A 57074-nucleotide genomic window follows, 5' to 3' on the forward strand; every position below is an offset into this window, starting at 1 on the left:
CCGCCGAGCACATGCAGAATCCTCCGCGCCCAACAGGGCGAACCGGCAGGTCTCCTACGCCAGTTGACCGCCCCGTTCGACAACATCCCCGGCCAGGCCGACCGGACCCACGCCCGCACGCCGGGCGAAAGTCACCGCCGCGAGGGTGGAATGGAACCCCACCCCGCCGAGCACATGCAGAATCCTCCGCGCCCAACAGGGCGAACCGGCAGGTCTCCTACGCCAGTTGACCGCCCCGTTCGACAACATCCCCGGCCAGGTCGACGGGACCGACCCCCGCGCGCCGGGCGAGTGCGACCGCGGCGAGGGTGGAGTGGACTCCCAGTTTGCCGAGTACGTTCTGCATATGCGTTCGGACTGTGTGCGGGGAGAGGAAGAGCCGCTCGGCTACCGCCTTCCGCCCCAGGCCGGCCACCATGCAGCGCAGCACTTCCCGTTCCCGCGGAGTCAGTGACTCCACGAGCCGCTCGCTCTCGGTGCGGTGCTTGCGCGCGGCCGTCAACTCCCGCAGGACGCCGGTCAGCAGGGCGGGTGGCAGGTGCGTCTCGTCGCGAAGCACCCCTCGGATGACGGTTAAAAGCCTGGACAGCGAGCAGTCCTTGGCGACCCAGCCGGACGCCCCGGCCTGGAGGGCCAGCGCGGCCCGGCGCGGATCGTCCTTCTCGGCCAGCACGACCATCCGTACGCTCGGCTGGGCCGAACGGACCCCGGCGACCAGGGAGATCCCGTCCACCAGCCCGTCCTCGTTGCCCGCCTGAACAGGCACGGCGGGCCGGACGCCCGGCACGTTGCCGCCGAGATCGGCGTCCACCAGCAGGACGTCGAATCTGCGGCCCTCGGCGTTCGCGCGCTCCATGCAGCGCAGCGCGGCAGGACCGCTGCCGGCCGCGGACACGTCGACATCGGGCTCGGCGGCCAGTGCCGCGGCGAGCGATTCGGCGAAGATGCGATGGTCGTCGACGACCAGGACTCGGATGCGAACCACGAAACCCCCTTCCCCAGGCTCCTGGTGGAGCAGGGGATACCTCATCGTCGGGAGACGAAGCGATGATTGCGGGTACGACGCCCGGGAGCGGCCTGCGCCGCACGGCCGCCGCCGTGCAGACACTGCTACCCCCACATCGGGCGTCGTACCCGACTTGTCTCGCCCCCTGAACAGCACCGGCCCCCACCGGTGCTGTTCACAGCGTACGGCCGGGGCGCAGCAGCGGAACCCAATTTGCAGAACTGACTGTCCGGCGCGTTTATGGTGAGCCGCATGTTTCGTATTGAGACGGAAGTCGACAAGGAGCGACGCGATCTGCTCCGCGCCCGGCTGCTCGAAACCAACACGGCCGCCTCCCCGGTGCTGCGCGCCCTGCGCGGAACCCCTCGCGAACGTGAAGTTCCGCTCCAGGTGTGGGCGTTGGACGAGACGGGCGGGCTGGCGGGCGGGCTGGTCGGGCACAGCTGGGCGGACTGGCTGCACGTGACGTACCTGTGGGTGGACGGCCGCCACCGCGGAACGGGCCTTGGCTCCCGCCTCCTCGGCGAGGCGGAGCGCATCGCCCGCGACGAGCGCGGCTGCGGGGCGGCCCGGCTGGAGACGTGGGACTTCCAGGCGCCGGAGTTCTACAAGAAGCAGGGGTACGAGGTGGTGTGCGTGATCCCGGACTACCCGCCGGGGCTCACCGAGTACACCCTGACGAAGAGGCTGGGCCGGACGAACCCCGGGTGAACACATCCGAAGCGAACGAGACGCTCAGCCCAGTCTCATACTTTCCTCTTACCGTGCCCGCCATGAGCATGCTGCGGAAGCTGAACTCCAAGCTCGCCGAGACGACCGGGTACCAGATACGCCGGGTGCCCCCGCCGCCCGGTGCGACGTCGGCGGGCTCCCTCGGGGGGATCCCCGCGCCGCGCGGTTCCCGTCCCGCGCGCCCCGACCCGGTGGTGGCGGAGGCGCCGACGGTGGATCCGGCGGTCGACCGGCTGCTGGAGCGGCCGGTGTTCATCCTGACCTCGGTGCGTTCCGGGTCGACGCTGCTGCGCATGATGCTGGGAGCGCACTCCCGGCTGCACGCCGCGCACGAACTCCATCTCACCGGTATCGAGGTCTACTTCAAGTCGGGCACCCCCACGGAACGTTCCCTGCGCACCCTGGGCCTGGGCCACGAGCAGTTGGAGGGCCTGCTCTGGGACCGCGCCCTGCACCGTGAACTGGTCAAGTCCGGCAAGCAGTTCATCGTGGAGAAGACCCCCGGCAACGCCTTCCAGTGGCAGCGCATCGCCGAGACCTGGCCCGACGCCCGCCTCGTCTTCCTGCGCAGACACCCGGGCGCGGTGGCCCGCTCCTGGCACGAGGCGGTACCGGACCGCACCCGTGAGGAAGCGGCCGAACGCGTCCTGAAATACATGGAGTCCATGGAGGAGGCCCAGGCCGAGCTGGGCGGCCACACTCTGCGCTACGAGGACCTCACCACCGACCCGACCGCCGAACTCCGGTCCCTCTGCGCCTACTTGGACCTCCCCTACGAACCCGGCATGACGGACTACGGCAGCAGCCTGGAGAACGCTGTCCTGGGCGGCGGCTTCGGCGACTGGAACGACAAGATCCGCTCCGGCCGGGTCCAACCGGACCGCCCGGCACCGGCGTTGGAGGAGATCCCGGAGGTGCTGCGGCCGATGTGCCGGGCGTGGGGGTATCTCTAGGTGAAGTGGCCGGTTGTGGCCCCGCGTCGACGTGGGTCGCTTAAAGTCCCTGGCCGTGACATCCACTTCAGCCACCACCGCCGAGAGTCCCGGAACATCATCACTGTGGCGTGAGCCGGCGTTCGTGCTGCTCGCGACCGCGCGGACCGTGTCCGTGCTGGGCAACGGCTTCGCCGCCGTGGCCCTCGCCTTCGCGGTCCTCGCCCTGCCCGGAGCCGGTCCGGGCCGGCTGTCGCTGGTGCTGGCCTGCCAGGCGTTGCCGCAGCTGATGTTCATCCTGGTGGGCGGGGTCATCGCGGACCGCATGTCACGCGCCCGCCTGATGGCGCTCGCGGAACTGATGGGTGCCGTGGCGTACACGGGTCTGGCCACGCTGGTGCTGACCGGGCACGCACCGCTGCCCGCGATGTGCGTGCTGGCGGTGGCGGCCGGTACGGCCTCGGCCCTGTTCATGCCGGCGATGGACGGCATCGTGCCGCTGATCGTCTCCACCGAACGCCTCCAGCGGGCCAACGGCACGCTGCGGGTGGGCACCAACAGCGCCCGGCTGCTGGGCCTGGCGCTGTCGGGTGTGACGGTGGCCCTGGTGGGCGCGGGCTGGGCGCTGGCGTTGAACGCCGCGTCCTTCGTCGTCAGCGCGGCCCTCACGGGCCGCCTCCCAGTCGCCGTACGCCCGCCCAGGAATTCCTCCGGCTGGGCCGATCTCCGCGAGGGCTGGCGGGAGTTCGCGTCCCGCCAGTGGCTGTGGGCCGTGGTGGCCCAGTGGTCGATCGTGGTCGCGGCGCTCAACGCGAACGTGGGAGTCCTCGGCCCGCTGACGGCCGACCGCTACCTCGGCGGTGCCCGCGCCTGGTCGGTCATCGTCGCCGCACAGGCCCTGGGCACGATCGCCGGCGCGGGCCTGGCCGCCCGGGTCCGGGTCCGCCGCCCGATCCTGGTGGCCGTACTCGCCACCTTCCCGGCGGCCGTCCCGATCGCCCTCCTCGCCGTCCGCGCCCCGGTCTGGCTGATCGCCGCCGCGATGTTCACCGCCGGCATCTCCAATGACGTCTTCGGCGTCCTGTGGGCCACCACCATCCACCGCGAGATCCCCGAGGAGTCCCTCTCCCGGGTCAGCTCCTACGACGGCTTCGGCTCCCTGGCCTTCGCCCCGCTGGGACTGCTCATCGCCGGCCCCCTGGCGGCGACGGTGGGCCTGGGTCACACGCTTGCGGGGTGCGCGGGGCTGGTGGTCGTGGCCACGGCGGCGGCACTGTTGGCTCCTGGGGTACGGGGGCTGCGCAGCACCCCGTGACGGAGGAGGACGAGGCCGTGGACATCTGGTCGGACTGCTCCGCGTGGAGCCGCCGCATCCTGACCGCCGCCGACCGGCTCGCCGACGACCGTCACATCCAGCGGCGGCGATACGAGAACTGGCGGCTGCATCCGGACTCGGCCGACGTGCTGGTGCGGATGCTGCTCACGCTGAGCATCCATTCCCTCGTGCTGGATGCCCTGGCCCAGGGGCAGCCGTACACACCGGCGATGATCGGGCGGCTCCGGCTGGCCGACGTGGCGCACGCGGTGACGAAGCGGCCCGATCATGAACTGCTCGCCGGTCTCCCCGCTCTCGGCGAGATCGACCGACTACAGGTCGACGTGGTGCGGATCCTCACCTACGACAGCGCGTCCGCGCTGACCGCGGCGCGGCTCCGCGCACTGGTTCACAGCGCGCTGCACCGACTGGGCGAGAGCGTCGCCGCCGAGGATCCCGTCTGCGACGACGTTCCCGGGTGAGCGGGACGCCCCGGCACCCCGGGGCGTCCTCGCCGTCACCCGTCAGCTCAGTCGCCGCGCCCCCGCCGAAGGCACCGCCGGGAACACGCGCGGGGCCGTGTAACCCGCCGCCGCGAACGCCTCCTCGACCGCCTTCGTGACCGTGTCCGCCTCCGCGGCCTCGACCAGCACGACCGCCGAGCCGCCGAAGCCGCCGCCCGTCATCCGGGCGCCGAGCGCACCCGCGCCGACCGCCGTGTCGACCACGAGGTCCAACTCCGGGCAGGAGATGCGGAGATCGTCGCGGAGGGAGATGTGGCCCTCGGTCAGGACCGGGCCGATCGCGCGCACGTCTCCCGCGTCGAGCAGGGTGATGACCTGGTCGACGCGGTGGTCGTCGGAGACCACGTGGCGGACGTAGCGCTGGATCCGTTCGTCGGAGAGGCGTGCCAGGGACGACTCCAGGTCCTCGTACGCCACGTCCCGCAGGAACGGGACGCCCAGCTGGCGCGCGCCCTCCTCGCAGCCCTCGCGGCGTTCCGCGTACGCGCCGTCGCCCAGCGCGTGCTTCACGCGGGAGTCGACGACCAGGAGCGAGAGGCCCTCGGACGCGAGGTCGAAGGGGATCTGGCGGATCGACAGGTCCCGGCAGTCGAGGTGAAGCGCGTGACCCTCCTCGCAGCAGGCCGAGGCTGTCTGGTCCATGATGCCGCAGGGGACGCCGACGAAGTCGTTCTCCGCGCGCTGCGAGAAGCGCGCCAACTCCGGGCCGGACAGGCCGAGCTGGAAGAGGTCGTTCAGGGCCAGGGCCGTGACCACCTCAAGCGCCGCCGACGACGACAGGCCCGCGCCCGTGGGGACCGTGGACGACAGGTGGATGTCCGCGCCGGTCACTTCGTGGCCCGCCTCGCGGAGGACCCAGACCACGCCCGCCGGGTACGCGGCCCAGCTGGTGTTCGTGCGCGGGGCGAGTTCCTCCACGTGCAGTTCCACGACCGGGCCCTCGATGTCCGCCGAGTGGAGGCGCAGGACGCCGTCGCTGCGGCGGGACACCGCCGCCACCGCCGTGTGCGGCAGGGCGAGCGGCATCACGAAGCCCTCGTTGAAGTCGGTGTACTCGCCGATCAGGTTGACCCGGCCCGGCGCGGCCCAGACGCCCTCGGGAGCGGTGCCGTACAGCTCCTCGAAGCCCTCAAGTACACCCACGTGTTGTCTCCTAACCCTTCGATACGTTCTGCGCGAACGCCCACGCGTCCGCGACGATGCCCGCGAGGTCCGCGCGGGACGGGTTCCAGCCGAGCCGTTCCTTGGCCCGGGCCGCCGAGGCGACCAGGGTCGCCGGGTCGCCGCCGCGGCGCGGGGCCACGACCTCGGGGATCGGGTGCCCGGTGACCTGGCGCACGGTCTCGATGACCTGGCGGACGGAGAAGCCCTCGCCGTTGCCGAGGTTGCAGATCAGGTGCTCGCCCGGGGTCGCCGCCTTCAGCGCCAGCAGGTGTGCGTCGGCCAGGTCCGCGACGTGGATGTAGTCACGGACACACGTGCCGTCCGGCGTCGGATAGTCGTCGCCGTAGACCGAGATCGCGTCGCGCTTGCCCTGGGCGACCTGGAGGACGAGCGGGATGAGGTGCGACTCGGGCTGGTGCCGCTCGCCGCAACTGCCGTACGCGCCCGCGACGTTGAAGTAGCGGAGGGAGACGGCGCCCAGGCCGTGGGCCTGTGCCTCGCTCGTGATCATGAAGTCGACCGACAGCTTCGACGCGCCGTAGGGGTTCGTCGGGGAGGTGCGGGCGGTCTCGACGATCGGGACCTCGTCGGGCTCGCCGTACGTGGCGGCCGTGGAGGAGAAGACAAGCTTGCGGACGCCGGCCTCGCGCATGGCGGCGAGGAGGGCCATCGAGCCGCCGACGTTGTTCTCCCAGTACTTCTCCGGCTTGACGACGGACTCGCCGACCTGGGAGAACGCGGCGAAGTGGAGGACCGCGTCGTACGAGGAGTCCAGCCACTTGGCGGCGTCGCGGATGTCGCCCTCGATGAACGACGCACCCGCCGGCACACCCTCACGGAAACCCGTCGAGAGGTTGTCCAGGACGGTGACCTCGTGGCCCGCCTCCAGCAAGTGCTGGGCGACCACGCTGCCGACGTATCCCGCGCCGCCCGTGACCAGGTACTTACCGCTCATCAACTCGCTACCTCTCGCAGTCGCTGTGCCGCGAACTCCGGCGGCACGTCGTTGATGAACACGCTCATGCCGGACTCGGAACCCGCGAGGAACTTCAGCTTGCCGGACGTACGGCGAATGGTGAAAAGCTCAAGGTGGAGAGCGAAGTCGTCCCTGCTCACCCCGTCGAACTCCTCCAGCGTGCCGAACGGCGCCTGGTGCCAGGCCGAGATGTACGGCGTCGGAGGCTCGCCCTCACCGAAGATCCGGTCGAAGCGCCTCAAGAGTTCCAGATAGACCTTGGGGAACTCTGTGCGGGCCGCCTCGTCGAGGCCGAGCAGATCGGGCACCCGGCGCTTGGGATACAGGTGGACCTCGTACGGCCAGTGCGCGGCGTACGGCACGAAGGCGACCCAGTGTTCACCCTCAAGGACGACCCGCTCGCCGGCGAGTTCGCGCTCCAGGACCGAGTCGAAGAGGTTCTCCCCGCCGGTCGCCTCCTTATGAGTCGCCAGTGAACGCAACATCAGGGCGGTGCGCGGGGTGGTGAACGGGTAGGCGTAGATCTGGCCGTGGGGATGACCGAGGGTCACACCGATCTCTTCGCCGCGGTTCTCGAAACAGAAGACCTGCTCGACGGAGGGAAGATGCGACAGCTCCGAGGTCCGGTCCGTCCACGCGTCGAGGACGAGGGCCACCTGCTCCTCGGTCAGCGAGGCGAAGGACGCGTCGTGGTCCGAGGTGAAGCAGACCACCTCGCAGCGACCCGAGTCGCCGGCCAGCGAGGGGAAACGGTTCTCGAACACGACGACGTCGTACGACGAGTCCGGGATCTCGCTGAGCCGGTCGCCCGTGGTCGGGCAGAGCGGGCACTGGTCGGCCGGCGGGTGGTAGGTGCGGCCCTGGCGGTGCGAGGCGATCGCCACCGAGTCGCCGAGCAGCACGTCCCGCCGTACCTCCGAAGTGGTGACCGTGCGCTCCAGCGGGCGTCGGTCCACCGCGTCGCGCACGGTGTCGTCCCGCAGGTCGTAGTAGATGAGCTCACGACCGTCGGCCAACCGGGTCGAGGTCTTCTTCACGCCGGGCTCTCCATCCGTACGTACATCCACGCCGCATCCGGGCTTCACACAGAACTAAACACATCAAACCACCAATCCCCCCAGTCGTCACCATCAAAATCAAACAAAGAACACCAACCAAAGACATCGAACAGACATCAACCAAGGTGAGCGCTTGATGCAGACCCTGCAGACCCCCACCTCCCTCGCCGCGGAGCTACGGCTCCCGACCAACGGGCTCGACTACACGATCCTGGCGATCTACTTCGTGGTCGTCCTCGGCATCGGCCTGGCCGCCCGCAGATCGGTGAAGACGAGCCTCGACTTCTTCCTCTCCGGGCGTTCCCTGCCCGCGTGGATCACCGGTCTCGCCTTCATCTCGGCCAACCTGGCCGCCACCGAGATCCTCGGCATGGCCGCCAACAGCGCGCAGTACGGCGCCTACACCGTCCACTGGTACTGGATCGGCGCCATCCCCGCCATGGTCTTCCTCGGCCTGGTGATGATGCCCTTCTACTACGGCTCGAAGGTCCGCTCGGTCCCCGAGTTCCTGCTGCTGCGCTTCGACAAGGCCGCACACCTGCTGAGTTCGATCCTGTTCGCCTTCGCCGCGATCCTGATCGCGGGCGTCAACCTCTACGCCCTCGCGATCGTCGTCGAGGCGCTGCTGGGCTGGCCGCAGTGGGTGGCGATCGTGGTCGCCGGTGCGTTCGTGCTCGCGTACATCACCCTCGGCGGGCTGTCGTCGGCGATCTACAACGAGGTCCTCCAGTTCTTCGTGATCCTGGCGGCCCTCATCCCGATCTCCTACCTCGGCCTGAAGAAGGTCGGCGGCTGGGACGGCCTGACCCACAAGCTGGACGCGACCCACGGCCACAACTTCACCACCGCGTGGGGCGGCACGGGCATCGGCAGCGTCAACCCGCTCGGGGCGAACTGGCTCACGATCGTCCTCGGCCTCGGCTTCGTCCTCTCCTTCGGCTACTGGACGACCAACTTCGCGGAGGTCCAGCGCGCGCTCTCCGCGAAGAACCTGTCCGCGGCCCAGCGCACCCCGCTGATCGCCGCGTACCCGAAGGTCTTCATCGTGTTCCTGGTGATGATCCCCGGCCTGGTCGCCGCGGCGCTCGTCCCGAAGATCGGCACCAGCGGCTCGGACCTGCAGTACAACGACGCGATTCCTTATCTGATGCAGGAGCTGCTGCCCAACGGCGTCCTCGGCATCGCAGTGACGGGTCTGCTGGCCGCGTTCATGGCCGGCATGGCGGCCAACGTGTCGTCCTTCAACACGGTGTTCACGAACGACATCTGGGCGAAGTACGTCGTGAAGGACCGCGAGGACGAGTACTACGTACGCTTCGGCCGCCTCATCACGGTGATCGGCGTAGCGGCGTCGGTGGGCACAGCCTTCCTGGCCTCCTCCTTCTCCAACATCATGAGCTACCTCCAGACGCTCTTCTCCTTCTTCAACGTCCCGATGTTCGTCGTCTTCATCGTCGGCATGTTCTGGAAGAAGGCCACCCCGAAGTCCGGCTTCTGGGGCCTGCTCGCGGGCACGGTGACGGCGATGGTGAACTACTTCTGGATCTACAAGCAGGGGATCATCTCCATCCCCTCCGACCAGGGCGCCAACTTCGTCTCCGCGATCGCCGGGTTCGTCGCGGGTGCGGTGGTCATGTTCGCGGTGTCCCTGTTCACACAACCGAAGCCGGCGGAACAGCTCCAGGGCCTGGTCTACGGCACGACGTCCCCCGGCATGACCGAGGCGCCGGCCGCGGGCGACGACGCGTGGTACCGCCGGCCCGCACTGCTCGGCTGGGGCGCGGTGATCCTGGCCGCCGTCTGCTACATCCCGTTCTCGTTCTAGTCGCGGGAGGATTGAGAAACCATGTCTGAGAACTCAGGACACTCCGAACACTCCGGGCACGACGTCCAGCGCGAGGTCAGCGAGCTGGAGGGCAAGTCCACGACGGCGTCCCGCCTGTTCGATCTGCGGCTGATCATCGGTGGGTTGTTCGTCGTCTACGGCCTCATCGTCACGATCGCCGGGATCAGTCCGTCCCAGGCGACGCTCGACAAGGCCGAGGGCGTCAACATCAACCTGTGGACCGGGATCGCGATGTTGCTGCTCGGGATCTTCTTCCTGGGCTGGCTGAGGCTGCGGCCGACACCTCCGGTGGAACTCGCGGAGGTCACGGAGAAGGAAGAGGGGGCTTAGGTCGTCTGCCGGGCGCGGGTGAGCTGTGGCTGGTCACGCCCACGCGGCGGAGCCGCACATGTCACAGCCCCGCGCCTCTAGGGTGTCGGTGCTCGCGGTGTTGGTCAGTGGACCTGTGCCCGTCGCGCCCGCGCGGCGGAGGGTTTTCCTGCGCCCAGAAACTGACCGCGCGAGCCCGCACGGCTTGGCCCCGGCTGGCCGCCGTGCACGTCCGCCACTGCGGCCAGTTCGCCCACGTGGACGGCGAACTGGCCGCCGGCGAAAGCATCAAGCTCATGCGCCTGCGGCGGCTCCGTTACGACCTGGGGCTTCGCCCTCTACCTCGCCACCCCGGGCGTCTGACCAACGCCACACAGCACCCGGCTCCGGAGTCAACCCTCGAAGGACCTCGAAGGACTTCGAAGGACTTCCGAAGCCGACCGGTTAGTTTTCCAGGCGGACAGGCATCAGCATCGAAAAGGCGCCCTCGCCGTCGGTCCGGCGGATCGCCAGGGGCGCCGTAGGGGCACCGAACTCCAGAATCAGTTGGTCCCGGGCTCCGGCGGCGAGGGCATGCAGCAGGAACTCGCGATTGACGGCGATGTTGCCCTGGCCGTCGTCACCGTCGTCACAGACGCACACCGTGCCGTCGCCCGCCACCTTGAGCACGCTGAGGTCACAGGACACGCCGTCCTGCTCGCGCACCTCGCTGACGCGGGCGGAGCCGGTTTCCACCGCCGCCCGGAAAGCCGGGACATCGACGAGGGCACGGTGCCCTGCCGGCAGGCGGACGAGGCGACGGTAATCAGGAAAGTCGTGATGGAGAAGCTGCCCAGCCGCCTGACGGTCCCCTGCCTCCAAGGCCACGCGGTCACCGTCCACAGTGAGCTGGACGGATGCATCGTCACTCAGCAGCGCTCGCATCGCGTCGGCGAGTGGGGATGGCACGATGACCTGCACACGGGGCCCGCCATGCCCGGTGGTACCGGCTTGTGCGACTGCCATCCGGTACCGGTCGGTAGCCACGACATGGAGCGTCTCACCCTCGATGTCGAACAGGACACCGCCGAGCATCGGCAGCTCCGGGTCGGTACTGGCGGCGAAGCGGACCGCGTCCAACGCCGCGGCCAACTCAGGCGCGGAGACAGCCAACCGGACGGTGGCGGTGTGGAGCGAAGCCATGGGATTCTCCCTGCGTTCGAGTAGCGCTCGGACCGTGGAGAACTCAATGCGGGCATCGGACAGCCCCAGTTCAAGACGACACAGATGCGCCTGAAGCAGCTTCCGCACCAGGTCGGGGTTCTCACTGGACCAGCCGGCCAGCACCAGCCGAATGTCCGCCAAGGGCATACCAGCCCGGCGCAGCCGGGCCAGCAACCGGGCCTCTTCAAGCTGCTCGGGGCCGTACCAGCGGTAGCCACTCACCGGATCCACCCAGGCCGGGACCAGCACGCCGGCACCGTCGTAGAACCGCAGGGCGCTCACGCTCAGTCCACTGTCCCGAGCCATCTCACCAATACTGCGCATCTCGCTCTCCACACCCGGAACTCTGAGCCCTCCACCAAGTCGAGGGTCAACCCCCAGCCAGCCGACTCGAATATGAACAGCATCCGGGTACAGAGGCGAGACCGGCCGATGGAGGTCGAGGAGGAAGAACGACCCGCGCCGAAACGCGGGCAGGCCGACAGCAGTGCGCCTCAGATATCAACGCCCACGGCACCGGCTCCGGAGTCAACCCCCGAAGGACTTCTGGAGCCGACCACTTGGTTGGTCAGGGACGAACTGGTCGCTACGTCACCCCCAGTTCGCACCACACGTACTTGCCGCGCCGCCCGTTCCTCGACAACGGCTGCCAGCCCCAGAGATCGGCGCAGGCCCGTACCAGGGCGAGGCCTCGGCCTGCTTCGGCGTCCAACAGGTCCGCCAACTGGCCCGGCGGCTCAGGGGGTTCGGGGTCCGCGTCCCACGCGCCGACCCGCAGCACCCCCGCCGACCAGCTCACGCGGAGCATCACCGGCCCCTTCGTGTGGAGTACGGCATTGGCCACCAGCTCCGTCGCGACGAGTTCGGCCGTGTCCGCGACCCCGATCAGGCCGTGCACGGTGAGGACGAGGCGCAGGGTGCGGCGACAGACGGTGACGGCACGGCGATCGTGCGGGACGGAGAGGGAGTACTCCCAGGGTTCCGGCTCGGTTTCGGGCATGCGTGAACTCCGTTTGGTGAGAGGGGAGTTGGCGGGTCGCTGTGAGCACGGGCAGTGGCATTGCCGCAGCCGTCATGGCAGGACGGAGTGGTGCGCTTCCGAGGTCCCGGGTTCCGCAGCGTGTGCGTCGCGTCACCAACGGTAGGCCTTTATTTACAGGTTCAGCAAGTCGATCGCGTAATCTGACCCCGCAAGTGCGTTGAACCAAGGAGCAGTTCATGGCATTGAGGCGCGAACCAACGGCACGTCAGGTGCGCCTGGGTACCGAAATGCGCAGGCTTCGTGACGCGGCAGGCCTCACCGGCCGCGAGGCGGCAGCGCTGCTCGGGGTGAGTTCCGTCCAGATCAACCAGATCGAGTCCGGCCTCAGCGGCGTGAGCGAGAAGCGGCTGCGCCGCCTTGCGGCCCACTACATGTGCACGGACGAGGCATTCATCGATGCCCTGGTCGCGATGGCCACCGACCGAACGCGCGGCTGGTGGGAGGATTACCGGGGCCTGCTGCCCACGTCTTTTCTGGACCTCTCCGAGCTGGAGCATCGCGCCACCTACCGCTGGGACGTGGACTTCCTACATGTCCCCGGCCTGCTCCAGACGCCGGACTACGCCCGCGGGATTCTCGGGTACAGAGTGCCCGAACTCCCCAAGAACGAACTGGACTTGCGGGTCCGGCACCGACTCGAACGGCGCGTCATCTTCGAGGGACGCCAGCCCACCCCGTACGAGGCCGTGATACATGAGTCGGCGCTGCGCATCCGGGTCGGCGACCGCACCGCGTCCCGGGTTCAGCTCACCCACCTCCTGGAGTCCTCGGAAGCGGATCACATCACCGTACGTGTGATTCCGTTCGACCTCGACGGTTTCGCCGGCGCCGACAGCGCCATGGTGTACGCGGGCGGCAGCGTAGCCAGACTGGACACGGTCGTACGCGACACACCCCTGGGGGCGGGCTTCATCGACTCCGAGGCCCAACTCAGCTCGTTTCGAACGCTCTTCCGTAGAATGGAGGCCGCGTCGCTCGATCCTGAACGATCGCGCGACTTCATCAACCGACTGGCGAAGGAACTGTGAGGCGCACCGTGACCACCCCCGTGAACTGGCAGAAGTCGTCCTTCTCGGGAAGCGGCGACGGCAACGCCTGCCTCGAACTCGCCACCACCCCCACCGCCTTCCACCTCCGCGAAAGTGACGCCCCCACCACGCACCTCACCACCACCCCCACGGCCCTCGCCGCCCTCCTCGACGGCATACGGTCCGCCGGCTTCGCCGGAAGGGAGTGCTGAGCGGGGCTGCCGTATCCACCGTCATGGTTGTCCCGTTCACACTCCGAGGGACTCCAGGAACGGCAGGTAGGGGTAGCGCGGTCGCGGGGTCCCGTGTCGGTCGGGACTCCTCCCGCACCCACCGCTGATCCGACACCAGAACTCGCCTACGCGTCCGGCCCCGCCGAATGATTCACCGGCCCCGCCCTGTCGAGCAGCCCCGTCCGCGCCGCCAGTGCCGCCGCCTCCAGCCTCGACCCCACCCCCAGCTTCATCAGCACCCTCTGCACGTGGGTGCGGGCCGTCGACGGAGCGATGCCCATGCCCGCCGCGATCAGGCGGGTGTCCTCGCCGTCTGCAACCCGGACCAGGACTTCCACCTCGCGTGGGGTGAGCATCTGGAGCAACCGCTGGCCCTCGTCATCGGGTTGGGCTGCCGGGTTCAACAATTCGCTGAAGGCGCCCTGCAACAACTGCGGCGCTACGGCCGCCTCTCCCGCCCGCGCCTTCATGATCGCCCGCTCCACACCCTCGATGCGCTCGTCGTGGCGGACGTAGCCGGACGCGCCTGCGGCGAAGGCCGCTGCTATGCCTCGCGGGCTCGGGACCGGGCCCAGGACCAGCACCGCCACCTGGGGACGTTCTCGCTTGATCTTCACCACCGGGTCGAAGATGCCCGGTTCGGCCGGTGTCGCTGTGCCCAGTAGGCATACCTCGGGGGCGCGGGTGATCACCAGCTCGGCCGCGCCCGCCGCGGGTGCGGCCGCTGCCAGCACCCGGTGTCCCCGCAGCTTCAGTGCCGAGGCCAGTGCCTCGGCGAGCAATCGGTGGTCGTCGACCACCATCAGCCGCACTCCCATCGAGCAACCCCCCAGTCCCCCCAATGGATGCCCACTATGGATGCCCACCGGTCCCCAAGAACAGAGGGCCCCCAGCACCCCCGCCCTTCATGCCCCCGGAAGCTACACGCTTGTTCGACGTTGCGCTGCCCCTACCGGAGAGAAGTGCCTTGGATCGACGGACTTTTTCGCATTCCTGGCATTCGGGAGTGATGGGAGTGAAGTCAGCTTGTTGTGCCGAAGGCGATCGCCAAGTCCTTGTCGCCTGTCGACGATGACGACGGCTTGTCCGCGTAGACCGTCGACATGTAGAGGTGGCCCTCCGCGTAGAGGATCTCCGCGTAGTCCGGCAGGAACGTGGTCTCCGTCCCCCGTACCGTCTCCGTGCTCGGGTTCTCCAGCAGCTTCGTCTCCTTGAAGGAGGTGCCGTCGATGCTGACGATCTGGCCGCCCTTGTCGTAGGGCGGGGACTTGTAGGCGATGACGTTGCTGCCGTCCATGCGCAGCGGGGTGATCGTGTAACCGTCGCCCGCGTCGGCGCGCTGGCCGGTCTGCTTGCCGGTGGCGAGGTCGAAGGCGACGATCTCGTTGGTCTGGCTGTAGGAGTCGCCGGAACCGTCGTGTTCCTCGGTGGGCACGTACAACCGGTCGTTCCCTACGGCCAGTTCGGTGCAGTACTCGACGCGCGTGATGCCGTCGCAGCGGGCCGCGTACTGCTTGCCCGGCGCCGGGATGTGCGAGCGCAGCGCGCCCGTCTTGTTGTCGATGGAGAAGAAGTCCGAGATGCCGCTGCCGTCGCCCGCGCTGTCGCCGACGTCCGCCGCGACCACCAGCGGGTCGGTCGACACGATGCTCGCGTACTCGATGCCCTCGGCCATCTTGTAGTCCGAGATCACCTTCCCGGAGACCGGGTCGATGGTCTGGATGTGGAGGACGGGCGCGTCGTACGTCCCGCACCGGCGCACCGCGACCAGCTTGGCGCCGCCGCCGTAGCCGGCGTCGTAGCAGTCGGCGGCCTTCGGGCTCCACAGGACCTTGCCGGTGGAGATGTCGAAGGCGGCACCGCCGTCGGTGCTGCCGACGGCGACGGTGTTCGCGCTGACGGTGACGTTCTCGAAACTGATCGCCTGGTCACCGGAGTTGGCGGTCTTCGTCCACAGCTTGGTGCCGGTGTTCAGGTCGATCGCCGCGATCTGGCTGCAGCCGTGCGAGGGCTTGTCCTTGGTCGGCATGGCGGGCTCGTAGAGGATGGCCGTCTTGCCGTCGGTGGTGGTGTGCTTCGTCGCCTGGCAGACCGGGCCGGGAAGTTTGATCGTCCATTGCTTCGCGCCCGTGTCGCGGTTGTAGCCGACCACCTCGGCGCTGCCGCTCTTCGCGTACACCTTGTCGGTGAGCCAGGAGCCGGAGGTCACCATGGTGTCGCTGACCTTGGGCATCGGGACCTCGAAGAGGACCTTGGAGGCCGGGTCGGCCGGGACCTTCTCCTTGCCGCCCGAAGTCGTGCCGCCGGTGCCGCCCTTGCCGTTCGTGCCACCCGTGGAGCCGCCGGCGGTCGCGGTCTTCTTCGTGTCGTCGTCCTTCTTGCCGGACGAGGACGAGTACCAGATCCCGCCGCCGACGATCAGCGCGATCGCCACGACCGCGGCGGTGATGATCACTGCGGGCGCCCCGAACTTCCGCCCGCCGCCGCCCGGTTGGCCCGGCTGCGGGTGCAGCGGCATGGTCGGCTGTCCCGGGTAGCCGTAACCCGGCTGCTGGCCATAGGGGTTGGGCTGCTGACCGTACGGCTGCTGCGGTTGCTGCTGCGGCTGGGCGTACGGGTTCGGCTGCTGGCCCGGGTAGCCGTAGCCGGGCGGCGGGGCCTGCGGGGGTCCCTGGGGGGCTTGGGGCTGCTGGGGTGCCTGGGGGTAGCCGTAGACCGGCTGCTGGGGCGGAGGCGGCTGCGGGTGGCCGTAGCCCGGCGGGGTCTGGGGCGGCTGCTGCGGGGGCTGGTCCTGGGGCGGGCCGAAGCCGCCCTGCGGGGGCTGGTTCGGGGGTGGCGGTGGGGGCTGGGTCATGACGAGTACCTCGGGGAGGACGGCGGGACGGGGAGAAGTCGGGGTCTCACTTGCCGTACGCGAGCATCAACTTCTCCTTCGTGTCGTCATTGCCGTTCAGCCGGGTCGAGGAGATGTAGAAACGCCCGTCGACGTAGTCGATGTCCCGGGAGAAGAAGCTCGACTCGATCTGCGCGGTGCCGGCCGGCATCTGCAGCAGCTTCGTCGTCGCGTGCGAGGAGCCGACCGTCGGGATGGACACGACCTGGCCGCCCGCGTCGTAGGAGGCGTCGACGTAGGCGAGGAGCTTGCCGCCCTCGGCCTTGATCGGGACCATCGACTCGTCCGCGGGTGACTTGACGCGCCACTTCTCCTTGCCGGTGGCGAGGTCGATCGCGACGATCTGGTTGGCGCCGGTCGTCGCGTCCGTCGGGAGGTACAGGGTGCTCGCGTCGACGGCGACGCCCTGGCAGCCCTGGAGGTCGCTGTCGATGAACGACGAACCGCAGGTGGGCGCGAACACGGCCTTGGAGTCGACCTGCGAGCGGACCGAACCGTCGTTCTTCAGCGTCGAGATGTTCCAGTGCTTGTCGTCCGAGTCGGTCATGTAGAGGACGACCGGGTCCACGGAGTAGACATGGCCGACCGTCCAGCCCTTGGGGATCGACTTGGTCCACTTGGCCTTGCCGGTCGCCGGGTCCAGCTCCTGCACCTCGTCGTGCTCGGTGGAGGAGCCCGCCCCGCAGGACGCCACCGAGATCAGTTTCGCGCCGCCCGCGAAGCCGCCCGGGAAGCAGGACGCGCCGTACCGCTTCTTCTCGAAGAGCTTCTTGCCGGTGTCCACGTCGTACGCGATCCCGGACTGCGAGCGGCCCACCATCAGGGTCTTGCCGGTGACGGACAGCCCAATGCTGAGCACGCTGTCGAAGAGATCGCCGTCCGGGACGACCGCCATCCAGCCCTTCGCCCCGGTGTTCAGGTCGAACTGCTGGAGCTGGTTGCACTTGGCGTTGTCACTGACACCGCTCTCGTACGCCACGACGATCTTGCCGTCGGACGACTGCTGCGCGGTGACCGCGCAGATCTTCTGCGGGAAGGTGACCGTGGGCCAGGTCGGGTTGCCGTTGCCCACGTTGTAGGCGACGAGTTCCTTGTACGCCGCCTTCACCGCCGTCTTGCCGGTGATCCACATGCCGGGGGCGTCGGCGCCGGAACCGGGCGCGTCCGGCGCCTCCTTGTACCAGAGCACCTTCGCCTCGCCGGACTTGCGGCCCTCGTTGAGGTTCTCGGGGTCCTTGGCGCCGTCGCCGCTGCCGTCACCGGGGTTGGCGGGGTCGTCGGCCGCGCCGCTGGAGGAGGGCGACGGACTGTCACTCCGCTCGGCCACCGGCTTCTTGTCGTCACCGCCGCTGGTGACCGCCCACACCGTGCCGCCGACGACCAACAGCCCCGCCACCGCGGCCGCGATCACCAGCGCGGGCCGCCCCTTGAAGGGGTTGCGCGAGCCGCCGCCGGGGGGCGGCGGGGTGAACTGAGGCGAGGGTGGCGGGTATCCGTACCCGCCGTAGGGCGGCTGCTGACCGTACGGACCCGGCTGCTGCGGCTGACCGTAGGGGCCGGGTTGCGGCAGCGGCCGGCCGTACGGTCCCGGCTGCTGCGGCTGGCCGTAGGGGCCAGGCTGTTGCTGCTGCGGATAGCCGTAGCCGGGCTGCGGTGGAACGGGAGCCCCGAAGCCGCCGGACGGTGGCTGTGGCGGCTGGTTCGGCGGCGCTCCGTAACCGCCGGACGGCGGCTGTTCGGGCGGCTGAGTCATCAGCGGCTCCCCCTCGTTCACTGATTTTTAGCCACGCCCCGAGGTTCACGAAGGATCCGGAGGCGCATTCAAGCAGGTCTCAGACGGCTCTTTCTATCACTGAGCTGTCCATGAAGAACGGGCCGGTTCACCCCTGTTCCCAAGGGAGGACCGGCCCGTGATGTCGTTGTTATGCGCCTTCACGCACCCTTCACGCGTCCTCGGCGAGTTCCAGCCACCGCATCTCCAGCTCGTCCCGCTCGCCGCTCAAGTCCCGTAGCTGCGCGTCCAGTTCGGCCACTTTCGCGAAGTCCGTGGCGTTGTCGGCGATCTGCGCGTGCAGCTTGGCCTCCTTCTCGGAGACCTTGTCCAACTGCCGCTCGATCTTCTGGAGTTCCTTCTTCGCGGCCCGCTGGTCGGCGGCGCTCACGGCGGGTGCGGCCTTCTCCACGACGGGGACGGCGGCCGCGGCGACCTCCTCCATACGGTGGCGCCGCTCCAGGTACTCGTCGATGCCGCGCGGCAGCATCCGCAGGGTCGCGTCGCCGAGGAGGGCGTACACCTTGTCGGTGGTGCGCTCGACGAAGAACCGGTCGTGGGAGATCACGATCATCGACCCCGGCCAGCCGTCGAGGACGTCCTCCAGCTGGGTCAGGGTCTCGATGTCGAGGTCGTTCGTGGGCTCGTCGAGGAAGAGGACGTTCGGCTCGTCCATGAGGAGACGGAGGAGCTGCAGCCTGCGCCGCTCACCACCCGACAGGTCCCCGACCGGCGTCCACTGCTTCTCCTTGTTGAAGCCGAACGTCTCGCACAGCTGCCCGGCGGTCATCTCCCGCCCCTTGCCGAGATCGACCCGCTCCCGCACCTGCTGCACGGCCTCCAACACCCGCAGCGTGGGCTTGAGTTCGGCCACCTCCTGCGAGAGGTAGGCGAGCTTCACCGTCTTTCCCACGACGACCTTGCCGGCCGCGGGCTGGGTCTCGCCGTCGCTGCGGGCGGCCTCGGCGAGGGCGCGCAGCAGGGAGGTCTTGCCGGCGCCGTTCACGCCGACGAGGCCGACGCGGTCGCCGGGACCGAGGTGCCAGGTGATGTGCTTGAGCAGCACCTTCGGCCCGGCCTGGACGGTCACGTCCTCCAGGTCGAAGACCGTACGGCCCAGGCGCGAGGAGGCGAACTTCATCAGCTCGCTGGTGTCGCGCGGCGGCGGTACGTCCGCGATCAGTTCGTTGGCGGCCTCGACGCGGAAGCGCGGCTTCGACGTACGGGCGGGGGCGCCGCGGCGCAGCCAGGCCAGCTCCTTGCGGACCAGGTTCTGCCGCTTGGTCTCCTCGGTGGCCGCGATGCGCTCGCGCTCGGCACGGGCGAAGACGTAGTCGGTGTAGCCGCCCTCGTACTCGTAGACATCGCCCTTCTGCACGTCCCACATCCGCGTGCAGACCTGGTCCAGGAACCACCGGTCGTGCGTCACGCAGACGAGCGCGGAACGGCGCTCGCGCAGGTGCTGGGCGAGCCAGGCGATGCCCTCGACGTCGAGGTGGTTCGTCGGCTCGTCCAGGACGACCAGGTCCTGGTCCTCGATGAGCAGCTTCGCGAGCGCGATACGGCGGCGCTCGCCACCGGAGAGCGGGCCGATGACGGTGTCGAGACCCTGCGGGAAGCCCGGCATGTCAAGCCCGCCGAAGAGTCCTGTCAGCACGTCGCGGATCTTGGCGTTGCCCGCCCACTCGTGGTCGGCCATGTCCCGGATGACCTCGTGGCGGACGGTCGCCTCCGGGTCGAGGGAGTCGTGCTGCGTGAGGACACCGAGGCGGAGTCCTCCGGAGTGGGTGACACGTCCGGTGTCGGACTCCTCCAGCTTGGCGAGCATCCGGATCAGGGTGGTCTTGCCGTCACCGTTGCGGCCCACGACCCCGATCCGGTCCCCTTCGGAGACACCGAGCGAGACGCCGTCGAGCAGGGCACGGGTGCCGTACACCTTGCTGACGTTCTCGACATTGACCAGGTTGACGGCCATTTTGCTCCTGACAGGGGGGACGGTCAGCCTCCCAGGGTAATGCGCGGTGGGGGGCCGGTGATCCGGGCAGGTCAAGGGGATGCCGTCGTAGGTCTGCCGCGCCGTCGTGGCTGGTCGCCTCCGTGCGGCGAATGCCGCCGAAGGGGCACGATGAAGAATGCCGGTCAGCGGGTGGCGCCCTCCGGCCAGAGCACCCGCACGGGGACGCCGGTCCGCTCGGCGTAGTCCACGACGTCCGCTGTCCCGCCGTACCCCCGAGCCGGTTTGCCGTCCCACACGGCCAGTAGCTCATCCACCAGGCCGACGAGGATTTCACTGCCTGCCTGGTGGGCCTCGGAGGTCGACTCCGCCATGCCGGTCCCGTGCACGTCGGCCGCCTGCCGCATGAGCTTGTCGTACGTGGTGTGATGCCACTCGGGAAGGCTGACCCGGTACTCGGTGGCGGGTACGACGATTTCGAGGCGCCCACCGTGTGCGAGGGCCGTTTCCGCGAACCATGAGTCGGGGCCGTCGGCGATACACGAGACGGCAACCAGTTCCGAGGGGTCGTAGCCGCGTACCGCCTCGGAGAGCATCTCCCGAACCTGTTCCTCGACCTCCGGGCTGAGCCCGCGATGTCCCGTGATCCCCACCCGCACTCTGTGCCTCCTACAGATAGACGCCGTGCAACTGCTCGTCGAAGTCCCGCACCACCTTGGGCGGCGTGGTGGTCGTGAGCGTACGACGCATGGTGCGGGCCCGCTCTACGATCCGCCCCGACCTGTACTTGAGCCCGGTGTTCAGCGCGCGGGAGGCGAGGGCGAACGCCGCCTCTACGCGTCCGCCTGCCAGATGGCCGGAGGCGATGTCGAGCACCAGCAGCGCGCGCTGTTTCTCGTGTCCGGTAGCGAGCGCCTCGGTGTCCTCCGAGAGCACCCAGTCGGCGAGGCCGAGCCGCGAGCCGCACGCCACCCGGGCGGCTGCGACCTTCGTTTCGGTGAAGGTGAACACCCATGGCCACGGCGGCGGTTCCTGCCCGTCCAGGGCGGCGACGGCGGCCCGCGAGGCGGTCAGTGACCGGTCTGCGCGGCGCCGGTCGCCGACCGCCGCGTGTGCCAGTGCCTCCACGCTGGACAACCAGGCATCCGCGACGGGCGGCTGACGGTCGCCCAGCGCGCGGCGGGCCTTCGCCGCGAGATTCAGCGCTTGCACGCCGTTGCCCGCGTGTGCCTCGAACTGGGCCAGGCTGCCGGTCTGGTAAGCCGTCAGCAGCGGGTTCCCGGCCGCCTTCGCGGCCTTGATCGCCGCGCCGTACCAGGTGCGTGCGCTGCCGTTGTCGCCCATGTCCCACGCCAGCCACCCGGCAAGACTCGCTGCCTCGCTGCCGACGGCCGCGAGGCGGGGTCGCTGTTCGGGGCTCGCGTCGCGGGTGATGCTCTGGATCAGACGCATGTGGGTGCGTACGGACTCCTCCAGGTCGCGCGACGGGGTGGAACCGTCAAGCCGTCTGTAAGCGGACGTACTCAGCCGGAGGGCTGCGGCCCGTCCGCCAGTCGTGTCGGGTGCATCCGGGAGTGCGGCCAGAGCGGGGGCCGTGGCCACGGCCACAGCTCCGCCGAGGAATTGGCGTCGATCCACGTCAGATCCGTCTTTCGCGTGAGCCTGGGGGTGGCTGTCTGCGAGCCCGACGATTACTCGCGGAATCTCCAGATGCGCGGCAGCCGCCGCCAGAATGTCCGTGCTGTAGGCCCCAGTTCCCTTCTTCTCCAGACGGGACACGGCGGACTGCGACAGCCCGCACGCCTCGCCCAGCTGGGTCTGAGTCACGCGCCGATCCCGCCGGACCAGCTCGATGACCCGCCCGAAGTCACCGGCCCGGGAAGCCTCCCGAACCGGCCCTGTCTGAAAGTCCACGGCTTACCCCCCACGCTACGAGTCTGCACAGCACCGCGCGCCTACTCGTACCCGCTGGGCGCATATCCGCATGCGGGTGCTGCATGTGCGATGGTCCCACTCCACACGGTGACCGTTGACTGGTTGCCAACGCAACGCCCGTCCCTCCAACGGGAGTTCGAGCGCTTGTGTGATGTCGGCCCGCCCCCTGACCAAGGCATGATCCATGACGATGACGGTGATCAGACCTCGCGCGACGGGACATCCCGGATACAGCGAGACCCACCCCCGCGCCGAACAGACAGCGCCCCTGACCCGCGGACTGGTCCGCACCGCATGTGCCACGTGGGGCCTGACCGACGACACGGCGGAGGCTGCGGCTCTGGTGATGGCCGAGTTGTTCTCCAACGCCATACGCCACGCCTGTGGCCCGTCCGTTCGGGTCGTCGTCGATCGGCCCGGCGACGATCGCGTGTATGTGGCGGTCATCGACCGTTCCCCCCACCAACTCCCCGAACTGCGCACTCCGGATCCCGATGAGCAGAGCGGGCGCGGGCTGTTGCTCATCGAGGCCCTGAGTGATCGGTGGGGCTACGACAGACTCGGTCCCGTCTCCCGGCCGTGGGGTAAACGCTGCTGGGCAGAGCTGCGCGTCAAGGACAGCGCGTGATGACCGCCCAGCAGATGACAGCGCCGCTGCCGGAGTTCACCAGCCTCCGGCCCCGTCAGCAGATGGCCATGGACTGCGTCCTGTGCAACACCCGGCTGGGGACCGCCGGCCGCGTCCTGGCCGACGTGCGCCACCACGGAAGGCCCTTTTGCCTGTGGGCCTGCAACCCAGCCTGTGGGGGCCTGCGTTGAGACGCCTTCAGGTCCCCCGGCCTGCACACCGTGATGGGTCACCCCGGGTTGAGGCCGCTGCCCTGGTGCTTGTCGTGCTTGTCCTCGGCGGCGTGCTGCTCGTCGTGGCCCTGTAGTTCCCGGCGGTTCGCCGCGACCCACGAGCCCGTGTGCCGCTGGTCCAAGTACCGCCCGTAAGACGGGGACCGCCTCCCGGCCGGCCCCTGGAGTCCAGACGCGCGGATTTCCCGACAAGACGGCCGCGCGGCCAGGCGCGGGCTCCTCGCCGTCCTGACGACACCTGGCGGCGGGTGCCACCGTAGAAGCGACCGAGAGATGAGGAGACCCATGCAGGCCAGCGCGCCGGATCAGGTCACCCCCTGGGGTGTCAGCCGTATGAAGCCGTTCCCTCCTGCCGAAGTTCTGCCCGTTGCCCGCGCGGTCCTCGACGCCGAGACGCAGACCGCCTCGTGGGTGGACCCTGACGGAACCCTGGTGCCGACGCTGGACAAGCACAAGCGGTCGGAGACGTCGAAGGAGACGAAGACGAAAACGAGCATGGACGGCAACTCGGACGAAGGCAGCGACCAACAGGGAGACAGCGACTGATGGCCGCGGGTGGACCGCCCGTCCTCGTCGTCACGCGCCTGGACGATGCGACAGCCGACGAGGTGGTCGCCGAACTCAACCGGCGTCGGGTGCCCGTAATACGCCTCGATCCGGGGGACTTTCCTGCGACGGTCACCGCGGCAGCGGTGTACGACAGCCTTGGTCCCGGCGGCACCCTGACCACCGAGACCCGCGCACTCGACCTGGACAGCGTGCGCTCGGTGTACTGGCGGCGGCCCACCCCCTACACCGCCGACCTCGCCATGAGCGAACAGACTGCCCGCTGGGCTGTGGAGGAGGCCCGCTACGGGCTCGGCGGCATCCTCGCCGCTCTCCCCGGCGCCCGCTACCTGAATCACCCCTGGCGCAACCGAGATGCCGAGTACAAGCCGGCACAGCTGGCGACGGCTGCCCGCTGCGGGCTGGCCGTGCCTCCCACCCTGATCACCAACGATCCCGACGAGGCCCGCACGTTCGCGGCGGAGCACGGGCCGGTGCTCTACAAGCCGTTACGGGAAACCGACTACGCCGACGCTCACGGCCGGGCGCTGACGGTGTGGATCGACGACGTGGCCCCTGCGCAGATCGACGACCGGATACGCCACACGGCGCACCTGTTCCAGCAGCGGGTGAGCAAGATCGCCGATATCCGCCTGACCGCTGTCGGCGAGCATCTGATCGCCGTCCGGATCGACGGCTCGCCCGGTGTCGACTGGCGACGCCACTACGACCAGCTGACCTACACCCCCATCCCCGTGCCACCCGACATCGTCAAAGGGGTCCGCGCCTACCTCGACGCCTTCGGCCTGGTCTTCGGCGCCTTCGACTTCGGTCTGGACCTCCATGGTCTGTGGCACTGGTATGAGTGCAACCCCAACGGCCAATGGGCGTGGTTCCCCGACCACATCACCGCCCCGATCACCACCGCCCTCGCCGATCAACTCCAGCAACTTCAGCACGGAGGCCACGCATGACCGCCGACCCGGCCCAGTTGCGCCGCGCCCTTGCCGCGGCCGTCCCCGTGGACGACCCCGCTTGGCGTGATGCACTCGAAGCCGTCCCGCGTGAACTCTTCCTTGACGACACGGTGTTCCGCCTGTCCGGCAGCCAGTGGGAGCCAGTACACCGCCGCACGGCCGGCGATGACGAATGGCTCCGCCTCGTCCACCAAGACACCACCTGGGTCACCCAGATCGACGGCATCGCCGCCGCGGACGCCCCCGGACCACTGACCGGCCGCCCCACCTCGTCCAGCACCCTGCCCTCCCTGATCGTGCGCATGCTCGACCTCGCGCGCATCCGCGAGAGTGACAGGGTCCTGGAGATCGGCACCGGCACCGGCTACTCCACCGCCATCCTCAGCCACCGCCTCGGCGACAAGAACGTGTACTCCATCGAGTACGACCAGGACCTTGCCGCCGCAGCAGCCGACCACATCCAAGCCGCCGGATACTCCCCGACACTCGTTGCGGGAGACGGACTCGCCGGGTACAAGGAGGCCGCCGACTACGACGCGATCGTTGCGACCTGCGCTGTCCGGTACATCCCTCCCGCCTGGCTGTACCAGGTCCGTGACGGCGGAACGATCACGACCACGATCAGCGGATGGATGCTCGCCTCCGGCCTCATCCGCCTCACCGTCCACGACGACGGCACGGCCACGGGCCGCTTTGCCGGTGACCAGATCGGCTACATGCTCGCTCGCCCCCACGAACGCCCGCCCCGCCCGGTCTACTACCAGCGGCCAGGACACACCCGGCCTGCTCGCCTGGACCCCGGTCTTCTCCACGAATGGACCGGGCAGTTCCTCGCTCAGCTCGCCGCGCCCTCCGCCGAACTCATGACCACCGGCGACGGTGTGATCCTCGTGGACGTCGCCACTGGCTCACAGGCATGGACCGAACCCGCCAGAAACGGCTGGCAGGTTCACCAGTACGGCCCGCTACGCCTGTGGGACGCCGTAGAGGACGCGCTCACCACCTGGCAGGATGCCGGAGCGCCCCCACAGTCCGACTTCGGCATGACGGTGGAGGCCGACGGCACCCAACGCGTCTGGCTCGGGGAACCCGACGGACCCGCTTGGCACCTGCCGGTCTGATCGTGAGCACATTCCTGCTCCAGGGCCCCCGGGCAGTGCTGCTCGCCCAGCAGGTCACCGCGGCCTGAGAGGAACCGGCGCGGCAGCCCCCGCCCCTCCCAGGTCAGCGGGCTGCCGCAGCCCTGACCTCGCCCAGCAAGTCGTACATCGTCTGCCCCGGGCAGTCCGTCTGGAGCCAGTCCCTGTGGCCGCTGATGGTTTCGTTGTCCTTCTTCACGCCGTTCACCGGGTTGGTGTAGGTGATCTTGGCCTGGGGGTCGAGGCCCTTGAAGCGGGTGATGACCTTGATCAGGCGGATCAGGGAGGACTTGGCCGCGTCCGTGGGGGCCTGGGACACCAGGTTGCCGATGAGGGCGATGCCGAGGTTGCCCGAGTTGAAGCCTGCCGTGTGGAAGGCGGTGACGAGGTTGCCGTTCTTGTCGAAGGCCGGGATCAGGTCGTCGCCGGAGTAGCGGCCCTCGTAGACGACGCCCGCCTCGTCGATCAGGAAGTGATAGCCGATGTCGCCCCAGTCGAGGGTGATCGCGTGGTACTCGTAGATCCCGCGGACGGTCGCGGCGGGGTCCGGGTCGGCGTTCGGGGTGTCCGTGTGGTGGACCGTGATCGACTGCAACGGGTAGTACGCCTCAGGCGTGTTGACCTTGCCGCCCTTGTACCGCTTCGACTCGTCGGCGCCCCAGGCCGGGCGCGAGAGGTAGCGGACACCGCGGACGCGGGTCGCCTCGGACGGTACGTGGAAGGTGCGGTCGGGGCCTCGGGTGCAGTCGATGGCGACCGAGCGTACGTCCGTCGCGCCGGCCGGTGCCTTGACCTCGTAGGTCGTGGCCTCGTCCGCCGCCACCAGGGCCGTACCGCCGCCGTCGACGGTCGCGCAACCGGTGCCGGTCTGCTGCCAGTCGCCGTCCGCGAGGCGGATGCCGGCGCCGTCCCGGTCGCCGGTCCAGCGCAGGCCGACGTAGGACGCGGCGAAGGCGGTGGTGGCCGGGGCTGTGCCCGTGGCCGTGGCGGAACGGGTGGCCGGGAACGTCTCCGGCTTGGTGCCGGCAGGGGTGGCATCGGTGCTCGTGGAGTCGGAGGCGGAGCCTGAGTCGGTGGCCGCGAAGACGACCGGGGTCAGGGCGGCTCCGGCGGCCACGGCTCCGGCGGCCCCTAGCGCGCCGCGACGCGAGAGGGACCGCTTCCTGCGGTGGGACGGGGCGGGGGACGACGGTGTGGGGGCGTCGGACACGGAACGGACCTTTCCAGCAGTGCACTTGAAGTATCAAACGAACCTATCCGTCCCATCCGCCCCACCTGTACTGCGATTGCGGTACATCTGTGTGGAGATGGTGCGAAGAGAGAAGAGGAGGGGATGGCGGGACGAGTCCGACCTCAGGCGCCGGCCCCGCGCAGCCGCTGCTGCGGGACCAACGCCGACGCGGGCGCCAACCCCCGCCCGCCCGCGGCCTGTTGCTCGCCGACCGGCATGTCGTCGCGCATCAGGGTCTCGGGGATGAGCACCGCGGCCGTGACCCCGCCGCTCGCCGAGTGCCGTACCTCCACGCGCAGGCCCTGCCGCTCGCGCAGCCGGTTGACCACGAACAGGCCGATCTGCTTGGCGTCGAGGAGGTCGACCTTCTCGGACTGGATCTTGCGGTTGGCGTCCGCCATCGCGTCGTCCTTCATGCCGAAGCCGCTGTCCTCGACCTCGATGAGCACGCCCTCCCGCATCCGGGCCGCGCGCAGCTGCACCTGAGTGCTGGGCGGTGAGAACGCGGTCGCGTTCTCGACGAGTTCGGCGAGCAGATGGATCACGTCGGCGACGGAACCGCCGGTCAGCGACACCTTCGGTACGGCCCAGATCTGCACGCGGGCCGAGTTCTCGATCTCGGCGACGGCCGCGCGCAGGATGTCGGACAGCGGGATCGGGTCCCGCCAGCCGCGGCCGGGCGCGATCCCGGACAGGATCAGCAGGCTCTCGGAGTGCCGGCGCATGCGCGTGGCCAGGTAGTCGACGCGGTACAGCTCCTGGAGTTCGGCCGGGTCGCGCTGTCTGCGCACCATCGCGTCGAGCAGGTCGAGTTGGCGGTGCAGCAGGACCTGGCTGCGGCGGGCGAGGCTGACGTAGACACCGGAGATCCCGCTGAGGAGTTCGGCGCGTTCGGAGGCGGCCTTGAGGGCGGCGCGCTGGACGGCGGTCAAAGCGGTGCCGACCTGGGCCAGTTCGTCACCGGCGAGGCGGCGCATGGGGGCCTCGGCGTCGATGTCGACGCCCTGGCCCGCGTGCAGTCGGCGCATGGCCTGCGGGAGGCGGCGGCCGGCGACTTCGAGGGCGGAGTTGCGCAGGTCGAGGAGTTCGACGATGAGGCCGCGGCCGACGAGCACGGAGACGAGCAGCGACAGCAGTACGCCGACCAGTCCGAGCACGACGGCGACCCCGGAGGCGCCGAGCGTGTCCCAGCCGAAGGGGTCGGCGGCGGCCGTGGCTCCCGTACCGGCCTTCGTCTCGGCCGTACCGAGCCCCTTGAGGACTCCGCTCACGGTGGCGTCCCAGCCCTTGAGGAAACCGGCGGACGCGGCCGGGGTGCCGGGGCCCGCGCCGCTCACCCGGTTCTCGATCGCCTGGAGTCGGCGGTAGCCGGTGCCGTCGAGGACCGTGCGGTACGCCGTCCGGTGCTCGGCCCTGAGGTCGGCGACCGCGGGGGCGAGCAGCTCGCGCTGGGTGGCGACGGCGCCGACGAACAGCGCGTACTGCCCCTTCGTCAGCTCGCCCCCGGTGCGGGCGGCGCCGAGCAGCGCCTGCTCGCGGGCGACGGCCTCGCGGGCCCGGGACAGTTCGAGCACCACGCGCGCCTCGGAGGCGTCGGCGGCGGTCTTGTCGCCGGTGAGCGCACCGGTGACGGAGAAACCGTGCTCGACGATCGCCGAGTAACCGCTGTACGTGGCCGTCGACTTGGCGCCCTTGGCGGTGGCCTGTGCGCGCAGCGCCGCCAGGCCGTCGGCATCCGTCTCCAGCTTGTCGATACGGCCCGGCAGCGTGGAGTCGATGAGCGCCGCGTCGGAGCTGGACGCGTTGACACCGTCGCGCAGCGCGGCGGCGGCCCTGTCGGTCGCCTTCGTGGTGCTCGTGAAGGCGCCCGGCGCGTCCGCGTGCCGCAGGGCGGCGGTCCGTTCGGCCTGCACCGCGGTGACGAACTCGGCTACGGGGGTGAGGAGTTCGGAGTTGACGTCCTTGGCGGTCTCGGTGGCCGCGATGCTCGACGCGGTGGTGACCGCGGCGAAGCCCCACAGGGCCATCAGGGACACGACGGGCAGCATCAGCAGGGCGACGATCTTCGCGCGGACGGATCTGGGGCGCAGCCGGGCGGGCGTGCGGAGGACACGCATGGGGACCTCGTTCAGGGAGTGCGGGGATGCGGGGTGCGGGGATGCGGGGAGTGCCGAAGTCGGCGCGGGCCGTGCGGAGTTCGGCCTCTCGCGGCGGTTCGGTGCCTGGGTCCCGGGGGCCGGCGTCTTGGGGAGAGCGGTTAGTCGAAGTCGGCCCGGACCGGAGTGGGGGTGGGTGGTTTGGGTTGTTTGCGGGGTGCGGGTCGGTGGGGGCTGGTCGCGCAGTTCCCCGCGCCCCTAGGGGGTTGGGGGTGGGCGGGGTGGGAGCCTGCACCCCTGGGGAGTTGGGGGTGGGCGGGGTGGGGGTCTGTGCCGGGGTGTCGTGGCTGTGGGTGTGTTCGCCGTGGGGTGGCCGAAGTCGGTTCAGACCGTGGCGAGTTCGACCTCGCGTAGGAGCTCCGCCGCGAAGGCCGACTCGTGGCGCTTGCCGGTCGGGGACAGGGCGACGTACGCGGAGGCCAGGAAGAGGAACGAGCCGAGCACGACCGCGAGCGGGAAGATGAACTCCGTGGCGGTGGCGCCGGACAGGGCCGCGCCGCTGGGCGCGAGGGCGACGCTCACGGCGTACATCCCGGTGTAGTGCATGCTGCTGACCGCGAGCCCCATGACGAGGGCGGCGAGGGTGGCCAGGACCGGGCCGCGGACGATCAGGGTGAGGGTGAGCGCGGCGGTCGCGGCGACGACGGCGATCACGACGGAGGCGATGACGAGCCGGGGGTCGTAGTCGATCGTGCCGTGCAGGTCGAGCGCGGCCATGCCGGTGTAGTGCATGGCCGCGACGCCGAGGCCGGTGCCGATGCCGCCGAAGGCGACCGAGGTGACGCGGGAGCGGCCGTAGCCGGCGGTGAAGACGCCGGCGGCGACCACGCCGATGGACATCAGCAGGCTGAGGACGGTGAGCGGGACGTCGTAGCGGATGGGGGTGCCTTCGACGCTGAAGCCGAGCATCGCCACGAAGTGCATGGTCCAGATGCCGGAGCCGATGGCGACGGAGGCGAGGGTCAGCCAGTTCCGTTTGGAGGCGCCGTCCGTCTCAAGTGCCCTTACGGTGCAGCGCAGTCCGAGGGCGGCGCCGACGCAGGCCATCGCGTAGGAGAGGACCGGGGTGACCCAGCCCGCGCTGAAGTGATCCATGTGGCCCATGGGGAGGTTCCTCTCGGGCGTGGCGCGGCGAGACCGCGCGCGCAGGGAGTACCGCCGGTAACGAGGACCGGGGTTGGCTGATCATGCCAGCCGTACCTGCGAGACATATGCCACGAAAGGGGCCTCGGGGTCGATTGCTGAACATTAAATCAATGTGGTTTGGATAACACCGAACACGCGTATTTTTGCAGGTCAGGCGGGTGTTCCGTGGACCTCGTGTGAAGGTCGGGCGATCACGGTCGCGCCCGCCGCCGGGCCCGTCGCCGTACGGACCGTCCGGCAGGTCCCGGAGGCCGTCAGCGCCTCCGCCACCTTCGCCGCCGAACCGGGGTCGCGGACGAGGAACGCCGTCGTCGGGCCCGAGCCGGAGACGAGCCCCGCGAGGGCGCCCGCGGTGCGGCCCGCGGCGAGGGTGTCGGCGAGTTCCGGGAAGAGCGAAAGGGCGGCGGGCTGAAGGTCGTTGGAGACGGCGGCGGCGAGCGCGTCCGGGTCGCCCTTCGCGAGCGCGTCGAGGAGTGGCCGGGAAGCGACCGGCTCGGGGATGTCGGTACCCTCGCCCAAGCGGTCGAACTCCCGGAAGACAGCGGGGGTGGACAGCCCGCGCCCGGCCATCGCGAACACCCAGTGGAAGGTGCCGCCGGTCTCCAGGACGGTCAGCCTCTCGCCGCGCCCGATGCCGAGCGCCGCCCCGCCCACCAGGCCGAACGGCACATCGCTGCCCAACTCCGCGCAGATGTCGAGCAGTTCGGCCCGCGAGGCACCGGTACCCCACAACGCGTCGCACGCCACCAGCGCGCCCGCACCGTCGGCACTGCCGCCCGCCATGCCGCCGGCGACGGGGATGTCCTTGGCGATGTGGATGTGCACGGCGGGGCTACGGCCGTACCGCTCGGCGAGTGCTACGGCCGCCCGCGCCGCCAAGTTCGTACGGTCCAGGGGGACTTGGGCCGCGTCCGGGCCCGCGCAGGTGACCCGGAGTTCGTCGGCGGGGGTCACGGTGACCTCGTCGTGGAGGCCGACCGCGAGAAAGACGTTGGCCAGGTCATGGAAACCGTCGGGGCGGGCTGCCCCCACCGCGAGCTGGACGTTGACCTTCGCGGGGACGCGGACGGTGACACTCACTTGCCGGGCTCCTTGTGCTGGGGGTTGGCCTTGGTGAAAACCGGGGCGGGGACGGTCACTTGCCGGGTTCTCGTGGTGGACGGTGACCTTGGCGAAGACCTGGACGGTGGCGGTCACTCGCCGGGCCCCTCGTGCTAGGCGTCGTCGGCCCGGGTGTCTCGCGCGGGCGCTCCCTCCGGGGCGGGCGCGTCCGGCCCGGCGCGATCGGCACCCGCCTCGCCTTCAGAACCCGGCTTGCCCTCAGTGCCTGCCCCGCCTTCAGAACCCGGCTTGCCCTCAGCGCCCGCCTCGCCTTCAGAACCCGGCTTGCCCTCAGCGCCTGACCCGCCCTCGGCACCCAGCTTGCTCTCAGCACCTGCCCCGCCTTCGGCACCCAGCTTGCCCTCAGCGCCTGCCCCGCCTTCGGCACCCGGCTTGCGCTCGGCACCCGCCTCGGCGTCGGCGCCCACCTTGTTCTCCGCGATGCGCGTGAACTCCTCCACGGTGAGCGACTCGCCGCGCGCCTGCGGCGACACCCCGGCGGCCACCAGAGCCACCTCCGCCGCCGCCGCCGACCCCGCCCAGCCCGCGAGTGCCGCCCGCAGGGTCTTGCGGCGTTGGGCGAAGGCCGCGTCGACCACGGCGAAGACCTCGCGACGGGTGACTGTCGTCTTCAGGGGTTCGGACCTGCGGGTCAGTGCCACCAGGCCGCTGTCCACGTTGGGGGCCGGCCAGAAGACCGTGCGGCCGATGGAACCTGCCCGCTTGACCTCGGCGTACCAGTTCGCCTTCACGGACGGGACGCCGTACACCTTCGAACCGGGCGGCGCGGCCAGGCGGTCGGCGACCTCCGCCTGGACCATCACCAGGGTGCGTTCGATGGTCGGGAAGTGTTCCAGCATGTGCAGCAGGACCGGTACGGCCACGTTGTAGGGGAGATTGGCGACCAGCGCGGTCGGGGCGGGGCCCGGCAGCTCGGTCACCTGCATCGCGTCGGAGTGCACCAGCGCGAAACGGTCCGCCCGGTCCGGCATCCTCGCGGCGACCGTCGCCGGGAGCGCGCTCGCGAGGGTGTCGTCGATCTCCACGGCGGTGACGCGGTCGGCCACCTCCAGCAGTGCCAGCGTGAGCGAGCCGAGTCCCGGGCCCACCTCCACGACCACGTCGTCGGGGCGGACGTCTGCGGTGCGGACGATGCGGCGGACCGTGTTCGCGTCGATCACGAAGTTCTGGCCGCGTTGTTTTGTGGGGCGGACGTTCAGGGCGGCTGCCAGTTCGCGGATTTCGGCGGGGCCTAGGAGGGCGTCGGGGGTGGGGTTGCTGCTCACGTCACCTAGGTTACGGGGCCGTTTTCGTCTGCCGCGCCGTCGTGGCTGGTCGCGCAGTTCCCCGCGCCCCTGGGGGGCGGGGGGCTGGCGCCCCCAAGCCCCCAAACCCCTCAAACCCCTCAAACCTCAGCCGTGCAGCCTTGTCCCGCAGTGTGGCCACGGGCTCGAACCCCGGCGTACGTACAGCCTCTTCGCGCGGAACGTCTGTTCTTCCGCGCTCGCGTCCTGGGGGCGTCCGCTGCCGCCGAGGCTGTGCCAGGTGTGGGTGTCGAACTGGTAGAGGCCGCCGTACGTCCCCGAAGGGTCCACCGCGCCGGGGCGGCCGCCGGACTCGCAGGTCGCGAGGCCGTGCCAGTTGAGCTGGTCGGCGCCCTGGACGGAGGTGGGCATGGGCTTCGTGCCGACCTTCACCAGCTGGGGGCGGGGTTCGCGGATCAGCTGGTCGTCCACTCGGCGGGGCTTCTCCTTGACGCCGTTGACCGTGCGGAGGGTGTAGGTGACCCGGCGGAGGCCCGGCCGGCCGGCGCGTTCGACCACCTCCGTGCCCTTGAAGAGGGTGGGGTCGTCGGTGCGTTCCACCTTGAAGGGGATCGCCTCCTCGCGGACCTCGCGCGTGCCCGTCACCCTCAGGACCGTGATCGTCTGGCCGTCGCGGGGGAAGCCGGCGGGCGGGACCGAGGTGGTGTCCTCGCCGTGGAGGCTGATGCCGGCCTCCTGGACCGCCTCGCCGACCGTCGCCGCGTTCGTGCGGATCGTGCGGGCGCGGCCGTCGGCCATGATCGTGACGGTGCGTTCGGTGCGGACGTCGAGGGCGAGTCCGGCGCGGCCGATGGGCTGGGAGCGCGAGGTGGAGAGGTACGCGCCCTCGGCCCGTACGCCGAGTTGTTCGAGGGCTCCGTCGACCGTGCGTGCCGTGGTCCACACCTCGCGCCGGTGGCCGTCGATGGTGAGCCGCACGGGGCGGCCGTAGCGCACCGCGACCTCGTCGCCGCTGGCGAGGGTCGCGTCGCGGCCGGGGGCCACCACGTCGTGCGCGCCTACGTCGACACCCTCCTGGGCGAGGAGTTCGGTGACGTCGTCGGCGAAGGTGTGCAGGGTGCGCGGCTTGCCGTCGACGCTCAGCTCGATGGCCTTGTCCTTGGCGACGAACGCGGTGGTGCCGCCCGCGAGGAACGCGACCACCAGCGCCTGCGGCACCAGTCGGCGCATCGCGGAACCGGAGTCAGAGCGCTCGGCTCTTCGCCGCCGCCCGTGCCGTGCCGCCGGCTCGCTCTCCGGCGGGACTGTGCCTGTCTGGCGGGGGAACACGGGTTCGTACGCCTCGTAGGCGGGGCGGTACGTGTCCTCGTACACCGCAGTGGGCCCGTCGGTGTACGCATCGGCGCGCACACCGCGGTCGTACGTCTCGTAGGTCTCGTAGTTGCTCACGCCGACACGCTCCAGAAGGCCACGGGGGTCCGGATCGGGCCCACAGAACCTAGCGGAGTGGCCGTCACTCTCCAAAGCGACGCGGCTACCCAGAGTTGTGTTCGATGTCGTCTTGAGGATTCTTTCGATACGGTCCCGAGGGCTCAATAGGCGAACGCCCGGGCCGTGTTGGCCGCGAGCGCCGTCGCCAGCGCGTCCTCCTCGATGCCCCGTACGGCGGCCATCGCGCGGACCGTGACCGGAATGAGATAGGGCGCGTTGGGTCGCCCGCGGTACGGGGCCGGGGTGAGGAAGGGCGCGTCGGTTTCCACCAGGACCAGTTCGAGGGGGGCCACGGCCAGCGCGTCCCGCAGGCTCTGGGCGTTCTTGAAGGTGACGGTCCCGGCGAAGGACATGAAGTACCCGGCGCGGGCGCAGAGTTCGGCCATCTCGGCGTCGCCGGAGTAGCAGTGGAAGACCGTGCGCTCGGGGGCGCCTTCCTCCTTGAGGACGCGGAGCACGTCGGCGTGGGCGTCGCGGTCGTGGATGACCAGGGCCTTGCCGTGCCGCTTGGCGATCTCGATGTGGGCGCGGAAGGACTTCTCCTGGGCCGCCTTGCCCTCGGGGCCGGTGCGGAAGTAGTCGAGGCCGGTCTCGCCGACGCCCTTGACCTGGGGCAGTCCGGCAAGGCGGTCGATCTCGGCGAGGGCCTCGTCGAGGGCCTTGTCGCCGCCCGCCACCCGCGCGCCCTGCCGGGACCAGCCGTCAGGGTCTCCGTGGACTATGCGCGGGGCTTCGTTCGGGTGCAGGGCGACCGTCGCGTGGACGGCCTCGTGCCGGGCAGCCGTCTCGGCGGCCCAGCGGGAGCCCTTCAGGTCGCAGCCGACCTGTACGAGCGTCGTCACGCCGACCGACGCGGCCTTGGCGAGAGCCTCGTCCACCGTGCCGGACTGCATGTCGAGGTGAGTGTGGGAATCGGCGACGGCCACCCGGAGGGGCTCGGGCAGCGGCGGCGCCGCGTTCTTCTCGCTACCGCTGGCGCTGGAGGAAGGCATGCCCCGATCCTACGAAAGGGGCATGCCCGCCTGGTCGTCGGAGCCGGTCAGCTCGCCTTGCGGTGGAACGGGTGCAGGAGGTCGGACAGGTGCCAGTGGTGGTCCCTGTGCTCCGGCAGCGGAGTCACGGCGGCGTCGTCGCCCGCGCTGTCCGCCGCCTCGGCCGTAGCCGCTGCCCGGGGCCGGGGCGCCTGGTACTGCCGCTGCGCGGCCTCCCGTACCGACGACACCTGGCCCGCGCGCATGATGCGCACGACATGCCCGTCGCAGTTGAGGCAGGCGGGCCGGCTGAGCGGTGACGGCACGACCTGACCCTCCGCCACGTACATCACGAACTGGTGGCCGTCGGTGTCGACGTGGTGCTCTATCTCGTACGACTGCTCCCAGCCGTGCCCGCACCGCATGCAGGCGAAGGAGTACGACTCGTTGACCACTGCCGTGGCAGCGCCACGGAGGCCGGTCTGCCCTGCGATCTCACTCATGCCAGCTCCTGCTTGCTTTCCGCTGGACAAGCGCCCCCGGCGAGGGGATTCCCCCCGGAATCCCGTTGGAGGCGAGGGACGGGTGCGTCCCTTCATCCAGTGGACGCCTCCAGCAGGGCGAATGCATCAGTCCTGTCGACTGTTGGAGGCGATTTGGACTTTCCTTGTCGAATCACCCCGCCAAGGCGCTCCGGGCTTTGCATTTCGTGACCCCGCTTTGCCCCGCCATGGGGCGCGCGCTCATAGGAACAGCTCCCCGCTCAGAGGAACCTTTCCCGCAGGTCAGAGGGGTTTTTACGCAAGCTCACAGGGGTTTTTGCGCAGACTTCGCCGCCACCACCGCATCGAACACCTCGCGCTTGGGAACGCCTGCCTCGACGGCCACGGCGGCGATCGCCTCTTTACGCCGCTCCCCCGCCTCCTCGCGCACCCGCACCCGCCGTACCAGCTCGTCGGCGCCGAGTTCCTCGGCCTTCTCGGGGGCGCCCTCGACGACGACGGTGATCTCCCCTCTCACACCCTCCGCGGCCCACTCGGCCAGCTCCCCGACCGGGCCGCGCTTGATCTCCTCGTACGTCTTCGTCAGCTCGCGGCAGACGGCGGCCCGCCGCTCGGCGCCGAACACCTCGGCCATCGCGGCGAGGGTGTCGTCGAGCCGGTGCGGCGCCTCGAAGTAGACGAGGGTCCGCCGCTCACCGGCGACCTCCCGCAGCCGGGACAGGCGCTCGCCCGCCTTGCGCGGCAGGAACCCCTCGAAGCAGAACCGGTCCACCGGCAGCCCGGACAGCGCGAGCGCGGTGAGCACCGCGGACGGTCCCGGTACGGCGGTGACCTTGATGTCCTGCTCCACGGCGGCGGCGACCAGCCGGTACCCCGGGTCGGACACGGACGGCATCCCCGCGTCGGTCACGAGCAGCACGCGCGAACCACCGAGCAGCGCCTCGACCAACTCCGGTGTCCGCGCCGCCTCGTTGCCCTCGAAATACGACACGACGCGTCCCTTGGGCTGCACCCCAAGCGCCTGCGTGAGCCGCCGCAGCCGTCGCGTGTCCTCGGCTGCGACCACATCGGCACCCGCCAACTCCTCGGCGAGCCGCGGCGGGGCGTCCGCGATGTCGCCGATGGGGGTGCCGGCAAGGACCAGAGTTCCGGGAGCAACTGTCACGTTTCCATCCTCTCAGGGGAGAGAGGCGGGACTCACACAGACCTGTTCCCTACGATGGCGCGGTGACCAGTACCGCGTCCTCCACGGACACCCGGCAAGGGCAGGCCCCGCAAGACCAGCGGCCGTCGTGGCAGCAGCGGCTGCGCCGATTCGGCTACACGGCGGGGCCCAGAAGCGACGTACGCGACCGGCTGGTGCCGCCGTACGCGGAGCCCAGCCCGCGGCTGTGGGCGGCGCTCGGCTTCTCGCCCGCGCTCGTCGACCGCATCAACCGCTGGTCGGGCTGGGGCGGCCCGCTGCTGGTCACGCTCATGGCGGGCGTGATGCGCTTCTACCACCTGGGCAGCCCGAAGGCGGTGATATTCGACGAGACGTACTACGCGAAGGACGCGTGGGCGCTGGTCCACCGCGGCTTCGAGGTCAACTGGGACAAGAACGCCAACGACCTCATCCTGCAGAACAACGGTCACGTCCCCATCCCGACGGACGCGGCCTACGTCGTGCATCCGCCGGTCGGCAAGTACGTCATCGGCCTCGGCGAGCTGATCTTCGGCTTCAACCCCTTCGGCTGGCGCTTCATGACGGCGCTGCTCGGCACGCTCGCGATCCTGATGCTGTGCCGCATCGGCCGCCGCCTGTTCCGCTCCACGTTCCTCGGCTGCGTCGCGGGCGTCATGATGTCCCTCGACGGCCTGGCCTTCGTGATGGCCCGCACCTCGCTCCTCGACGGCATCCTGATGTTCTTCGTGGTGGCCGCGTTCGGCTGCCTGCTCCTGGACAGGGACAGGGTCCGGGCGAGACTCGCGGCAGCGCTACCGGTCGACGCCGACGGCCGGGCCCGCCCCGACGCCCACATCGCGGACACCCTGTTCCTCGGCCTGCGCCCCTGGCGCTGGATGGCGTGCCTCCTGCTCGGACTCGCCATCGGCACCAAGTGGAACGGCCTCTACATCGCGGCGGCCTTCATGCTGCTGACGCTGCTGTGGGACGTCGGCTCCCGCAGGGTCGCGGGCGCCAGCCGCCCGTACGTCGCGGCCCTGAGGTACGACCTGTTCCTCGTCGTGATCATGATCCCGGTCACCATCTCGGTGTACCTCCTGTCCTGGCTCGGCTGGATCCTCTCCCCGGCCAACGGCACCGGCGGCTACTTCCGCAACTGGGCCGCGACCGACGGCAAGGGCGGCTTCTGGAGCCAGTTCATGCCGGACTGGGCGCGCAGCCTGTGGCACTACGAGCACGAGGTCTACGAGTTCAACGTCGGCCTGCACTCGCCGCACACGTACATGTCCAACCCCTGGAGCTGGCTCGTCGACGGCCGCCCGGTCTCGTACTTCTACGAGTCCCCGTCCCCCGGCTCGGCCGGCTGCCCGGCGAGCGCGGGCGAGAAGTGCGCCCGCGAGGTCCTGGCCATCGGCACCCCGCTCCTCTGGTGGGCGGCCTGCTTCGCGCTCCTGTACGTCCTGTGGCGCTGGGCGTTCCGCCGCGACTGGCGCGCGGGCGCGATCGCCTGCGGCGTAGCGGCCGGCTATCTCCCCTGGTTCCTGTACCAGGACCGCACGATCTTCTTCTTCTACTCCATCGTCTTCCTCCCGTTCCTGTGCCTGGCGGTGGCCATGCTGATCGGCGCGGTCATCGGCCCACCGGGTTCCAGTGACACGCGCCGGGTGGCGGGCGCGGTGGGAGCGGGCGTGCTGGTCCTGCTGGTCACGTGGAACTTCATCTACTTCTGGCCGCTGTACACGGGCACGGCGATCCCCATCGACCAGTGGCGGTCGCGGATGTGGCTGGACACCTGGGTGTAGGGCCCGCCCGTCAGCCCCGCTGAACGGTGTTCGCGCCGGGCCCGTAGACCGTGTCGTCCCCGGGCCCGCCGTCGGCGTCGCGCGCGGAGCCGTTCACATGGATCGTGTCGTCGCCGTTGCCGCCGTAGGCGCTCCCGCCCGCGCCCACGGTGAGGGTGTCGTCGCCGTTGTCGCCGTAGGCGTCCCCTTCCGCGCTCGCCTTGAGAGCGAGGGTGTCGTCGCCGTTGCCGCCGTGGACGCGCAGGGCCTCGCGGCCGGTGCCGGTCCAGGTGTCGTTGCCGGAGCCCAGGTAGATCTCGTTGTAGCCGAGGGAGTGGCCGGAGGTGCGGTTGTGGATGACGGCGGTGTCGTCGCCGTCGCCGAGCCGCAGCGAGAGCGTGACGAGCGGGTCCGTCTCCATGTCGTTGATCCGGACCGCGCAGGAGACCCGGGTGCGGTCCTTGACCCTGGGGTGGCGGCAGCCGGTCCCCGCCTCGATCGGGACCACGTCGTCGATGGTGTAGTGGAGGGTGGTCCCGTCGACGTCCGACGTCTCGATGACCATCACGTCGTTGGCCTGACCCGAGGCCGCCGCGTAGACGAGCTCGTAACCGGACACCGCGACGGCCGGCGGCCCCTTGTACGGCTCGGGCCCCCGGTGCAGCGCGATCCATACGACGACTCCCAGCGCCAGCAGCAGAATCAGCACCACCGCGACCCGCAGCACCCGGTGCCCGCCAAGTCGAGAGAACAACGCACTACCTCCATGAGCCAGTTGGGGATCCGGCACCACGACCGACCCCCGACCCCCTCCCCTGGTTGCCCGGTACCTCCCAGCATTCGCCGAACGTTCACATACGTGGCCCGCCGCGGGGTGTGATTCAGTCAGCTGATCTCTGTTAGGACAACAAAAGGCAACACCCCTCACAGCTTTCCCCCACGCCACCTACAGTTCGAAGGACTGATAACGGGGAGGGACAGGGGCATGCGCAAGGGGGTAAAGGCCACCGTCATCGGCAGTGTGTTCGCCGTGATGGTGGGCGGGGCGGGGTACGGGGCGTTCAACGTCGTGTCCGCGCTGGGGGGTTCGGACGGGGTCGACGGGATCGGCGGGGCCTCGGCCAAGAAGACCGGGCCGCCCAGCAGCAGCGAGGTCGAGGAGACGACGAAGAAGTTCTTCGCGGCCTGGGAGAGCGGGAACGCGGTGAGCGCCTCGTCGTACACGAACAACGACGCGGCCGCCGACCTCGTCCTGGAGTCCTACAGCGGGGCCGGTCACATCACGAAGGTGAAGATCACGCCCGGTACGACGACCGGGGCCACCGTGCCGTACACCGTGCGGGCGACGGTGTCGTACAAGGGCATCTCTAAGCCCCTCAGCTACAAGAGTCAGCTGACCGTCGTCCGCGGGAAGACGACCGGGCGGGCGCTCGTCGACTGGCAACCGACCGTCGTGCACCCGGAGTTGAAGACCGGCGACACGTTCGTGACCGGGGAGTCCGCGAGTCCGGCGATCGAGGCCGTGGACCGGGACGGGGCCGTGGTGACGAAGGAGAAGTACCCCTCCCTCGGGCCGATCCTGGACGAGTTGCGCGCCAAGTACGGTGACACGGCGGGCGGTACGCCCGGTATCGAGCTGTCGATCAAGCACGACGTCGCGGACTCGGCCGACACCACGCTGCTGACCCTGGAGAAGGGCAAGCCCGGCAAGGTGCGCACGACGCTCAGCGCGAGCGTGCAGGCCGCCGCTGAGAAGGCCGTGACGAAGTACTCGGAGTCGTCCGTCGTGGCCCTGCAGCCGAGCACCGGGCAGGTGCTGGCGATCGCCAACAACCGCGACGACGGCTTCAACGCCGCGTTCCTGGGGAAGCTGGCGCCCGGCTCGACGATGAAGATCATCAGTGCCGCCACGTTCATCGACAACGACATCACGACGATGAACGGCCCGGCGCCCTGCACGCCCGACGCGGTGTGGCAGAGCCAGACCTTCCACAACCTGACCGGTCTCAAGCCGGACTTGAACGCCACGCTCGCCGACAGCTTCGCCCGTTCCTGCAACACGGCCTTCGTGAAGTACGCCGACTCGGTCAAGGTGGATTCGCTGACCAAGGAAGCCGAGGACCGGTTCGGGCTCGGCCGGGACAACTGGAAGACCGGCATCCCGTCCTTCGACGGCTCGGTCCCCGCGTCCGGCGGCCCGGACACCGCGGCCAACCTGATCGGCCAGGGCCAGGTGCAGATGAGCCCGCTGAACATGGCGTCGGTGACGGCGACCGCGAAGACGGGTACCTTCCGCCAGCCGATACTCGTCGCGCAGAGCCTCGACGACCGCCAACTGGCCACCGCCAAGGGCCTGTCGGCGAGTACCTCGGCCCAGCTGCGGGCGATGATGAACCGCACCGCGACCAGCGGCACCGCGGCCGGCATCATGTCCGGCCTCGGCGGCAGCATCGGCGCGAAGACGGGGTCCGCCGAGGTGGACGGGCAGTCCAAGTCCAACAGCTGGTTCACCGGCTACCGCGACGACGTGTCGGCGGCGGCCATGACCCAGGACGGCGGCCACGGCATCGACGCCGCGGGCCCGATCGTCCGGGCGGTCCTGGCGGCGGGTGGCTGATCTCACTCCGCGGGGAAAGAGAACTCACCCGCACAGGACGGGACTCTAGGCTGTGCCCCGTCGTTGGGGTGTGTGAGGGCTGAGGGCCAAGAGCGACGGGGGCCCAAAGGGATTCGCGGAGGATCGGGAACTGTGGGCACGAGGGGCAAGAAGAAGGTCGTCGCCGAACGGCGCAAGGCGAGACCCGCCGTGGTCGGCGGGGTGATCGCCGTGGCCGTCGTCGGCGCGGGCGTCGGCGCCTACGCGCTGTACGACGGCGGGGCCTCGGCCGAGGCACGCACCTCGACCACCGCCGACCACAAGGCGATCAAGACGGGCCCGTTGTCGGCGACCGAGGTGCAGACGACCGCGAAGCGGTTCCTGGCCGACTGGCAGCAGGGCAAGGTCGCCCAGGCCGCCGCCACGACGGACAAGTCGACGGCGGCCGCCGCCCTGCTCACCGGCTACACGAAGAACGCCCACATGAAGGGCATCACCGTCACCGAGGGCGCCCGCACCGGCACCAAGGTCCCCTTCTCCGTGAAGTGCACGGTGTCGTACAAGGGCATCAACAAGCCCATGACGTACGCCAGTTCACTGAGCGTGGTGCGCAGCGCGCAGGACGGCAAGCCGTACGTCCAGTGGCACGCGTCCGTCGTCCACCCAGACCTCGCGGACGGCGACACCCTGGTGACGGGCGAGTCCGGCACCCCGCCGATCAAGGCCTACGACCGTGACGGCGGCGAGCTGACGGTGGCCAAGTACCCGTCGCTGGGGCCGGTGTTGGACGGGCTGCGGGAGAAGTTCGGCAAGAAGGCCGGCGGCAAGGCGGGCATCGAACTCCAGGTGATCCGGGGCAAGAAGTCCAAGCAGTCCGACAAGACGCTGCTGGAGCTGAGCAAGGGCACCCCGGGCAAGGTGAAGACGACGCTCAGCCCGACCCTCCAGGCCGCGGCCGAGACACAGGTCGGCAAGCAGAAGAACTCCTCGGTCGTGATGATGCGCCCGTCGACCGGCGAGATCCTGGCCGTCGCGAACGCCTCGCACGGCTTCAACGTGGCCTTCCAGGGCTCCCTCGCCCCCGGTTCCACGATGAAGATCGTGACGTCGACGATGCTCTTCGAGAAGAACCTCATCACCCCGGACGCGTCCCACCCCTGCCCCAAGACGTACAAGCTGGCGGGCTGGACCTTCCACAACGACGACGACTCCGAGATCAAGCAGGGCACGTTCAAGATGGCCTTCGGGGCGTCCTGCAACAACGCCTTCATCAACTTCGCGCCCAAGCTGTCCAACAGCGACCTGACGACGGAGGCCCAGCAGGTCTACGGCCTCGGCATGAACAACTGGGCCATCGGCGTCCCCACCTTCGACGGCTCGGTCCCGGTGCAGAGCGGCGCGCAGATGGGCGCCTCGCTGATCGGCCAGGGCGGGGTCCGCATGAACCCGCTGAACATGGCGTCGGTCGCCTCGACGGTCGACACGGGCACCTTCCACCAGCCGTACCTGGTCTCCCCGACGGTCGACAACCGCACGGTCGCGAAGGCCTCGCGCACGATGTCGTCGACGACGCAGTCGGAGCTGAAGGAGGTCATGAAGTACACGGCCGACTACGGCACGGCCGCCAAGGCGATGGCCGGGCTCGGTCCGGACTACGGCGCGAAGACCGGCTCGGCGGAGGTCGACGGCCAGAAGAAGCCCAACGGCTGGTTCACCGCGTACAAGGGCGACCTCGTCGCCGCGGGCGTCGTCCAGGCGGGCGGCCACGGCGGCGACACGGCGGGCCCGATCGTGGCGGCCCTGCTCAAGCTGGGCAGCAGCCTCGGCGGCTGAACCTCAGCGCCTCCGGGAGTTCAGCTCGCGATGGGTGCGGTGGCCATATAGGTCCGCCGCAGAAAGCGCAGGATCGTCTTCGTCTCGAACTGGACGACGGAGACGCCCTGTTCGGAGTGGAACTCGACCACGGCCTGCACGCGTCCGCACGGCCACACCCGCACCTCGCCGCTGCCGGCCGGGGCGCGCAGCCCCTGCTCCAGCAGCTCGCGGTCGAAGGTCCATTCATGCGGTCCGGGCAGGCCGATACGGACGGCTCGGGGATCGGAGTCGGGGTCGTACCGCAGGACGACGGGGACCGCGTCAGCATCCAGCCGGTCCACGTCCTCGTCGGTGACGATATGGGCTCGCGCGTACTGTTCGACTACGGACATCGGGCGGCCCCTTACGCTGAGTGACCTGTGCGAAAGCTGTGCATCCGCTTCCACTACCCAAATGTCGCACATTTTCTCGGGAGCGCCCTCCGGGGCGACAGATCTCACATGTCGGCGTGAGACCGTCTGGCTCTTGCAAAGGACTCGCAACAAGCATCTAAAATCATCCCGTGCATGTGCCTGACGGATTCATAGACGCCCCCGTATCCGCCGCGACCGGAGTGGTCGCCGCCGGCGCCATCGCCGTGAGCCTGCGCGGTGCCCGCCGCGAGCTCGACGAGCGGACGGCGCCGCTCGCGGGCCTGGTCGCCGCGTTCATCTTCGCCGTGCAGATGCTCAACTTCCCGGTCGCGGCCGGCACCAGCGGCCACCTCCTGGGCGGCGCCCTGGCCGCGATCCTGGTCGGCCCCTACACGGGCGTGCTCTGCGTCTCGGTCGTCCTCCTGATGCAGGGGATCCTGTTCGCGGACGGCGGCCTGACCGCGCTCGGCGTGAACATCACCGACATGGCGATCACGACGACGGTCGTGGCGTACGCCGTCTTCCGCGGCCTGGTCAAGATCCTCCCGCGCAGCCGCCGCTCGATCACGGCCGCGTCCTTCCTCGCGGCCCTGCTCTCGGTCCCCGCGGCAGCCCTCGTCTTCACCCTCCTCTACTCGCTCGGCGGCACCACCGACGTCTCCCTCGGCAAGGTCGCCACCGCGATGATCGGCGTCCACGTCCTCATCGGCATCGGCGAGGCCGCGATCACCGCGCTGACCGTCGGCGCCGTGATCGCCGTACGCCCGGACCTGGTCCACGGCGCACGCGGCCTGGAGCAGCGCCTCAAGCTGCGCGTGAACGGCGAACTCGTGGACGCGCCAAGGCCATTGGAGCCGGTCGCCGCCCGGGGGACTTCGCGCCGCAGGTTGTGGATCACCGGCCTGGTGGCCTCCCTCCTCCTCGCCGGTTTCGTCAGCTTCTACGCCTCCTCGAACCCCGACGGGCTGGAGAAGGTGGCCGCCGACCAGGGCATCGACCAGCAGGCGAAGGAGCACGCCTCGGCGGACTCCCCGTTCGCCGACTACGGCGTGCGTGATGTCGACGACGCCCGGCTCTCCGGAGGCCTCGCGGGCGTGATCGGCGTGGGCGTCACGGTCGTGGCGGGTACCGGGGTCTTCTGGGCGGTCCGCAGGCGCCGTAGCACCTCGCAGGCGGCCTGAGATGGGCGCGGGCCACGCCCACCGTCTCTACCGGCACGGCCACTCCCCCGTCCACGCGCTGCCCCCGCACACCAAACTGGCGGCCGTCTTCGCCTTCGTGGTGGTCGTGGTGTCGACCCCGCGCGAGGCGATGTGGGCGTTCGGCGTCTACGCCGTACTGCTCGGCCTGGTCGCGTACACGGCCCGTGTGCCCGCCGGCTTCCTGCTCCGCCGCCTGCTGATCGAGATCCCGTTCGTGGCGTTCGCGGTGCTGATGCCCTTCGTGGCGGAGGGCGACCAAGTCACCGTCCTGGGCGTGCAGTTGAGCGTCAACGGCCTCTGGGGCGCGTGGAACGTCCTGGCCAAGGGCACCTTGGGCGTAGCCGCCTCGGTCCTCCTCGCCGCGACCACCGAACTCCGCGAACTCCTCCTGGGCCTCCAGCGGCTGAAGCTCCCGCCCCTCCTCGTCCAGATCGCGTCCTTCATGATCCGCTACGGCGATGTCATCACGGACGAGATGCGGCGGATGCGGATCGCCCGCGAGTCACGGGGTTTCGAGGCCCGGGGCATCCGCCACTGGGGCGTGCTCGCGAAGTCGGCGGGCGCGTTGTTCATCCGCTCCTACGAACGCGGGGAACGCGTCCATCTCGCCATGGTGAGCCGGGGTTACGCGGGTTCCATGCCGGTGATCGACGAGGTGACCGCGGACCGGGCGCAGTGGTCGTACGCCCTCGCCCTGCCCTGTGCCGCCCTTGTCGTATGCCTGTTGGGATGGACGCTGTGACCACTTCTCTCGAGGTCTCGGGCCTAGCCTTCGCCTACCCCGACGGCCAACAGGCCCTGTTCGGCGTGGACTTCACCGTCGCGCGCGGCGAACGGGTCGCCCTGCTCGGCCCGAACGGCGCCGGCAAGACCACCCTCGTCCTGCACCTGAACGGCATTCTCACGGCCGGCGCCGGGACGGTGACGGTGGCCGGACTCCCGGTCGGCAAGCGGCACATGGCGGAGATCAGGCGCCGGGTCGGGATCGTATTCCAGGACCCCGACGACCAGCTCTTCATGCCGACGGTCCGCGAGGACGTGGCGTTCGGCCCGGCGGCGGCCGGGATGAAGGGCGCCGAGCTGGAGCAACGGGTGCGCACGGCACTGGAGTCGGTGGGGATGGCGGACTTCGCGGACCGGCCCCCGCACCACCTGTCGTTCGGGCAGCGGCGGCGAGTCGCCGTGGCGACCGTGCTGGCGATGGAGCCGGAGATCCTCGTCCTGGACGAGCCCTCCTCCAACCTCGACCCGGCCTCCCGCCGCGAACTGGCCGACATCCTGCGGTCGTTGGACGTGACAGTGCTCATGGTCACGCACGACCTGCCGTACGCACTGGAGTTGTGCCCGCGCGCGCTGATCCTGAGCGAGGGCGTGATCGCGGCGGACGGGAAGACCGGCGAGCTCCTCTCCGACGACGCGTTGATGCGGGCGCATCGCCTGGAGTTGCCCTTCGGGTTCGACCCGCGGTCCGTGACAATGGGCGCGTGACGAACGAGGGTCCCGAGGACCACACCGCTGCCGGGTCACTGCTCCTCGACGAGCAGTTGTGCTTCGCGCTGTACGCGGCCCAGCGGGCGCTGACGGCCGCGTACCGCCCCCTCCTGGAGGAGCTGGAGCTGACCTACCCGCAGTACCTCGTCCTCCTCGTCCTGTGGGAGCGCGGCGAGACCCCGGTCAAGGACCTCGCGACGGCCCTGCGGCTCGACTACGGCACGGTGTCGCCGCTCCTGAAGCGCCTGGAGACGGCTGGTCTGGTCCGCCGGGAGCGGTCGGCACACGACGAGCGCTCGGTGCTGGTCGCGTGCACGGAGCGCGGCAGTGCCCTCAGGGAGCGCGCGGCCCGCGTGCCCGGGGCGCTGCTCGCGGCGACGGAGCTGGGGATGCCGGAGGTCGCCCGCCTGCGCGCGGAACTGTGGCGGCTGGCGGAGCGCGCGGAGGCGGCGGCGGAACGGGCCCGCTGACCCGCTGACCTCGGGTTACCGACGGTCCTCACCCCCGGCTGGCCAGCGCCGACCTACTCACCAGTATCTTGTGCACGATGTAGTTGCGCGCTCTCGTGTGTCCGTGTTCCGTGTTTCCGCCCCGGGGGAGGTCCCGCCATGACCGACGACACCGCTGCCATCGCCGATGTCGCCGTCGACACCCGCCCGACGAAGATCATGTACGTCGCCGAGGCCACCGCCCACGGCGGCCGGGACGGCTTCGTCAGCAGCCAGGACGGCCAGCTCGCCCTCCAGGTCGCGATGCCCCCGGCCCTGGGCGGTGACGGCAACGGCACCAACCCCGAGCAGCTCTTCGCGGCCGGCTACAGCTCCTGCTTCCACAACGCGCTGGTCCTGGTCGGCCGTAGGGCGGGCTTCGACCTGACCGGTTCCACGGTCGCCGCGAAGGTCGGCATCGGCCCCAACAAGCAGCACGGCTACGGCCTCGCGGTCGCCCTGAGCGTGTCCCTGCCGATCCTCGACCAGGACATCGCGGCGAAGCTGGTGGACGCGGCGCACGAGGTCTGCCCGTACTCGAACGCGACGCGCGGGAACATCGACGTGACGATCCTGCTTGGTTGAGAGAGAGGCCGGACGGCGGAACGAGGAGCGCGGACGTGGATGTGAACGGCGTGGTGGCCGAGGGCTTCGAGCCGGTCAGGGACGCGTTCGAGGCGAACTTCGAGGCGCGCGGCGACCGGGGCGCGGCCGTGACGGTGTACCGGCACGGGCACCGGGTCGTGGACCTCTGGGCCGGCACGAAGGACGTCGACGGCACCGCGCCCTGGGAACAGGGCACGGCCCAGATCGTCCGCTCGGCGACGAAGGGCGTGGCAGCCGCCGTCCTGCTCCTGCTGGCGCAGCGCGGGGAGCTGGACCTGGACGCTCCGGTGGGCGAGTACTGGCCGGAGTACAAGGCGGCCGGCAAGGAGCACACCCTGGTGTGGCACCTGCTGGCCCATCGCGCGGGCGTCCCGGTGCTGGACCGCCCGCTGACCCCGGAGCAGGCTGCCGACCCGGTGGCCAGTGCTACGGCGGTGGCGGCGCAGGCGCCGGTGTGGGAGCCGGGCACGGACCACGGGTATCACGCGCAGACGTACAGCTGGCTGACCGGTGAACTCGTCCGCCGGGTGACGGGCCGGTCGATCGGCGAGTGGATCGCGGACGAGATCGCGGGCCCGGTCGGGGCGGACCTGTGGGTGGGCCTGCCGTCGGACGAGGAGAGCCGGGTGGGCCGGGTGGCGCAGGCCGAGGCCGCCCCCGCGGAGGCGAGCGCGCTCCGCGTCCGCCCCAAGCGCTCGGTCTCCGAGGCGTACGCGAACCCCGACTCCCTCACCCGGCGCGCGTTCGGAGCGATCACGCCGATGCCGGACGAGAACGACCCGGCGTACCGGGCGGCCGTACTCCCCGCGTCGAACGGCATCGCGACGGCGGACGGACTGGCCCGCGTCTACGCGTCGCTGATCGGTGAAGTGGACGGCGGGGTACGGCTGTTCACCCCCGAGACGGCCGAGCTGGCCCGCGCGGAACGCTCCTCGGGCCCCGACCGCGTCCTCGTGATCAACACCCGTTTCGGCCTCGGCTACATGCTGCACGGCGGCGCGTCCCCGCTCCTCTCGGACGGCTCCTTCGGCCACCCGGGCCGGGGCGGCGCGCTGGGCTTCGCCGACCCGGAGTCGGGCATCGCGTTCGGGTATGTGACGAATTCGTTCCGCAAGAGCGTGACGGCTGATCCACGGGCGCAGGCGCTGGTCAGGGCGGTGCGCACCGCCCTGTCGTAGCGCACTGGTACGGCTACGGCCGTCGGCGCCACGGCCTGCGTTCACGGCCCTGGGGCAACAATGGGGTATGCGCTGCTGCTTCTCGGCTCCCCTCGCGGCCCTCGCCGCGCTCCCCACTCCGTACGACGTCGTGCGCTCCGGCGCGCTCCTCGGCCCGGCGCTGCTGCGTGCCGCCCACAGCCGTCCCGGGCGCGGCGGATACCGCCAACTGGCCGCCGTCCACCTGGAGTTGGTCACCCTCACTGAGGACAGCGCCATCATCACCTGGCACACCCGGATACCCGGCACCGACGACGGCCTCGGCCACCCGCTCCCCGCGGTCACCGAGGGCGAGGTCGTCTACGGCACCCACCCGGCCCGGCTCAACCGCGTCGCGGCCGAGGACCGGCCCACCGCGCACCACCAGGTGGAGCTGACCGGCCTGGAGCCCGGGCAGACGTACTACTACCGGGCACGCTCCCGGGGCGTGACCGCCGTACCGACGCCGTTGCAGCACGTGCGGGGAAACGCCGTCGGCACTTCGCGGCACGGTCTCGCCTCCCTGACGGGCACGTACTCCTTCACCACGCCCCAGCCCCCGCCCGGCAGGCACCTGTTGTCCATCGCCCTCTGCAACGACCTGCACCTCGGCGAGACCACCGCGGGCCGCATGGCGGGCTTCCCGCTGCTGCGCGGGGTGTCGCAGGCGGCGGGCCTCGCCGCCTATCCGGAGATCATGACCCGGGCCCTGGTCGAGGAGGCCAAGCGGCGCGGGGCGGACGTCCTGCTCGCCGCCGGGGACATCTCGGCGGGCGGGTCGCCGTGGGACCTGGCCGAGGCCAGACGCATCCTGGACGGCTTCGGCACGCTGGGGCGTGACTATCTCGTCGTACGTGGCAACCACGACCGGGCGGGTAGCTCCGCCGACACGTTCCACGAAGGGTTCCGGGAGGGCTTCGGCGAGGGGCCCGGTTACTTCGCCCACGACCTCGGCGGGCTGCGGATCATCGGGCTCGACACGTATGCCAAGGCCGGCAACGGGGGTGACGCGGGTGGGCTCGGTGAGGAGCAGTTGTCCTGGTTCCGGGCGCGGCTCAGGGCCGAACCGGATCGGCCGACCGTCGTCTTCGGGCACCATCCGCTGACGGTACGGGACTCCGTGTTTCCGGTGACGCGGGGGCAGCAGCTGGATCGGCGGCAGGCTCGGGCGATCGTCGACGCGTATGCCTCGGCGCCGGGGGTCTTTCTGCACCACGCGGGCCATACCCACCGGAACAAGCGGACGCTGCTGGTGCGGGCGCCGCATGTCGTTCAGCAGGAGGTGACCGCCGCGAAGGACTATCCCGGTGGGTTTTTGCTGCTGCGTGTGTACTCCGGGGGGTATGCGCTCAACCACTACAAGGCTGGTGGTGTCGAGGCGCGGGAGTGGGGAGAGCGGTCTCGGCGGGTGGCTGGGGGGTTGTGGCCGCACCATGCGCTTGGGCGGGCGGCGACGGATCGGAACAGCGTTCGGGCCCATGACCTGTCCGGTGTGGGCTCGTTGGGCGTGTCTGTTGCCTGAGGGATGGGTCGTCGGTTGGGTGCTGCGCCGTTGGGGCTGGGCGCGCAGTTCCCCGCGCCCCTAAAGGCAGGCCCTGCGGGCCGCCTTTAGGGGCGGCGTTTGTCAGCCGTCGTTCTCCGGGGACGGGAGGTATGCGCCGGGGACTTCATCCGGCGTGTAGAGCTTCTTGTCGCCGGGGTAGGGCTTGGTCCAGTTGTGGGTTTGGTACCAGGTGTAGCGGTTCATTTGGGTGGGGTTGGCGTAGTCGGGTACGGCGTTCGGGCCGGTTAGGCGTTGGTGGGATGCCCAGGTTTTCCACTGGGCCGCGAGTGCCTTCTCGGCTGCCGGGACCGAGACCGTCGTCGGTGCGGCGGCCGCCTTGGTGTCCTGGGGGGCCGGGGTGTCCGAGCCGCAGGAGGGCTGGGGGTTCACGCCGAGGGTCAGGGAGGTGCGGTTGGGGACCGCGGTGAACGGGGTGTTGTCGGCCTTGCTCGTGAACGCGCCGTACATCGGGGTGGCCGCGCTGTCGAGCTGGTTCATCGGGTGGATGCCGAGGATCTGCTCGATGGTGCGGACCATGGTGATCTGCGAGTAGTAGTGGTCGTCGACCGTGCTGTGGTTGGCGTACGGGCTGATGACCTGGACCGGGGCGCGGTGGCCGTCGACGTGGTCGAGGCCGGCCTGGGAGTCGTCCTCGACGACGAAGATCGCCGAGTCCTTCCAGTACTTGCTGTGAGTGATCTTGTCGACCATCTTGCCGACCGCGAGGTCGTTGTCGGCGACCTCGGCGGCGGCGTTGGCCGGGCCGCCGGTGTGGTCGTTGGAGAACCAGAACATGTTCAGGTTCGCCGGGCCGCTCTTGTCGAAGTCCTGCTGCCAGATCTGCTCTTTGTAGATGTCCGGGACGTCGAGGTCGAAGAGCGGGAAGCCCTGCACCGACACGTTGTTGAGGGAGGGGATCGCTGAGCCCGTCTTGATGGGGTAGGCGGTCTGCGCTCCGGTCGCGGCCATGTTCTTGCTGTCGCAGTACAGGTTCTGCCAGGTCGCGCCGGTCGGCTTGGTCTCCAGCGACTGGAACTCGCCGAAGTCCTTGACGGACTTGCCGGCCGCCTGTGCGCCGGTCCAGATGAACCCGGTCTTCTGGTGGCCGAGGACGTCGTTCTCGGTGTCGTAGCTGCGCGTGTACTCGCCGGCCGAGGACTCGGTGTACTCCGGGTTGTCCGACTGCATCAGCCAGTTGTGGCCCTCGGCGGAGTTGGTGCCGATGTCGTAGAAGTTGTCGTAGAGCCCGAACTGCTCGGCCAGCGCGTGCTGGTTGGGCGTCACGTTCTCGCCGAACTGGGTGAGCGAGGCGTTGCCGTTGCCCTGCGGGAGGTCACCGAAGACCTGGTCGTAGGTGCGGTTCTCCTTGACGAGCAGGAAGACGTGCTTGATCGTCGAGGGGTCGCCGATCCGCGTCGGGACCGGGACGGCCTTCGTGTGGCTCTTGCTCGTGGCCGTCTTCACCGATCCGGCCGTCCAGCCGTTCTGCTTGAAGACCTTGGCCGTCTGTGACCTGATGGTGAGGTCGCTCGGCAGCGTGAACTGCGTGACGCTCGACGTGGTGTCGTGCGTGTTGTGGCCGGCGGCGTCGGGGCGGAGGGCGTCCACGCCACGGGTGTTGGCAACAACGATCTGCTTGCCGTTGGCCGTGATTCCCGAGGGGAAGTAGTCGGTGGGGAGCAGGCCGACGTAGCGGGCGGGCTGCTGCGGGGAGCTGTAGCGGTAGACGGCGACCGCGTTGGCGCGGCCGAGTGTCACCAGCAGCCGGCCGTCGTCGGTGAGCGTCACCGCGTTCGGCTCGTAGCCGACGGACGCCTCGGGCCAGGGCTGGGTGGCGATCGTCTGGACGACCTTGCCCTTGCGGGTGTCGATGACCGACACGCTGTTGTCGGCGGTGTTGGTGACGAACACCGCGCCCTTGCTCGCGTACACGGCGGTCGGGTGCAGTCCTACGGCGATGGTGCCGACGGCGGCGGACGGGTCCGCGGTGTCGATGACGCTGACCGTGCCGGTGGTACTGGCGCCCGTCTTGGGGTTGGCCGGCACGTCGGTGCCGTAGGAGTTGATGGTGGTGTCGCCGGCCTTCGCCGGGCGGCCGCCCTCGTTGCTGACGTACAACGTGCCGCCGACCAGGGCGATACCGCGCGGGGCGGTGCCAACTGCCCAGCTCTGCTTGATGGTTCCGGTCGCCGCGTCGATGGCGACCACCTTGTTCTGGCCGTTGACCGCCGAGTACACGGTGGAGCCGTCGGCGGAGAACACGGCCGCGCCCACCAGTGCCTGCTTGGTGCCGTCGGCCGCGATGGGGACGGCGGTGGGGCTCGCGAGGGTGCCGTCGGCGTTGACGGTGAACTTGGTGTAGCCGTTCGCCTGCCCGAGCCACAGCTGCTTGCCGTCGGGCGAGTAGGTCGGGCCCTCCTGGCCGACGGCGCCGCTGCTGATGCGCAGGTCGTCCGCCGTGCTGGTGCCGATCTTCTGCTTGATCTGACCGGTAGTCAGGTCCATGACCACCAGAGAGGCGTCGCCGTCGGCGATCGAGGCCGCGAGGCGGGTGCCGTCCGGGCTGACCGTCGACGACATGATCTTGCCGTCGTTGATGACGGTACGGCTGCCGTACGGCTTGATGTACTGGTCGCTGGAGATGACCTGGCCGTTGGCGGTGGTCTGGCCGACCTGCTGGGTGCCGAACTGGTATGTCGAGGCGACCGCCGTGCCCGTGACACCGAGGGCGACCGCGATACCGGCCGTCACGAGCAGTGCCCGGCGGCCGACGTGTCTGCCGAAGAGGTTGACCTGGTTTTTCTCGTTGATCCGACGCTGGCGGGTTACCTGCACGGAACTGTTCCCTTCACTGGGTTTCGAGCAGTTCGACGTTGCCGTCGAACTGCCACAGCGGATTCGGGGCGTCACCGGTCGAAGTCCGCACCAGGAAGTAGCCGTTGACTTCCTTGGGACCGTCGCCGTCCGCCACGAACCGCCCGTCCGAGGTGATGTCGAGCTGGTAGATCGCCGTCCCCGTGACCGCGACCCCGGGGAGATGCCAGCTCACGACGCAACGCCAGTCGTTGCCCGCCCCCTCCTGGGCGGCCTGGCCGTCGCTCTTGGTGCACGCCGCCGAGGTCCGCAACCGGTCCTCGGTGACGGCGGGCCGGTGCAGCTGCTCGGTCTGCAGGCGATACAGATGCGCGAACACCGTCGCGAGGGACTTCTGCACCTTGTCCTGCTGGATCCCGGAGCCCGTCGACGGCGTCGCCACGGCGACCGCCCCCACGGTGACGGCGGTCAGCGCCGTCAGCGGTAGCACGCCGAAGGTGAACGCGCGGCGCCCCGAGCCGTCGTAGGCCGGGTTGGTGAAGTCGCGCCGTACGAACAGGAGATAGGCCAGCGCGGTGGCGAGTACGGCCCACGCGAGGCTGACCGCGACGGCGATCAGCAGCGGGGCGAGCTGGGCCGGGCTGGTGAACAGACCGTTCCAGGCGATGAAGGCGTAGCCGGGCAGGGCGAGGCGCACCGCGACGGGCAACGGCAGCATCTGGGCGACCTGCATCGCGAGCGCGACCAGCACCGGCAGCAGCAGCCCCATCGAGGACCGCCCCAGCGCGACCGACCCGAGGAGTCCGATCGCGGCGAGGGCGAGGGTCGGGGCGAGGGCACAGAGCCAGGCGAGCAGGACCCGGCCGGCCGCGTCCGCCGGCGCCAGCAGATGGCCGTCGAGACCGACCAACGGCTGGTTGCCGACGGCCAGGAGCCCGCCGACCGTACTGGAGACGACCAACCCCGCCACCAGCGCCAGGATGACGGTGACGCTGGCCAGGGCCTTCGCCACGAAGATCCGCGCGGGCGAACGGACCGCCACCAGCAGATGCCGCCAGGTGCCGAGCCGGTCCTCGGCGGCGAACACGTCACCGGCGACGAGCGAGGTCAGCAACGGGAGCGCCCAACTGCCCGCGAAACCCAGCATGACCAGCGGGCCGGCCCACCCCGTGGCGTGCATCCAGCGGCCGAAGAGAGTGTCGGAGGGGAGGGTGTCCTGCTGGCTCACCCCCGCGACGAAGAGCGCGGGCGCGACCCAGCAGGCGAGGACCAGCAGGCGGATCCGCCACTGCGAGACGAGCTTGACGAGTTCGAAGCGGTAGCCGCGCGCGACGGAGACGCGGCGCGCTACGGCGGTGTGTTCGACGACGGCGATCGCACTCATCGACCCGCCTCCTGATCGGTGAGCGCGAGGAATGCGGCCTCCAACGGCGATACCACGGGGGCGAGTTCACGCACCGCGATGCCCGACCGCACGAGCTGGGCCACCAGTTCGTCGAGGGCGGGTGTCAGCGCGCGCACGACGAACACCTCGGCGTCCTGCCGTATCCCGGCGTCGTCGACAACCAGGACCCCGCCCGTCTCGGCGGCGAGCACACGCGCCGCCCGCGCATCGGAAGTCCACAACCGGTACTCCATCTCACGGCTCTCGGCGGCCAGCTTGCTCAACGGGCCGGAGAAGACGACCCGTCCGGTGGCGAGGATGGTGACCTCGGAGCACAGCGCCTCCAGGTCGTCCATACGGTGGCTGGAGAGCACCACGCTGGTTCCGTCGGCGGCGAGCCGGGTGAGGACTCGGTGCACATGTCTCTTGCCCGCCGGATCAAGGCCGTTGGACGGTTCGTCGAGCACGAGCAGCCGGGGTCTGGTGAGCAGCGCGGCGGCGAGCCCGAGCCGCTGGCGCATGCCGAGCGAGAACCCGCGGGCCCGGTCGTCGGCGACATCGGTGAGCCCGACCTGGTCCAGCACGTCGTCGATCCCCGCCGTCCGCGCGTCATGGCCGCGCAACGCGGCCAGCGCGGCGAGGTTCTGCCGGGCGGTGAGCGAGGGGTAGAGACCGGGCCCGTCCACGAACCCGGCGACCCCGTCGGGGGCGGCGAACGCCCGCCCGACCGGCGTCCCCAGGATCTCCAGGCGCCCACCGTCGGCGACGGCCAGACCAAGCAACAGCCCGAGCAGAGTGGTCTTGCCGGCCCCGTTGGGCCCGACCAGACCGTGGATCTGGCCCTGCGTCACATCCAGACCGACGCCGTCGAGCGCGACGACATCACCGAAGCACTTGGTGATCCCGTCGGCCCGGACCACGTGACGTCTCTCCATGAGCCCCTTCTTTCGAATCCTCAGGGACCCTAGGGACACCACACATCCCATGCACAGACAGCCGTCTGAACGCGCGGGGAACGGATCGTCAAGTCGTCGGCAAGCCGAGTGAAGGAACGGTCAACCCGCCCGCAGCATCAGCCCGATACCGGCCACGAGCAGGACGGCGGCGGCGATCCGCGGGGCCCCGAACCGCTCCTTGAAGAAGACGGCACCGATGGCCGCACCGACGATGATCGACGACTCGCGCAGGGCGGCGATGGGGGCGAGGTCCGCGCGCGTCTGGGCCCACAGGACGAGTCCGTACGCCGACACGGACAGGGCCGCGCCGAGGAACCCGACTCCGACGAACGGCCGTAGGGCGGGGGCGAGTTGACGGCCACCCCGCAGATACACGGCGTACGCGGGGATCATCCACCCCTGGACGGCCATCAGCCAGGCGATGTATCCGAGCGAGGAGCCCGAGGCGCGTACGCCGAGCCCGTCGACCACGGTGTACGCGGCGATGGACAGACCGGTCGCCAACGCGGCGCCGATCGCAGCCCAGTTGGGCCGGCGGCCGCGCATGCCCCACAGGGCGACGCCGGTGAGCCCGGCGCAGGACAGTGCGATACCGGCTGCGGCCCAGCCGTCGGGGACCTCGTGTGCGAAGACGGCGGCGAGGACGGTGACGACGAGGGGTGCGGTGCCGCGCGCGATCGGATAGGCCTGCCCGAAGTCCCCGAGCCGGAAGGACTTCATCAGCAGGAGGTAGTAAGCGAGATGGATGAGCGCGGAGGTCCCGAGATACGGCCACGCCCCGGCCGCCGGAAATGCCGTGAACGGCACGAGCGCCAGCCCGATGACCGTCCCGCCGCCCGCGATGAGCGTGAACCCGACGAGCTTGTCCGTGATGCGGTGGGCGAGGGCGTTCCAGCAGGCGTGGGTGACGGCGGCGAGCAGGACGGCGGCGGCGACCTCCGGGGTCACGAGGGCTGCTCGCGCACATCCACCAGAGTGGCACCGGCGTGCGCGACGAGTTCCTTGGGCTCCATGGGAAACACGGCATGCGGGTTGCCTGCGGCCGCCCAGACGACGTCGTGCGCGAGCAGCGACCGATCGGCCAACACCCGTGTCTTCGTACGGTGTCCAAAGGGCGGCACACCCCCGATGGCATACCCGGTTGTCTCCCGTACGACGTCCACCTTGGCCCGCGTGACCTTCTCGACCCCGAGCTCCCGCCGGACAAGCTCCACGTCCACCCTGGACGCCCCGTCCATGAGCACCAGCACGGGAACCCCGTCCGCCGCGAAGATCAACGACTTGCAGATCTCACTCAACTCGCACCCGATCGCGGCGGCGGCCTCGGCTGCGGTACGGGTGGCGTCCGGGAAGCGCCGAATACGACCGAGCAGATCTCCGAGCCCCAACTCCCGTAGCGCCCCGGCGAATCGGGGGTTGGCGCCGGTGTTGTCGTCTTCGGTGTTGTTCATGCTCATGGGGGCACGGTAGCGGTGGGTGTACTGGGCCTGCGACTGAGTTCCGACCGTCGGACCGCCCGCTTCTCAGCCAGTGTCGGGATTGCGGGAGCCGAGTAAAGGGCGCTCCCTCCGGTCGCGTCGGCTACGCCGATTCCGCTCCGCTCCACCCTTGACTCACCTCCCGCAATCCCGTTGAAGAAGCGAACGGGCGGCCCCGAGGCATGGGTGGCCCAGCTACGGATTCCCTTGCCTGTACAGGGTTCTGGTCCGGTGTGGTGGGGGCGCGTTCGCGTCTCGCCAGCACGCCGGGTCGGCTCGGCGGCCAGCGGTGGGTGGGTAGTCGCGGGAAGCTGGGGGTAAATCTAACTACCGTTGCGGCTTTGGCCGGTTAGAAATGACCCCGGCTTCCAGAGGAGGCGGGGCTGGCGCGGTGGGGGCGCGTTGGCGTCTCGCCCGCACGCCGGGTCGGCTCAGCGCCTGTCGGCCGGTGGGGACTCGCGGGCCAGCTTCCCCCTGGACCGCCCGACCCTGCCACCTCTGGAGGATGGATCTTTTCTAACCGGTCAAAGGTCACGAGAGTGGTTAGATTTACCCCCAGCTTCCAGCAACCACCCACCACCCGGGGTTGGCCGCTAAGCCCACCCGGCGTGCTGGCGAGACGCGAACGCGCCCCCACCACACCGGCCGGCAGCACAGTTCAGGCAAGGGGATGGCTCCCTGGCCACCCATCCCTCCGGGCCACTCGCTCGCTTCTGAAACGGGCTGGAGCGGCCCTAGTCAAGGGTGGAGCGCAGCGGAATCGCCGCAGGCGACGCGACCGCAGGGAGCGCCCTTTACTCGGGCCGTGGAAGCCCGACACTGGCCAAGAAGCGAGTGG

At 70.0% G+C, this 57074-nt stretch carries 50 protein-coding genes and 1 pseudogene; 22 read left to right on the plus strand and 29 right to left on the minus strand.

What is annotated here, in order from left to right; genetic code table 11:
* Window positions 1-217 precede the first annotated feature (217 nt).
* The gene (locus ACGFY9_RS04970) at window positions 218-985 is read right to left on the minus strand and encodes a response regulator transcription factor (RefSeq protein WP_033284298.1); all 768 of its coding nucleotides are present in this window, start codon (window positions 983-985) and stop codon (window positions 218-220) included.
* A 261-nt stretch (window positions 986-1246) separates the two neighbouring features.
* Between ACGFY9_RS04970 and ACGFY9_RS04975 the strand changes: the two genes are divergently transcribed.
* From ACGFY9_RS04975 to ACGFY9_RS04990, 4 genes are all read left to right on the plus strand, one after another.
* The gene (locus ACGFY9_RS04975) at window positions 1247-1717 is read left to right on the plus strand and encodes a GNAT family N-acetyltransferase (RefSeq protein ID WP_393752041.1); all 471 of its coding nucleotides are present in this window, start codon (window positions 1247-1249) and stop codon (window positions 1715-1717) included.
* A gap of 62 nt (window positions 1718-1779) precedes the next feature.
* Window positions 1780-2691: a sulfotransferase family protein gene (locus tag ACGFY9_RS04980; protein ID WP_393752043.1), complete on the plus strand. Its 912-nt coding sequence runs from the start codon at window positions 1780-1782 to the stop codon at window positions 2689-2691.
* A 55-nt stretch (window positions 2692-2746) separates the two neighbouring features.
* A complete protein-coding gene (locus tag ACGFY9_RS04985) occupies window positions 2747-3985 on the plus strand; it encodes an MFS transporter (RefSeq protein WP_393752045.1) in 1239 nt (412 codons plus the stop codon).
* On the plus strand, window positions 3982-4467 hold the full coding sequence (locus ACGFY9_RS04990; protein ID WP_393752047.1) for a hypothetical protein: 486 nt from the start codon (window positions 3982-3984) through the stop codon (window positions 4465-4467). Before ACGFY9_RS04985 ends, ACGFY9_RS04990 begins: the two co-directional genes overlap by 4 nt.
* Before the next feature lie 42 nt (window positions 4468-4509).
* Here the strand turns inward: ACGFY9_RS04990 and galK are convergent, their stop codons facing one another.
* From galK to galT, 3 genes are read right to left on the minus strand one after another with little or no spacing between them, the layout of a single operon-like run.
* Complete coding sequence (gene galK, locus ACGFY9_RS04995; RefSeq protein WP_393752049.1) at window positions 4510-5652, minus strand: galactokinase; 1143 nt, start codon at window positions 5650-5652, stop codon at window positions 4510-4512.
* 10 nt (window positions 5653-5662) lie between these two features.
* Window positions 5663-6628, minus strand: coding sequence for a UDP-glucose 4-epimerase GalE (gene galE, locus ACGFY9_RS05000; RefSeq protein WP_393752051.1), 966 nt, complete (start codon window positions 6626-6628; stop codon window positions 5663-5665).
* The gene (gene galT, locus ACGFY9_RS05005) at window positions 6628-7686 is read right to left on the minus strand and encodes a galactose-1-phosphate uridylyltransferase (RefSeq protein ID WP_393752053.1); all 1059 of its coding nucleotides are present in this window, start codon (window positions 7684-7686) and stop codon (window positions 6628-6630) included. The genes galE and galT overlap by 1 nt, the downstream gene beginning before the upstream one ends.
* 157 nt (window positions 7687-7843) lie before the next feature.
* On the opposite strand from galT, the gene ACGFY9_RS05010 reads away from it, so the two are divergent.
* Together ACGFY9_RS05010 and ACGFY9_RS05015 are read left to right on the plus strand one after the other, a co-directional pair.
* Entirely contained in the window at window positions 7844-9532 is a 1689-nt protein-coding gene (locus ACGFY9_RS05010; protein ID WP_393752055.1) for a sodium:solute symporter family protein, read from the plus strand.
* A gap of 21 nt (window positions 9533-9553) precedes the next feature.
* On the plus strand, window positions 9554-9883 hold the full coding sequence (locus tag ACGFY9_RS05015) for a hypothetical protein (RefSeq protein ID WP_393752057.1): 330 nt from the start codon (window positions 9554-9556) through the stop codon (window positions 9881-9883).
* Window positions 9884-10306: 423 nt separating this feature from the next.
* On the opposite strand, the gene ACGFY9_RS05020 is transcribed toward ACGFY9_RS05015, so the two are convergent.
* Together ACGFY9_RS05020 and ACGFY9_RS05025 are read right to left on the minus strand one after the other, a co-directional pair.
* Window positions 10307-11401, minus strand: a complete 1095-nt coding sequence (locus ACGFY9_RS05020) for a MerR family transcriptional regulator (protein ID WP_393752059.1) — start codon at window positions 11399-11401, stop codon at window positions 10307-10309.
* A gap of 250 nt (window positions 11402-11651) precedes the next feature.
* Window positions 11652-12065: an ATP-binding protein gene (locus ACGFY9_RS05025; RefSeq protein ID WP_393752061.1), complete on the minus strand. Its 414-nt coding sequence runs from the start codon at window positions 12063-12065 to the stop codon at window positions 11652-11654.
* Window positions 12066-12283: 218 nt separating this feature from the next.
* Between ACGFY9_RS05025 and ACGFY9_RS05030 the strand changes: the two genes are divergently transcribed.
* Together ACGFY9_RS05030 and ACGFY9_RS05035 are read left to right on the plus strand one after the other, a co-directional pair.
* A complete protein-coding gene (locus ACGFY9_RS05030) occupies window positions 12284-13135 on the plus strand; it encodes a helix-turn-helix domain-containing protein (protein ID WP_393752063.1) in 852 nt (283 codons plus the stop codon).
* 8 nt (window positions 13136-13143) lie between these two features.
* A complete protein-coding gene (locus ACGFY9_RS05035) occupies window positions 13144-13347 on the plus strand; it encodes a DUF397 domain-containing protein (protein ID WP_393752065.1) in 204 nt (67 codons plus the stop codon).
* 146 nt (window positions 13348-13493) lie between these two features.
* Here ACGFY9_RS05035 and ACGFY9_RS05040 read toward each other — a convergent pair whose 3' ends face one another.
* From ACGFY9_RS05040 to ACGFY9_RS05065, 6 genes are all read right to left on the minus strand, one after another.
* Window positions 13494-14186 carry a LuxR C-terminal-related transcriptional regulator gene (locus ACGFY9_RS05040; RefSeq protein ID WP_393752067.1) on the minus strand — a complete coding sequence of 231 codons (693 nt, stop codon included), beginning with the start codon at window positions 14184-14186 and terminating at the stop codon, window positions 13494-13496.
* Window positions 14187-14389: 203 nt separating this feature from the next.
* Window positions 14390-16222, minus strand: a complete 1833-nt coding sequence (locus ACGFY9_RS05045; protein ID WP_393752069.1) for a PQQ-binding-like beta-propeller repeat protein — start codon at window positions 16220-16222, stop codon at window positions 14390-14392.
* A gap of 46 nt (window positions 16223-16268) precedes the next feature.
* Complete coding sequence (locus ACGFY9_RS05050; RefSeq protein WP_393752071.1) at window positions 16269-18014, minus strand: PQQ-binding-like beta-propeller repeat protein; 1746 nt, start codon at window positions 18012-18014, stop codon at window positions 16269-16271.
* A 190-nt stretch (window positions 18015-18204) separates the two neighbouring features.
* Complete coding sequence (locus ACGFY9_RS05055) at window positions 18205-20007, minus strand: ABC-F family ATP-binding cassette domain-containing protein (RefSeq protein WP_393752073.1); 1803 nt, start codon at window positions 20005-20007, stop codon at window positions 18205-18207.
* Window positions 20008-20171: 164 nt separating this feature from the next.
* Window positions 20172-20645, minus strand: a complete 474-nt coding sequence (locus ACGFY9_RS05060; RefSeq protein ID WP_393752075.1) for a hypothetical protein — start codon at window positions 20643-20645, stop codon at window positions 20172-20174.
* A gap of 10 nt (window positions 20646-20655) precedes the next feature.
* Entirely contained in the window at window positions 20656-21813 is a 1158-nt protein-coding gene (locus tag ACGFY9_RS05065) for a helix-turn-helix domain-containing protein (protein ID WP_393752077.1), read from the minus strand.
* A 292-nt stretch (window positions 21814-22105) separates the two neighbouring features.
* On the opposite strand from ACGFY9_RS05065, the gene ACGFY9_RS05070 reads away from it, so the two are divergent.
* Window positions 22106-22549 carry an ATP-binding protein gene (locus ACGFY9_RS05070; RefSeq protein ID WP_393752079.1) on the plus strand — a complete coding sequence of 148 codons (444 nt, stop codon included), beginning with the start codon at window positions 22106-22108 and terminating at the stop codon, window positions 22547-22549.
* Between the two features lie 229 nt (window positions 22550-22778).
* Here ACGFY9_RS05070 and ACGFY9_RS05075 read toward each other — a convergent pair whose 3' ends face one another.
* The gene (locus ACGFY9_RS05075; RefSeq protein WP_393752081.1) at window positions 22779-22904 is read right to left on the minus strand and encodes a hypothetical protein; all 126 of its coding nucleotides are present in this window, start codon (window positions 22902-22904) and stop codon (window positions 22779-22781) included.
* A 163-nt stretch (window positions 22905-23067) separates the two neighbouring features.
* Between ACGFY9_RS05075 and tgmA the strand changes: the two genes are divergently transcribed.
* The 3 genes from tgmA to tgmC are packed head-to-tail and all read left to right on the plus strand — an operon-like array spanning window position 23068 to window position 25426.
* Window positions 23068-23328, plus strand: a complete 261-nt coding sequence (gene tgmA / locus ACGFY9_RS05080) for a putative ATP-grasp-modified RiPP (RefSeq protein ID WP_393752083.1) — start codon at window positions 23068-23070, stop codon at window positions 23326-23328.
* The gene (gene tgmB, locus ACGFY9_RS05085) at window positions 23328-24302 is read left to right on the plus strand and encodes an ATP-grasp ribosomal peptide maturase (RefSeq protein WP_393752085.1); all 975 of its coding nucleotides are present in this window, start codon (window positions 23328-23330) and stop codon (window positions 24300-24302) included. Before tgmA ends, tgmB begins: the two co-directional genes overlap by 1 nt.
* Window positions 24299-25426, plus strand: coding sequence for an ATP-grasp peptide maturase system methyltransferase (tgmC, locus tag ACGFY9_RS05090; RefSeq protein ID WP_393752087.1), 1128 nt, complete (start codon window positions 24299-24301; stop codon window positions 25424-25426). The genes tgmB and tgmC overlap by 4 nt, the downstream gene beginning before the upstream one ends.
* A gap of 103 nt (window positions 25427-25529) precedes the next feature.
* Here tgmC and ACGFY9_RS05095 read toward each other — a convergent pair whose 3' ends face one another.
* The 9 genes and pseudogenes from ACGFY9_RS05095 to rsmI form a co-directional block, all read right to left on the minus strand.
* On the minus strand, window positions 25530-26561 hold the full coding sequence (locus tag ACGFY9_RS05095) for an N-acetylmuramoyl-L-alanine amidase (RefSeq protein ID WP_393752839.1): 1032 nt from the start codon (window positions 26559-26561) through the stop codon (window positions 25530-25532).
* 236 nt (window positions 26562-26797) lie between these two features.
* Window positions 26798-28792 (minus strand): nitrate- and nitrite sensing domain-containing protein, encoded by a 1995-nt coding sequence (locus tag ACGFY9_RS05100; protein WP_393752089.1) that lies wholly within the window; start codon window positions 28790-28792, stop codon window positions 26798-26800.
* 363 nt (window positions 28793-29155) lie between these two features.
* On the minus strand, window positions 29156-29935 hold the full coding sequence (locus ACGFY9_RS05105; RefSeq protein ID WP_393752091.1) for an MHYT domain-containing protein: 780 nt from the start codon (window positions 29933-29935) through the stop codon (window positions 29156-29158).
* Window positions 29936-30127: 192 nt separating this feature from the next.
* Window positions 30128-31057 carry a 4-(cytidine 5'-diphospho)-2-C-methyl-D-erythritol kinase gene (locus tag ACGFY9_RS05110; RefSeq protein ID WP_393752093.1) on the minus strand — a complete coding sequence of 310 codons (930 nt, stop codon included), beginning with the start codon at window positions 31055-31057 and terminating at the stop codon, window positions 30128-30130.
* Window positions 31058-31476: 419 nt separating this feature from the next.
* Window positions 31477-32364 (minus strand): annotated as a pseudogene (gene rsmA, locus ACGFY9_RS05115) (16S rRNA (adenine(1518)-N(6)/adenine(1519)-N(6))-dimethyltransferase RsmA); the annotation flags it as partial.
* Between the two features lie 126 nt (window positions 32365-32490).
* Entirely contained in the window at window positions 32491-33792 is a 1302-nt protein-coding gene (locus ACGFY9_RS05120) for a ubiquitin-like domain-containing protein (protein ID WP_393752095.1), read from the minus strand.
* Window positions 33793-33935: 143 nt separating this feature from the next.
* Window positions 33936-34826, minus strand: a complete 891-nt coding sequence (locus tag ACGFY9_RS05125) for a TatD family hydrolase (RefSeq protein ID WP_393752097.1) — start codon at window positions 34824-34826, stop codon at window positions 33936-33938.
* A gap of 47 nt (window positions 34827-34873) precedes the next feature.
* Window positions 34874-35308: a hypothetical protein gene (locus ACGFY9_RS05130; protein ID WP_393752099.1), complete on the minus strand. Its 435-nt coding sequence runs from the start codon at window positions 35306-35308 to the stop codon at window positions 34874-34876.
* A 304-nt stretch (window positions 35309-35612) separates the two neighbouring features.
* Window positions 35613-36473: a 16S rRNA (cytidine(1402)-2'-O)-methyltransferase gene (gene rsmI, locus ACGFY9_RS05135; protein ID WP_393752101.1), complete on the minus strand. Its 861-nt coding sequence runs from the start codon at window positions 36471-36473 to the stop codon at window positions 35613-35615.
* 62 nt (window positions 36474-36535) lie between these two features.
* Here rsmI and ACGFY9_RS05140 point away from each other — a divergent pair, with 62 nt between their 5' ends.
* Window positions 36536-38275 (plus strand): dolichyl-phosphate-mannose--protein mannosyltransferase, encoded by a 1740-nt coding sequence (locus ACGFY9_RS05140; RefSeq protein WP_393752103.1) that lies wholly within the window; start codon window positions 36536-36538, stop codon window positions 38273-38275.
* A gap of 10 nt (window positions 38276-38285) precedes the next feature.
* Here the strand turns inward: ACGFY9_RS05140 and ACGFY9_RS05145 are convergent, their stop codons facing one another.
* Complete coding sequence (locus ACGFY9_RS05145) at window positions 38286-39008, minus strand: calcium-binding protein (RefSeq protein WP_393752105.1); 723 nt, start codon at window positions 39006-39008, stop codon at window positions 38286-38288.
* Between the two features lie 231 nt (window positions 39009-39239).
* Between ACGFY9_RS05145 and ACGFY9_RS05150 the strand changes: the two genes are divergently transcribed.
* The gene (locus ACGFY9_RS05150; RefSeq protein ID WP_393752107.1) at window positions 39240-40871 is read left to right on the plus strand and encodes a penicillin-binding transpeptidase domain-containing protein; all 1632 of its coding nucleotides are present in this window, start codon (window positions 39240-39242) and stop codon (window positions 40869-40871) included.
* A 132-nt stretch (window positions 40872-41003) separates the two neighbouring features.
* A complete protein-coding gene (locus ACGFY9_RS05155; RefSeq protein WP_393752109.1) occupies window positions 41004-42683 on the plus strand; it encodes a penicillin-binding transpeptidase domain-containing protein in 1680 nt (559 codons plus the stop codon).
* Window positions 42684-42703: 20 nt separating this feature from the next.
* On the opposite strand, the gene ACGFY9_RS05160 is transcribed toward ACGFY9_RS05155, so the two are convergent.
* On the minus strand, window positions 42704-43057 hold the full coding sequence (locus ACGFY9_RS05160; protein ID WP_393752110.1) for an SsgA family sporulation/cell division regulator: 354 nt from the start codon (window positions 43055-43057) through the stop codon (window positions 42704-42706).
* Window positions 43058-43227: 170 nt separating this feature from the next.
* Between ACGFY9_RS05160 and ACGFY9_RS05165 the strand changes: the two genes are divergently transcribed.
* The 7 genes from ACGFY9_RS05165 (at window position 43228) to ACGFY9_RS05195 (ending at window position 49583) form a co-directional block, all read left to right on the plus strand.
* Window positions 43228-44259: an energy-coupling factor ABC transporter permease gene (locus ACGFY9_RS05165; protein ID WP_393752112.1), complete on the plus strand. Its 1032-nt coding sequence runs from the start codon at window positions 43228-43230 to the stop codon at window positions 44257-44259.
* Between the two features lies 1 nt (window position 44260).
* Window positions 44261-45022: a cobalt ECF transporter T component CbiQ gene (gene cbiQ / locus ACGFY9_RS05170; protein WP_393752114.1), complete on the plus strand. Its 762-nt coding sequence runs from the start codon at window positions 44261-44263 to the stop codon at window positions 45020-45022.
* Window positions 45010-45768: an energy-coupling factor ABC transporter ATP-binding protein gene (locus ACGFY9_RS05175; protein WP_393752116.1), complete on the plus strand. Its 759-nt coding sequence runs from the start codon at window positions 45010-45012 to the stop codon at window positions 45766-45768. Before cbiQ ends, ACGFY9_RS05175 begins: the two co-directional genes overlap by 13 nt.
* On the plus strand, window positions 45765-46241 hold the full coding sequence (locus ACGFY9_RS05180; RefSeq protein WP_393752118.1) for a MarR family winged helix-turn-helix transcriptional regulator: 477 nt from the start codon (window positions 45765-45767) through the stop codon (window positions 46239-46241). Before ACGFY9_RS05175 ends, ACGFY9_RS05180 begins: the two co-directional genes overlap by 4 nt.
* Window positions 46242-46379: 138 nt before the next feature.
* On the plus strand, window positions 46380-46844 hold the full coding sequence (locus ACGFY9_RS05185) for an organic hydroperoxide resistance protein (RefSeq protein WP_393752120.1): 465 nt from the start codon (window positions 46380-46382) through the stop codon (window positions 46842-46844).
* A gap of 35 nt (window positions 46845-46879) precedes the next feature.
* Window positions 46880-48043, plus strand: a complete 1164-nt coding sequence (locus ACGFY9_RS05190) for a serine hydrolase domain-containing protein (RefSeq protein ID WP_393752122.1) — start codon at window positions 46880-46882, stop codon at window positions 48041-48043.
* A 67-nt stretch (window positions 48044-48110) separates the two neighbouring features.
* Window positions 48111-49583 carry a metallophosphoesterase gene (locus ACGFY9_RS05195; RefSeq protein ID WP_393752124.1) on the plus strand — a complete coding sequence of 491 codons (1473 nt, stop codon included), beginning with the start codon at window positions 48111-48113 and terminating at the stop codon, window positions 49581-49583.
* Window positions 49584-49685: 102 nt separating this feature from the next.
* On the opposite strand, the gene ACGFY9_RS05200 is transcribed toward ACGFY9_RS05195, so the two are convergent.
* The 5 genes from ACGFY9_RS05200 to ACGFY9_RS05220 form a co-directional block, all read right to left on the minus strand.
* Entirely contained in the window at window positions 49686-52439 is a 2754-nt protein-coding gene (locus ACGFY9_RS05200; RefSeq protein ID WP_393752126.1) for an alkaline phosphatase family protein, read from the minus strand.
* Window positions 52440-52452: 13 nt separating this feature from the next.
* Window positions 52453-53802 carry an ABC transporter permease gene (locus tag ACGFY9_RS05205; RefSeq protein ID WP_393752128.1) on the minus strand — a complete coding sequence of 450 codons (1350 nt, stop codon included), beginning with the start codon at window positions 53800-53802 and terminating at the stop codon, window positions 52453-52455.
* Window positions 53799-54737 (minus strand): ABC transporter ATP-binding protein, encoded by a 939-nt coding sequence (locus ACGFY9_RS05210; protein ID WP_393752130.1) that lies wholly within the window; start codon window positions 54735-54737, stop codon window positions 53799-53801. Before ACGFY9_RS05210 ends, ACGFY9_RS05205 begins: the two co-directional genes overlap by 4 nt.
* Before the next feature lie 120 nt (window positions 54738-54857).
* On the minus strand, window positions 54858-55706 hold the full coding sequence (locus ACGFY9_RS05215) for a DMT family transporter (RefSeq protein WP_393752132.1): 849 nt from the start codon (window positions 55704-55706) through the stop codon (window positions 54858-54860).
* Window positions 55703-56215 (minus strand): YbaK/EbsC family protein, encoded by a 513-nt coding sequence (locus ACGFY9_RS05220; protein ID WP_393752134.1) that lies wholly within the window; start codon window positions 56213-56215, stop codon window positions 55703-55705. Before ACGFY9_RS05220 ends, ACGFY9_RS05215 begins: the two co-directional genes overlap by 4 nt.
* Window positions 56216-57074 lie beyond the last annotated feature (859 nt).

It is taken from the genome of Streptomyces sp. NPDC048504, from assembly GCF_043200035.1.
GTDB lineage: Bacteria > Actinomycetota > Actinomycetes > Streptomycetales > Streptomycetaceae > Streptomyces.

What these genes read in the sequence shown, in the direction of transcription:
- ACGFY9_RS04975 (WP_393752041.1), top strand. Translation starts at nt 1,247, where the DNA reads ATGGTGAGCCGCATGTTTCGTATTGAGACGGAAGTCGACAAGGAGCGA.
- ACGFY9_RS04980 (WP_393752043.1), top strand. Translation starts at nt 1,780, where the DNA reads ATGAGCATGCTGCGGAAGCTGAACTCCAAGCTCGCCGAGACGACCGGG.
- galE (WP_393752051.1), bottom strand. Translation starts at nt 6,628, where the DNA reads ATGAGCGGTAAGTACCTGGTCACGGGCGGCGCGGGATACGTCGGCAGC.
- ACGFY9_RS05010 (WP_393752055.1), top strand. Translation starts at nt 7,844, where the DNA reads ATGCAGACCCTGCAGACCCCCACCTCCCTCGCCGCGGAGCTACGGCTC.
- ACGFY9_RS05015 (WP_393752057.1), top strand. Translation starts at nt 9,554, where the DNA reads ATGTCTGAGAACTCAGGACACTCCGAACACTCCGGGCACGACGTCCAG.
- ACGFY9_RS05025 (WP_393752061.1), bottom strand. Translation starts at nt 12,065, where the DNA reads ATGCCCGAAACCGAGCCGGAACCCTGGGAGTACTCCCTCTCCGTCCCG.
- ACGFY9_RS05030 (WP_393752063.1), top strand. Translation starts at nt 12,284, where the DNA reads ATGGCATTGAGGCGCGAACCAACGGCACGTCAGGTGCGCCTGGGTACC.
- ACGFY9_RS05040 (WP_393752067.1), bottom strand. Translation starts at nt 14,186, where the DNA reads ATGGGAGTGCGGCTGATGGTGGTCGACGACCACCGATTGCTCGCCGAG.
- ACGFY9_RS05045 (WP_393752069.1), bottom strand. Translation starts at nt 16,222, where the DNA reads ATGACCCAGCCCCCACCGCCACCCCCGAACCAGCCCCCGCAGGGCGGC.
- ACGFY9_RS05050 (WP_393752071.1), bottom strand. Translation starts at nt 18,014, where the DNA reads ATGACTCAGCCGCCCGAACAGCCGCCGTCCGGCGGTTACGGAGCGCCG.
- ACGFY9_RS05055 (WP_393752073.1), bottom strand. Translation starts at nt 20,007, where the DNA reads ATGGCCGTCAACCTGGTCAATGTCGAGAACGTCAGCAAGGTGTACGGC.
- ACGFY9_RS05070 (WP_393752079.1), top strand. Translation starts at nt 22,106, where the DNA reads ATGACGATGACGGTGATCAGACCTCGCGCGACGGGACATCCCGGATAC.
- tgmA (WP_393752083.1), top strand. Translation starts at nt 23,068, where the DNA reads ATGCAGGCCAGCGCGCCGGATCAGGTCACCCCCTGGGGTGTCAGCCGT.
- tgmB (WP_393752085.1), top strand. Translation starts at nt 23,328, where the DNA reads ATGGCCGCGGGTGGACCGCCCGTCCTCGTCGTCACGCGCCTGGACGAT.
- tgmC (WP_393752087.1), top strand. Translation starts at nt 24,299, where the DNA reads ATGACCGCCGACCCGGCCCAGTTGCGCCGCGCCCTTGCCGCGGCCGTC.
- ACGFY9_RS05100 (WP_393752089.1), bottom strand. Translation starts at nt 28,792, where the DNA reads ATGCGTGTCCTCCGCACGCCCGCCCGGCTGCGCCCCAGATCCGTCCGC.
- ACGFY9_RS05105 (WP_393752091.1), bottom strand. Translation starts at nt 29,935, where the DNA reads ATGGGCCACATGGATCACTTCAGCGCGGGCTGGGTCACCCCGGTCCTC.
- ACGFY9_RS05125 (WP_393752097.1), bottom strand. Translation starts at nt 34,826, where the DNA reads ATGCCTTCCTCCAGCGCCAGCGGTAGCGAGAAGAACGCGGCGCCGCCG.
- ACGFY9_RS05130 (WP_393752099.1), bottom strand. Translation starts at nt 35,308, where the DNA reads ATGAGTGAGATCGCAGGGCAGACCGGCCTCCGTGGCGCTGCCACGGCA.
- ACGFY9_RS05150 (WP_393752107.1), top strand. Translation starts at nt 39,240, where the DNA reads ATGCGCAAGGGGGTAAAGGCCACCGTCATCGGCAGTGTGTTCGCCGTG.
- ACGFY9_RS05160 (WP_393752110.1), bottom strand. Translation starts at nt 43,057, where the DNA reads ATGTCCGTAGTCGAACAGTACGCGCGAGCCCATATCGTCACCGACGAG.
- cbiQ (WP_393752114.1), top strand. Translation starts at nt 44,261, where the DNA reads ATGGGCGCGGGCCACGCCCACCGTCTCTACCGGCACGGCCACTCCCCC.
- ACGFY9_RS05175 (WP_393752116.1), top strand. Translation starts at nt 45,010, where the DNA reads ATGGACGCTGTGACCACTTCTCTCGAGGTCTCGGGCCTAGCCTTCGCC.
- ACGFY9_RS05185 (WP_393752120.1), top strand. Translation starts at nt 46,380, where the DNA reads ATGACCGACGACACCGCTGCCATCGCCGATGTCGCCGTCGACACCCGC.
- ACGFY9_RS05195 (WP_393752124.1), top strand. Translation starts at nt 48,111, where the DNA reads ATGCGCTGCTGCTTCTCGGCTCCCCTCGCGGCCCTCGCCGCGCTCCCC.
- ACGFY9_RS05205 (WP_393752128.1), bottom strand. Translation starts at nt 53,802, where the DNA reads ATGAGTGCGATCGCCGTCGTCGAACACACCGCCGTAGCGCGCCGCGTC.
- ACGFY9_RS05210 (WP_393752130.1), bottom strand. Translation starts at nt 54,737, where the DNA reads ATGGAGAGACGTCACGTGGTCCGGGCCGACGGGATCACCAAGTGCTTC.
- ACGFY9_RS05220 (WP_393752134.1), bottom strand. Translation starts at nt 56,215, where the DNA reads ATGAGCATGAACAACACCGAAGACGACAACACCGGCGCCAACCCCCGA.